Annotated in this window: 54 protein-coding genes (2 of these 54 only partly in view); 29 read left to right on the top strand and 25 right to left on the bottom strand. The window is 62.6% G+C overall.

Annotation, left to right across the window (positions count from 1 at the left end):
* Together BerOc1_RS09180 and BerOc1_RS09175 are read left to right on the top strand one after the other, a co-directional pair.
* Positions 1 to 1,367, top strand: partial view of a GNAT family N-acetyltransferase gene (locus BerOc1_RS09180; RefSeq protein WP_071545412.1) — the 3' portion only. It extends 139 nt beyond the left edge of the window; only the last 1,367 of its 1,506 coding nucleotides appear in the window; the start codon falls outside the window, past its left edge; its stop codon occupies positions 1,365 to 1,367.
* Positions 1,368 to 1,499: 132 nt separating this feature from the next.
* Positions 1,500 to 3,419: a methyl-accepting chemotaxis protein gene (locus BerOc1_RS09175; protein WP_071545411.1), complete on the top strand. Its 1,920-nt coding sequence runs from the start codon at positions 1,500 to 1,502 to the stop codon at positions 3,417 to 3,419.
* A gap of 114 nt (positions 3,420 to 3,533) precedes the next feature.
* Here BerOc1_RS09175 and BerOc1_RS09170 read toward each other — a convergent pair whose 3' ends face one another.
* The gene (locus BerOc1_RS09170; protein ID WP_071545410.1) at positions 3,534 to 4,514 is read right to left on the bottom strand and encodes a sensor histidine kinase; all 981 of its coding nucleotides are present in this window, start codon (positions 4,512 to 4,514) and stop codon (positions 3,534 to 3,536) included.
* 159 nt (positions 4,515 to 4,673) lie between these two features.
* Between BerOc1_RS09170 and BerOc1_RS09165 the strand changes: the two genes are divergently transcribed.
* Together BerOc1_RS09165 and BerOc1_RS09160 are read left to right on the top strand one after the other, a co-directional pair.
* Complete coding sequence (locus BerOc1_RS09165; protein ID WP_071545409.1) at positions 4,674 to 5,240, top strand: hypothetical protein; 567 nt, start codon at positions 4,674 to 4,676, stop codon at positions 5,238 to 5,240.
* A 352-nt stretch (positions 5,241 to 5,592) separates the two neighbouring features.
* Positions 5,593 to 6,630 (top strand): MerR family transcriptional regulator, encoded by a 1,038-nt coding sequence (locus BerOc1_RS09160; RefSeq protein WP_071545408.1) that lies wholly within the window; start codon positions 5,593 to 5,595, stop codon positions 6,628 to 6,630.
* 70 nt (positions 6,631 to 6,700) lie between these two features.
* On the opposite strand, the gene BerOc1_RS09155 is transcribed toward BerOc1_RS09160, so the two are convergent.
* Complete coding sequence (locus BerOc1_RS09155; protein WP_071545407.1) at positions 6,701 to 7,477, bottom strand: transporter substrate-binding domain-containing protein; 777 nt, start codon at positions 7,475 to 7,477, stop codon at positions 6,701 to 6,703.
* A gap of 206 nt (positions 7,478 to 7,683) precedes the next feature.
* Here BerOc1_RS09155 and BerOc1_RS09150 point away from each other — a divergent pair, with 206 nt between their 5' ends.
* The 4 genes from BerOc1_RS09150 to BerOc1_RS09135 all read left to right on the top strand — a co-directional run bounded on the left by BerOc1_RS09150 (position 7,684) and on the right by BerOc1_RS09135 (position 10,847).
* Positions 7,684 to 8,454 (top strand): aminotransferase class IV, encoded by a 771-nt coding sequence (locus BerOc1_RS09150; RefSeq protein WP_071545406.1) that lies wholly within the window; start codon positions 7,684 to 7,686, stop codon positions 8,452 to 8,454.
* A 172-nt stretch (positions 8,455 to 8,626) separates the two neighbouring features.
* Entirely contained in the window at positions 8,627 to 9,127 is a 501-nt protein-coding gene (locus BerOc1_RS09145; RefSeq protein WP_071545405.1) for a rubrerythrin family protein, read from the top strand.
* Positions 9,128 to 9,237: 110 nt separating this feature from the next.
* A complete protein-coding gene (gene ftsE / locus BerOc1_RS09140) occupies positions 9,238 to 9,975 on the top strand; it encodes a cell division ATP-binding protein FtsE (RefSeq protein ID WP_071547065.1) in 738 nt (245 codons plus the stop codon).
* Positions 9,972 to 10,847, top strand: coding sequence for a cell division protein FtsX (locus BerOc1_RS09135; protein WP_071545404.1), 876 nt, complete (start codon positions 9,972 to 9,974; stop codon positions 10,845 to 10,847). The genes ftsE and BerOc1_RS09135 overlap by 4 nt, the downstream gene beginning before the upstream one ends.
* 127 nt (positions 10,848 to 10,974) lie before the next feature.
* On the opposite strand, the gene BerOc1_RS09130 is transcribed toward BerOc1_RS09135, so the two are convergent.
* Positions 10,975 to 11,562, bottom strand: coding sequence for a TetR/AcrR family transcriptional regulator (locus BerOc1_RS09130; protein WP_071545403.1), 588 nt, complete (start codon positions 11,560 to 11,562; stop codon positions 10,975 to 10,977).
* A gap of 107 nt (positions 11,563 to 11,669) precedes the next feature.
* Between BerOc1_RS09130 and BerOc1_RS09125 the strand changes: the two genes are divergently transcribed.
* Positions 11,670 to 12,554, top strand: coding sequence for a DMT family transporter (locus BerOc1_RS09125; protein WP_071545402.1), 885 nt, complete (start codon positions 11,670 to 11,672; stop codon positions 12,552 to 12,554).
* Between the two features lie 461 nt (positions 12,555 to 13,015).
* Here BerOc1_RS09125 and BerOc1_RS19100 read toward each other — a convergent pair whose 3' ends face one another.
* Positions 13,016 to 13,171, bottom strand: a complete 156-nt coding sequence (locus BerOc1_RS19100; protein WP_165610805.1) for a hypothetical protein — start codon at positions 13,169 to 13,171, stop codon at positions 13,016 to 13,018.
* 181 nt (positions 13,172 to 13,352) lie between these two features.
* Between BerOc1_RS19100 and BerOc1_RS09120 the strand changes: the two genes are divergently transcribed.
* On the top strand, positions 13,353 to 14,234 hold the full coding sequence (locus BerOc1_RS09120) for a LysR family transcriptional regulator (protein ID WP_071545401.1): 882 nt from the start codon (positions 13,353 to 13,355) through the stop codon (positions 14,232 to 14,234).
* A 3-nt stretch (positions 14,235 to 14,237) separates the two neighbouring features.
* Here BerOc1_RS09120 and BerOc1_RS09115 read toward each other — a convergent pair whose 3' ends face one another.
* Positions 14,238 to 15,128 carry a LysR family transcriptional regulator gene (locus BerOc1_RS09115; RefSeq protein ID WP_071545400.1) on the bottom strand — a complete coding sequence of 297 codons (891 nt, stop codon included), beginning with the start codon at positions 15,126 to 15,128 and terminating at the stop codon, positions 14,238 to 14,240.
* Entirely contained in the window at positions 15,128 to 16,009 is an 882-nt protein-coding gene (locus BerOc1_RS09110; RefSeq protein WP_071545399.1) for a LysR family transcriptional regulator, read from the bottom strand. Before BerOc1_RS09110 ends, BerOc1_RS09115 begins: the two co-directional genes overlap by 1 nt.
* A 133-nt stretch (positions 16,010 to 16,142) precedes the next feature.
* Here BerOc1_RS09110 and BerOc1_RS19095 point away from each other — a divergent pair, with 133 nt between their 5' ends.
* A complete protein-coding gene (locus tag BerOc1_RS19095; protein WP_165610804.1) occupies positions 16,143 to 16,301 on the top strand; it encodes a hypothetical protein in 159 nt (52 codons plus the stop codon).
* Between the two features lie 126 nt (positions 16,302 to 16,427).
* Positions 16,428 to 16,604 carry a hypothetical protein gene (locus BerOc1_RS19090; RefSeq protein WP_165610803.1) on the top strand — a complete coding sequence of 59 codons (177 nt, stop codon included), beginning with the start codon at positions 16,428 to 16,430 and terminating at the stop codon, positions 16,602 to 16,604.
* 354 nt (positions 16,605 to 16,958) lie between these two features.
* On the opposite strand, the gene BerOc1_RS09105 is transcribed toward BerOc1_RS19090, so the two are convergent.
* The 9 genes from BerOc1_RS09105 to BerOc1_RS09065 all read right to left on the bottom strand — a co-directional run bounded on the left by BerOc1_RS09105 (position 16,959) and on the right by BerOc1_RS09065 (position 29,226).
* Positions 16,959 to 17,723 (bottom strand): enoyl-ACP reductase FabI, encoded by a 765-nt coding sequence (locus BerOc1_RS09105; RefSeq protein ID WP_071545398.1) that lies wholly within the window; start codon positions 17,721 to 17,723, stop codon positions 16,959 to 16,961.
* An 87-nt stretch (positions 17,724 to 17,810) separates the two neighbouring features.
* Positions 17,811 to 18,971 (bottom strand): glycosyltransferase family protein, encoded by a 1,161-nt coding sequence (locus tag BerOc1_RS09100; protein ID WP_071545397.1) that lies wholly within the window; start codon positions 18,969 to 18,971, stop codon positions 17,811 to 17,813.
* Positions 18,971 to 19,564: a histidine phosphatase family protein gene (locus BerOc1_RS09095; RefSeq protein ID WP_071545396.1), complete on the bottom strand. Its 594-nt coding sequence runs from the start codon at positions 19,562 to 19,564 to the stop codon at positions 18,971 to 18,973. The genes BerOc1_RS09100 and BerOc1_RS09095 overlap by 1 nt, the downstream gene beginning before the upstream one ends.
* Before the next feature lies 1 nt (position 19,565).
* A complete protein-coding gene (locus BerOc1_RS09090) occupies positions 19,566 to 20,678 on the bottom strand; it encodes a glycosyltransferase family 4 protein (protein WP_071545395.1) in 1,113 nt (370 codons plus the stop codon).
* Between the two features lie 72 nt (positions 20,679 to 20,750).
* Positions 20,751 to 21,575 carry a tetratricopeptide repeat protein gene (locus BerOc1_RS09085; RefSeq protein WP_071545394.1) on the bottom strand — a complete coding sequence of 275 codons (825 nt, stop codon included), beginning with the start codon at positions 21,573 to 21,575 and terminating at the stop codon, positions 20,751 to 20,753.
* A 5-nt stretch (positions 21,576 to 21,580) separates the two neighbouring features.
* Positions 21,581 to 24,028, bottom strand: coding sequence for a DNA gyrase subunit A (gyrA, locus tag BerOc1_RS09080; RefSeq protein WP_071545393.1), 2,448 nt, complete (start codon positions 24,026 to 24,028; stop codon positions 21,581 to 21,583).
* A 188-nt stretch (positions 24,029 to 24,216) separates the two neighbouring features.
* Positions 24,217 to 26,610, bottom strand: coding sequence for a DNA topoisomerase (ATP-hydrolyzing) subunit B (gene gyrB, locus BerOc1_RS09075; RefSeq protein ID WP_071545392.1), 2,394 nt, complete (start codon positions 26,608 to 26,610; stop codon positions 24,217 to 24,219).
* A complete protein-coding gene (gene dnaN / locus BerOc1_RS09070) occupies positions 26,611 to 27,780 on the bottom strand; it encodes a DNA polymerase III subunit beta (RefSeq protein ID WP_071545391.1) in 1,170 nt (389 codons plus the stop codon). It lies immediately after the preceding gene.
* Positions 27,781 to 27,927: 147 nt separating this feature from the next.
* Positions 27,928 to 29,226 carry a DnaA ATPase domain-containing protein gene (locus BerOc1_RS09065; RefSeq protein WP_084641301.1) on the bottom strand — a complete coding sequence of 433 codons (1,299 nt, stop codon included), beginning with the start codon at positions 29,224 to 29,226 and terminating at the stop codon, positions 27,928 to 27,930.
* Positions 29,227 to 29,595: 369 nt separating this feature from the next.
* On the opposite strand from BerOc1_RS09065, the gene BerOc1_RS09060 reads away from it, so the two are divergent.
* Positions 29,596 to 30,765 (top strand): homocysteine biosynthesis protein, encoded by a 1,170-nt coding sequence (locus BerOc1_RS09060; RefSeq protein ID WP_071545389.1) that lies wholly within the window; start codon positions 29,596 to 29,598, stop codon positions 30,763 to 30,765.
* A gap of 787 nt (positions 30,766 to 31,552) precedes the next feature.
* On the opposite strand, the gene BerOc1_RS09055 is transcribed toward BerOc1_RS09060, so the two are convergent.
* The 6 genes from BerOc1_RS09055 to queA form a co-directional block, all read right to left on the bottom strand.
* Positions 31,553 to 32,875, bottom strand: coding sequence for an RHS repeat domain-containing protein (locus BerOc1_RS09055; RefSeq protein WP_071545388.1), 1,323 nt, complete (start codon positions 32,873 to 32,875; stop codon positions 31,553 to 31,555).
* A gap of 571 nt (positions 32,876 to 33,446) precedes the next feature.
* Complete coding sequence (locus BerOc1_RS09050; protein ID WP_071545387.1) at positions 33,447 to 33,989, bottom strand: 2-oxoacid:ferredoxin oxidoreductase subunit gamma family protein; 543 nt, start codon at positions 33,987 to 33,989, stop codon at positions 33,447 to 33,449.
* Positions 33,989 to 34,759 carry a thiamine pyrophosphate-dependent enzyme gene (locus BerOc1_RS09045; protein ID WP_071545386.1) on the bottom strand — a complete coding sequence of 257 codons (771 nt, stop codon included), beginning with the start codon at positions 34,757 to 34,759 and terminating at the stop codon, positions 33,989 to 33,991. Before BerOc1_RS09045 ends, BerOc1_RS09050 begins: the two co-directional genes overlap by 1 nt.
* Positions 34,760 to 35,830 (bottom strand): 3-methyl-2-oxobutanoate dehydrogenase subunit VorB, encoded by a 1,071-nt coding sequence (locus BerOc1_RS09040; protein ID WP_071545385.1) that lies wholly within the window; start codon positions 35,828 to 35,830, stop codon positions 34,760 to 34,762. It abuts the gene before it with no gap.
* 1 nt (position 35,831) lies between these two features.
* Entirely contained in the window at positions 35,832 to 36,065 is a 234-nt protein-coding gene (locus BerOc1_RS09035) for a 4Fe-4S binding protein (RefSeq protein WP_071545384.1), read from the bottom strand.
* A 42-nt stretch (positions 36,066 to 36,107) separates the two neighbouring features.
* A complete protein-coding gene (gene queA, locus BerOc1_RS09030) occupies positions 36,108 to 37,190 on the bottom strand; it encodes a tRNA preQ1(34) S-adenosylmethionine ribosyltransferase-isomerase QueA (RefSeq protein ID WP_071545383.1) in 1,083 nt (360 codons plus the stop codon).
* A 170-nt stretch (positions 37,191 to 37,360) separates the two neighbouring features.
* On the opposite strand from queA, the gene BerOc1_RS09025 reads away from it, so the two are divergent.
* From BerOc1_RS09025 to BerOc1_RS08995, 6 genes are all read left to right on the top strand, one after another.
* Complete coding sequence (locus BerOc1_RS09025; protein ID WP_341349792.1) at positions 37,361 to 38,026, top strand: hypothetical protein; 666 nt, start codon at positions 37,361 to 37,363, stop codon at positions 38,024 to 38,026.
* 46 nt (positions 38,027 to 38,072) lie between these two features.
* On the top strand, positions 38,073 to 38,534 hold the full coding sequence (locus BerOc1_RS09020) for a hypothetical protein (RefSeq protein ID WP_071545381.1): 462 nt from the start codon (positions 38,073 to 38,075) through the stop codon (positions 38,532 to 38,534).
* 1 nt (position 38,535) lies between these two features.
* Complete coding sequence (gene coaBC / locus BerOc1_RS09015) at positions 38,536 to 39,762, top strand: bifunctional phosphopantothenoylcysteine decarboxylase/phosphopantothenate--cysteine ligase CoaBC (protein WP_071545380.1); 1,227 nt, start codon at positions 38,536 to 38,538, stop codon at positions 39,760 to 39,762.
* Positions 39,763 to 40,019: 257 nt separating this feature from the next.
* Positions 40,020 to 40,433: a hypothetical protein gene (locus tag BerOc1_RS09005; RefSeq protein ID WP_071545378.1), complete on the top strand. Its 414-nt coding sequence runs from the start codon at positions 40,020 to 40,022 to the stop codon at positions 40,431 to 40,433.
* Between the two features lie 351 nt (positions 40,434 to 40,784).
* Positions 40,785 to 41,789: an NAD-dependent epimerase gene (locus BerOc1_RS09000; protein ID WP_071545377.1), complete on the top strand. Its 1,005-nt coding sequence runs from the start codon at positions 40,785 to 40,787 to the stop codon at positions 41,787 to 41,789.
* A gap of 230 nt (positions 41,790 to 42,019) precedes the next feature.
* Positions 42,020 to 42,793 (top strand): ParA family protein, encoded by a 774-nt coding sequence (locus BerOc1_RS08995; protein WP_071547064.1) that lies wholly within the window; start codon positions 42,020 to 42,022, stop codon positions 42,791 to 42,793.
* 65 nt (positions 42,794 to 42,858) lie between these two features.
* Here BerOc1_RS08995 and BerOc1_RS08990 read toward each other — a convergent pair whose 3' ends face one another.
* Positions 42,859 to 43,284: a hypothetical protein gene (locus BerOc1_RS08990; protein ID WP_071545376.1), complete on the bottom strand. Its 426-nt coding sequence runs from the start codon at positions 43,282 to 43,284 to the stop codon at positions 42,859 to 42,861.
* An 89-nt stretch (positions 43,285 to 43,373) separates the two neighbouring features.
* Here BerOc1_RS08990 and BerOc1_RS08985 point away from each other — a divergent pair, with 89 nt between their 5' ends.
* From BerOc1_RS08985 to BerOc1_RS08975, 3 genes are all read left to right on the top strand, one after another.
* A complete protein-coding gene (locus BerOc1_RS08985) occupies positions 43,374 to 44,291 on the top strand; it encodes a ParB/RepB/Spo0J family partition protein (protein WP_071545375.1) in 918 nt (305 codons plus the stop codon).
* 165 nt (positions 44,292 to 44,456) lie between these two features.
* Complete coding sequence (rfaE1, locus tag BerOc1_RS08980; protein WP_071545374.1) at positions 44,457 to 45,470, top strand: D-glycero-beta-D-manno-heptose-7-phosphate kinase; 1,014 nt, start codon at positions 44,457 to 44,459, stop codon at positions 45,468 to 45,470.
* A 38-nt stretch (positions 45,471 to 45,508) separates the two neighbouring features.
* A complete protein-coding gene (locus tag BerOc1_RS08975) occupies positions 45,509 to 46,804 on the top strand; it encodes an ATP-dependent 6-phosphofructokinase (RefSeq protein WP_071545373.1) in 1,296 nt (431 codons plus the stop codon).
* A 201-nt stretch (positions 46,805 to 47,005) separates the two neighbouring features.
* Here the strand turns inward: BerOc1_RS08975 and BerOc1_RS08970 are convergent, their stop codons facing one another.
* From BerOc1_RS08970 to BerOc1_RS08960, 3 genes are all read right to left on the bottom strand, one after another.
* Positions 47,006 to 47,410, bottom strand: a complete 405-nt coding sequence (locus BerOc1_RS08970; RefSeq protein WP_071545372.1) for a hypothetical protein — start codon at positions 47,408 to 47,410, stop codon at positions 47,006 to 47,008.
* A gap of 10 nt (positions 47,411 to 47,420) precedes the next feature.
* Positions 47,421 to 47,672, bottom strand: a complete 252-nt coding sequence (locus BerOc1_RS08965) for a helix-turn-helix domain-containing protein (RefSeq protein ID WP_071545371.1) — start codon at positions 47,670 to 47,672, stop codon at positions 47,421 to 47,423.
* A 475-nt stretch (positions 47,673 to 48,147) separates the two neighbouring features.
* Positions 48,148 to 48,663: a MarR family winged helix-turn-helix transcriptional regulator gene (locus BerOc1_RS08960; protein WP_071545370.1), complete on the bottom strand. Its 516-nt coding sequence runs from the start codon at positions 48,661 to 48,663 to the stop codon at positions 48,148 to 48,150.
* A gap of 173 nt (positions 48,664 to 48,836) precedes the next feature.
* Here BerOc1_RS08960 and BerOc1_RS08955 point away from each other — a divergent pair, with 173 nt between their 5' ends.
* From BerOc1_RS08955 to BerOc1_RS08925, 7 genes are all read left to right on the top strand, one after another.
* Positions 48,837 to 50,234 (top strand): MATE family efflux transporter, encoded by a 1,398-nt coding sequence (locus tag BerOc1_RS08955; protein WP_084641295.1) that lies wholly within the window; start codon positions 48,837 to 48,839, stop codon positions 50,232 to 50,234.
* 31 nt (positions 50,235 to 50,265) lie between these two features.
* On the top strand, positions 50,266 to 51,027 hold the full coding sequence (gene larE / locus BerOc1_RS08950) for an ATP-dependent sacrificial sulfur transferase LarE (RefSeq protein WP_071545369.1): 762 nt from the start codon (positions 50,266 to 50,268) through the stop codon (positions 51,025 to 51,027).
* A 262-nt stretch (positions 51,028 to 51,289) separates the two neighbouring features.
* On the top strand, positions 51,290 to 52,039 hold the full coding sequence (gene larC, locus BerOc1_RS08945; protein WP_071545368.1) for a nickel pincer cofactor biosynthesis protein LarC: 750 nt from the start codon (positions 51,290 to 51,292) through the stop codon (positions 52,037 to 52,039).
* Between the two features lie 20 nt (positions 52,040 to 52,059).
* A complete protein-coding gene (locus tag BerOc1_RS08940) occupies positions 52,060 to 52,725 on the top strand; it encodes a DUF3431 domain-containing protein (protein ID WP_071547062.1) in 666 nt (221 codons plus the stop codon).
* A 12-nt stretch (positions 52,726 to 52,737) separates the two neighbouring features.
* Positions 52,738 to 53,958, top strand: a complete 1,221-nt coding sequence (locus tag BerOc1_RS08935) for an ABC transporter permease (RefSeq protein ID WP_071545367.1) — start codon at positions 52,738 to 52,740, stop codon at positions 53,956 to 53,958.
* A 275-nt stretch (positions 53,959 to 54,233) separates the two neighbouring features.
* Positions 54,234 to 54,869 (top strand): TetR/AcrR family transcriptional regulator, encoded by a 636-nt coding sequence (locus BerOc1_RS08930; RefSeq protein ID WP_071545366.1) that lies wholly within the window; start codon positions 54,234 to 54,236, stop codon positions 54,867 to 54,869.
* Positions 54,870 to 54,881: 12 nt separating this feature from the next.
* Positions 54,882 to 55,671 carry the 5' portion of an efflux RND transporter periplasmic adaptor subunit gene (locus BerOc1_RS08925; RefSeq protein ID WP_071545365.1) on the top strand. Its footprint extends 305 nt past the window's final position, so 790 of the gene's 1,095 nt are visible here — the first part of the coding sequence; its start codon is at positions 54,882 to 54,884; its stop codon lies beyond the right edge, outside the window.

Below are 55,671 nucleotides of genomic sequence, written 5' to 3'. Positions count from 1 at the left end.
ACCGGGTCAAGCTGGCCGTGGACGAGGCGTTCTGCAACGCGGTGGACCACTTTTCCGGCTCGGCGGACGACGAGCGCGTCCACCTGGAATTTTCCGTGCGGGACGGCTCCCTGGTCATCTCGGTCCGGGAACGGGGCATCCCCTTCGACCACGCCAAGGCCGAGCGGTTCACGCCCGGCGACCCGGACAGCGCGGACAAGCCCGGGCTGGGCTCCCTGCTCATGCAGCGGGCCATGGATTCGGTGGAACTGTTCGTCCACGGCCGCGAGGGCAAGGAGGTCCGGCTGACCCGGAAGCTCAACTACGGCTCCCTGCCCCCGGAGCTGGCCGAGGCCAAGCCCGCCCGGCGCGGCAAACGGATCACGGTCCGGGAGCCCGAGGTCCGTCTGGCCCGCGAGGACGAGCTGGCCGAGGTCTGCCGGTTGGCCTGGCGCTGCTACGGCTTCACCCAGGAGGCCTTTCTCTACGATCTCGACGCCCTGACCGAAAAGGTGCGGGCCGGGGAATTCAGGTCGGTCATCGGCATCGATCCGGACAGCGGGGCCCTGATCGGCCACGCCGGGCTCAAGTACCACGACCCGGCGGTCGGGGTCCCGGAGCTGGGCCTGGCCTTTGTGGACCCGGCCTACCGTTCGCCCGGCCTGGCCCCGAAGATGGTCAGGCTGCTCTTCGATTCGGCCCGGTCCGAAGGCGACCGGGGCGTCTTCGACTGCTCGGTGACCACGCACATTTTTTCGCAGAAAGGGTTGCAGGAGGAGATGGGTTGCCGCCCGTGCTGCCTCATGCTCGGCATCGCCGCCTCGGGCATGCGGGTCAAGGAGCTGGCGACCTCGAGGCAGGAGAAGGGCTCGGTGGTCAACCACTACTTCCCCTTCGACCGCGGCCCGGCCGCCGTGTACCTGCCGAAGCACCACCGGGCCATGGCCCGGGACATCTACGCCTGGATGGAACTGCCGCGCGAATTCGGCGAGCCGGACGAGACACCGCTGTCCGGCGTTTCCGGGGTGGATGTCTTCCCCCTGCCCGACGAACTCAACGTGGCCTTCATCGTGGTCCGGAGCATCGGCGCGGACACGGTCCGCGAGATAGCGGAAGGGCTGCGCGACTGCCGCAACAGGCGCATGGACGCGGTCTACGCCTTTCTGCCCGCCGGAGTCCCCACCTCGCCGCAGGTGGTCCGGGCGTGCGAGGCCATGGGCTTCTTCTTTTGCGGGCTCATGCCCCACATCCACGACGGCCAGGACCGCATCCTCCTGCAACGCATCGACATCCCGCTCAACCTGGAGGCCGTCCGGGTGTACGGCGACATGACCAGGACCCTGTTCGACTACATCCGGGCCGAGCAAAAGCGGGTTGCGTCCTCCTGATCCTTCCTCCCGGGCGGCCGCACCCTTGCGCCTGCAATGGTTTCCTTTTTGATACCTGAATATAATTGCCCGCAGTCTTCGGCTGCCCCAATCATAGTCTGACCGACAAAACCGAAGCAAAAGGAGCACCCCATGGGTATCCGATCTAAACTATTCCTGCCGTTGCTGGGCGTGGCCCTGGTCATGCTCGCCGGCGGGTATCTTCTATTGAAATCACAATTCACCGACCTGGAGGACTCGTTCGTCTCACTGATCATGCGCGGCAAAATCGAGGACGTGCAGCAGTCCATCACCCAGATCTCCGAAAGCGCCCTGCAGCAGGCCGCCCTGTTCAGCCGCATGCCCGAAGTGGTCGAGGCATACGGCAAGGCCAACCAGGGCGACATGAACAATGAGGCCGACCCCGTGCTGCAGGCGGCCCGGGAGCAGCTGCGCGTTTCGCTCGCGTCCACGCTCAAGGGTTACAAGGAGAACCTGGGCAAGGACTTCCAGCTCCATTTCCATCTGCCCACGGCCCGCAGCCTGCTGCGCACCTGGCGCGAAAAGCAGGCCAAGAAGAACGGCAAGTGGGTGGACATCTCGGACGACCTGTCCGGGTTCCGCAACACGGTCATCGACGTGAACAGGAGCCACAAGCCGGCCCTGGGCATCGAGCCGGGCCGGGGCGGCTTCACCATCCGGGGCCTGGCCCCGGTGACCGCGCCCGACGGCACGCACCTCGGGTCCGTGGAGGTCCTCCTCGGGTTCGACAACATCCTCAAGACCATGGAGGCTTCGGGCACGATCAAGGCCCTGCTGTACATGGACGCCGGGCTGCTGCCCGTGACCACCCGGCTGCAGGATCCGGCCAAGAACCCGGTCAAGGACGGCAAGTACGTGCTCATCTACGGCCAGAAGAACGACGCGGCCAGGCAGCTGGCCTCGTCCGGCATGTTGGCCCGGGGCATGCAGTCGCCCCTGGTGGAGGTCGACGGCCATGACGGCGTGGCCGCCTTCCCGGTCAAGGACTACCGGGGCAAACCCATCGGGACCATCGTCCTGTCCATGGACATCTCCAGCCAGCAGGCCATGATGTCCGCCGTGGCCTGGATGGTCGGCATCGGCCTGCTCATCGTCGTGGTCGTGCCCATCGTGATCATCTTCTGGGTGGTGGAATACTCGGTGAAACGGCCCATCCAGCAGTGCGCGGAACTGGCCTCGGACATCGCCCGGGGCAATCTGGAGAGCCGGACGTGCAAGATGCGCACGGACGAGATGGGCATCATCCTGGAGGGCATGTGCGACATGAACGCCCACCTGGCCGACACCATCCGCAACATCCGGGACATCTCGGGCGAGGTGGCCGAGGGATGCAGCGAGCTCTCCATGGCCAGCGACAACCTGTCCAAGGGAGCCAACCGGCAGGCCGCCGGGATCGAGGAGATCGCCGCCAGCCTGGAGGAGATGTCCGGATCGATCAAGCAGACCGCGAACATCGCGGCCAAGACCGAGACCACCGCGACCAAGGCCTCGCACGACGCCGAGACCGGCGGCCAGGCCGTGGCCCGCACCGTGTCGGCCATGAAGAAGATCGCGGAAGAGATCGGCATCATCGAGGAGATCGCCCGCCAGACCAATCTGCTGGCGCTGAACGCGGCCATCGAGGCGGCCCGGGCCGGCGAGGCGGGCAAGGGATTCGCCGTGGTCGCGGCCGAAGTGCGCAAGCTGGCCGAACGCAGCGGCACCGCGGCGGCGGGCATCAGCGAGCTCTCCTCAAGCAGCGTGGCCGTGGCCGAGGAGGCCGGGGCCCTGCTCGAACGCATCGTCCCGGACATCAAGAGCACGGCCGAGCTGATCCAGGAAATCTCGGCCGCGGCCGGGGAGCAGAGCCAGGGCATCGAGCAGGTCTCCCGGGCCATCCAGGACTCCGAGTCCGTGGTCCAGCAAAACGCCTCCACGGCCGAGGAGGTGGCGGCCACCGCCTCCAGCCTGTCCGATAGCTCCAGGAGCCTGCACGAGGCCATCGGCCACTTCCAGCTGGGCGACAAGGACGACGGCCTGGAACGCTACTAGCCCGAACACCGAAACCACGGACGGCCCCCTGCGCATTTGCGCGGGGGGCCGTCTTCATTGGATATTGCCGCCCAAGCCAAAAAAAATCCGGCATGACGGGCGCGGGAAGCGGGATCACGTTTCGGGGTCCCCGTCCTCGGGCACCGCCTCGGCCGGAACACTGACCGTGAACCGCGAGCCCCTGCCCGGTTCGCTGTCCACCGAGATGGTCCCGTCGCAGCGCTCAACCGAGCGCTTGACGATGGACAGGCCGAGTCCCAGGCCGTCGTTGCCGCCCTGGGCCCTGACATACGGTTCGAAAATGTGCTTGAGGTCCTCGGCGCGGATGCCCCTGCCCGTATCCGTCACGGTCAGGACCAGCCGCCGGTCCGGGCCGTCCTCCCAGCCCAGCTTCACCTCGACCCCGCCCGCGTCCGTGTAGCGCACGGCGTTGCCCACCAGGTTCAGGCCCACCAGCCGCAGGACGCTCTCGCTGCCGCGCACCCGGGGCGGCGTGCCCTCGTCCAGTTCAGCCCGAAGGACGAGCCCCCGACTGCGCGCCTGGAGCTGGGACACGTCCCGGACCGAGGCGAGCAGTTCGGCCGGAGAGAACACGGTCAGGGCCGGGGCCAGGGATTCCTGTCGGGAAAACTGGAGCACGCTGTCCACCAGCAGTCCCAGTTTCCGGGCCGCCAGCCCGGCCAGTTCGACCAACTCCCTCCGGTCGGTCTCGTCATCGGTCAGCTGCAGCAGTTCGAAGGCGTTGACGATGCCGATAAGCGGGCTCTTCAGTTCGTGGCAGGCGGTGGTCAGAAAGGCCTCCCTGGAGCGGTTCAGGGTGTGCAGGTCCTCGTGGGCCTCGGCCAGTTCGCGGCGGGACTCCTCCAGCAGCCGGGCGCGGGCGCGCAGCTCCCGGACCCGATTGAGGGAAAAGAGCACCAGGCAGACCAGGACGGCGGGCAGGGCCAGGGCCAGTTCGTCCAGCTCCCAGCTCTCCTGCGTCCGGCTCCACTCGTGAAACGCCTCGTAGGCGTCCAGGCGAATGAGCAGCCAGGTGCCCAGCACGAGCACCGCCACATAGACGCCCAGTTCCCGAAGATGCCTTTTCTCGAACATGCCATCCTGTATAGCACAAGGCGAGACAAAGCGACAGATGGGAATAATCCCGAAACCCGCCATTCGCTCCCGGCCGGGCCGGACCGGTGCGCATACAACCCTGGATTCCCGGTCCGTTCCCTGATAGAACCAAGCCGCAAAGACACCCATGGAGGACACATGCGTACCCTACTGCTTTCCCTGACGCTCGCCCTGGCGCTGGCCGCGTCCCTGGCCGCCTGCTCCGCTAAGGACGAGGCCGCGCAACAGCCCGTCGCGGACGAGGCCGCCGCGACCGCTGAGGCGCCCGCCGCCACCGACGCCGAGGACGAGGCCGCAAAACGCCCCGCATCCACGCACACCATCCAGGAAGATATCCCGGACGGCCCGGTGGGCCAGGTCCAGCTGAGGGACGGCACCACCCTCAAGATCGAGGCCTTGCAGAAGCAGGGCGACGACTACTGGATCTACGTCTACGGAAAGCTCAACGGCCGCTCCTCCACGGTCGTCAGCCTGACCCGCTTCCGCGACCTGATGAACTGGCCGTCCATCGTCTTCAAGGATCCGCACACCTTTACCATCACCAACCGCCAGGGCAAGGAGTGGGCCTTCGAGGACGCCAACCTCTACCTGGGGGACGGCGAGCCGGGCAAGTACGCCTTCTACGTCCTGGACGACCGCTACAACAAGGTCCTGACCCAGGTGCCCAAGAGCGACGTGGCCAACATCGCCTTCGGAACCAAGTAGTCCTGGTACGCGCCCCGCGAACAGCCCTGAAAATCGCCTTCCCTTCTTGACGTCTAGAGCTTTTCTAGATAAGAGACCGGTAAGTTCCGTTCCTTGATTTTCCTTGTTTTACAGGGGTGACGATTGGTGACGATTATCACACAGGGAGGACAGGTGATTCGACTCGCGTTTGGCTCCGTACCCCGGAAAGTGGTTGTCGGGATTGGCTCTTCGAACACGCTCCCCCTTACCCGAAACGCACGCCCCCGTGCGGTTTCCTGCATCTGGGACAACCGGTTCCGCAACAGGCCGCAGCGGCTCGCCCTGGCCACCCGGAACACCCCTTCAAAAACCCCGAGGATGAACAGCTATCATGGCAGATACCTATACACATAAGGATTTGGCCGGCCTGTGCGGCGTCTCCGAAACGACCATCAAGAGCTACCGCCGCAAGTTCCCGGGCTTCATCCCGGTGCTGACCCGGGGCAAGCCCATCCGCTTCAGGCCCGAGGCGGGCGAAGTCTGTCTCAAGATCCGGGACTGCTTCGCCCAGGGACTGTCCGTGAACGAGACCCACAAGGTCTTAAAGGAACACTTCAAGGAAGAGCCGTCCGCCCGGCAGCGCCGCGCGCCCTCGGCTCCGCCCGCCGGTGCGCCCGATCAGCCCGTGGCCGCACCGGCCGGGGTCTCGGCGGAGTACCTCGAAAAATTCTTCACCACCGCCGGGCAGATGATGCAGGGCATGGCCGGTCTGGCCACGGCCCAGGCCAAGGCCGAGCAGCGGCTGCGCAAGATCGAATCCGCCCTGGAAAAACTGCTTGAAGTCGAGGCCGGAAACAAGGCCCTGTTCGCCCGGTTACTGGACCGCCCCGCCGCAGCCGCCGAAAAAGAGCCCGCGCCCGAACCGGGACCCCGGCCCGAGCCCGAACACGAAACCGACCCCCGGCCGGAACCCCGGACAACCCCCGAGCCCAGACCCGAACCGCGCGTGCGGGCGCGCCGCATCGTCAACGTGCGCGGCCCGGAAGGCGAGGTGGCCTCCTACTCCCTGGAGCGGGACGCGGCACCGGCACCGGAGCGGCCCTCTGACGACTTCCTGAACACGCCCATCGTCATCCGCAACGACCAGGGCGAGTTTCTCGGCGTGCCCGGCAGGCTGCCCCTGGCCGGATTCGTGTCCATCCTGATCGACGGGGCCGACGAGATCGCCGCCCGCTGGGCCCGGGAGGGCGACGCCTGGGTCTTCATCATGGCCGGGCCCGACGGCGACACCCACGCCCTGCACTTCGTCTCCACCACCACTCCGCGCGGCAACCTCGTGGTCCTGCTCGAGCGGCTCGACATCAACGGCTCGCCCACCTCGCCCCAGTTTCTCCAGGAATTCTTCCGCCAGGTGAAGGACAAGGCATAGAGATCGCCCGCCCTGGAACGAAAAAGGCCCCCGCTCTCGCAGGGGCCTTTTTCATTCGTCTTGTTCGAAGTTATTCGGCCATGTGCAGGTATTGGGTCTTGAGCTCGGCCATCTCGCCCTTGAGGATCATCTGGTCCATCATGAAGTCGACCGTGTCCTGCAGCCGCTCGGCCGAGGCGGGCATGAGGTAGCCCAGCTCGGCGCGGGTGAACGGCTCATCGGCCAGCGGGGCGGCCAGCTTGGCATCGGTGGCCGCGTAGTACAGGGCCTCCACGCTGTCGGTGATCATCACGTCCACCTTCTTGTCGGCCACGGCCGGGGGAATGGCCAGGTTGGACTCGAACACGACCACTTCCGCGTTCTTGATGTTGGCCTTGACGAACTTCTCGTTGGTCCCGCCCGGGTTCACGCCGATCTTCACGCCCTTCTGGTCCACGTCGGCCAAGGAGCCGAACCGGGCCGCGTTGTCCTTGTTGACCAGGATGGTCTTGCCGAACATGACGTACCCCTGGGAGAATCGGGCTTCCTTCTGGCGGGCGATGGTCCGGGTGATGCCGCTCATGCCGATGTCGTACCTGTCGGCTTTGAGGTCGGCCATCAGCGTCTTCCAGGTGGTCTTGACCAGTTCGAGCTTCAGTCCCAGCCGGTCGGCGAAGCTCCGGGCCACGGCGATGTCGAAGCCCTCGTACGTGCCGTTGTTGTCAAAGGAAAACGGCTTGTAGTCACCGGTGGTGCCCACCTTGAGCGTACCGCTGGCCACGATCTCGTCGAAGCCGCGGGCCCGGGACTCGGAAACGGTCAGAAAAAGCATGCAACACACCAGCAAAGCGCAATACGTTTTGGACATGGGAAAACTCTCCTCAATTGGATGAAATACGGATCATATGTCAAATCGCCGCTCCCCCGTATCGGAGGCGAACAGCGACGCATACGGCCTTCTACATCAACCGGGACGGACTGGCAAAAGGAACCGGGCGCGGCATGGGGCATTGGACTTCGCGGGGACGGATGTGTATTCGTGGTCTGCGAAACTGTTCGGATTCGGGGGGAATCGTGATCCATTACAAGGACGGCGGCTACAGCCTGGAAGGCGTCCGGCTGGACCCGGCCGGAGGCTCGTTCCGCTACGGGGCCGGGCTGTTCGAGACCATCTACTACAACGGCCGCGAGCTGTGCCATCTGGGCCGCCACCTGGACCGCCTGCTGCACGGGCTGCGCGCCTACGGACTGGCCTACACCACGGTGGATTTCTCCCAGGTTGCGGCCCAGGTCCTGAACCGCAACGGCCTGGAGGGACGTCCGGCCCGGGTGGACATCGTGTATCCGGTGGAGGACGGGGTCGCCTCGCCCGTGGTCCTGGCCGAGCCGGTCGAGCCCAAACCGTACAAGGCGTTCCGGCTGTGCCTGTGCGAGGACCGGCACGTCTCGGCCTTAAGCGGACACAAGACCACCAACGGCATGTTCTCCTACCTGGCCCGGCGCCAGGCCTCGGCCCGGGGATTCGACGACGCGGCCCTGTTCGACCTGGACGACAACATCCTGGAGGGAACCACCGGAGCCCTGGTCTTCGAAAAGCACGGCCAGTTCGTGTGCGTGGACTCGCCCTACCGGCTGCCGTCCATCGCCCTGGACCTGGCCTCGACCGTCCTGGACATCCTGCCCGTGCGGGTACCTTTGGACGAGCTGCCCTCGTTCAGGCACGCCTACCTGCTCAATTCCCTGATCGGCATGCGCCCGGTGGTGGCCGTGGGCGAGACCGCCTTCGTGCCCGACGACACGGCCTGCGACAGGGTCTCCCCCCTGGTGCTCGGCGCTTCCGGGTAGCCATCACACCCTTTTTGCCCTATTACATATTGAACTGGACCAGGCAGTTTTCACCGCCCTGTGCATTCATTTCATTTTTTGCTTGCATTTTTAAATAGGAATCATTACTAGTTTGTTCACGGCACACAATCGGCCCGCGAGCCGAGAAATACCAACATACAGGAGAAGACCAATGACCAAGACCATGGAGAATCTGAAAGCCGCTTTCGCCGGTGAGTCCCAGGCCAACCGCAAGTACCTCGCCTACGCCGAAAAGGCCGACGCCGAGGGCAAACCCGGCGTCGCCAAGGTGTTCCGCGCCGCCGCGGCCGCCGAGACCATCCACGCCCACGCCCACCTGCGCCTGATGAAGGGCATCGGCACCACCGAGGAGAACCTCAAGGACGCCATCGAGGGCGAGACCTACGAATTCAAGTCCATGTACCCGGACATGATGAAGGACGCCGAGGCCGAGGGTGAGAACGCCATCCTGCGCTATTTCGGATTCGCCAACGAGGCCGAGAAGGTCCACGCCGAACTGTACACCGCCGCCCTCGAGGGTGACGAAGACGTCTTTGCCGACGCCGAATTCTACATCTGCTCCGTCTGCGGCCACACCATGGACGGCGAGCCTCACGACAAGTGTCCCATCTGCGGGGCCGCTCCCAAGGCCTACAAGAAAGTCGAAGCCTAGCCTTTCGCCGACTCGATCCCATTGCGCCGCCCCGTTCCCGCCGGAACGGGGCGGCCTTTCATTTCCGCTCCTGTACAAACGGCATGGAGACAGGTACATAACCCGTCATGATGGTCAACGTGGAACGACTGTCCTACAACTTCGGGTCCTACTGGGCCCTCAAGGACATTTCCTTCACCCTGGGAAAGGGAGAGTTCCTTTTTCTCACGGGCCACTCGGGCGCGGGCAAGACCACGCTCCTGCGCCTGCTCTACGGCGCCCTGCCCGTCGACCGGGGCCGTGCCTCGGTCGCCGGATTCCAGCTCAACAACCTGAAAAAGCGCGACATCCCCCGGCTGCGCCGCAAGGTCGGCGTGGTCTTCCAGGACTTCAAGATCCTGCCCGAGCGCACGGTCTTCGACAACGTGGCCATGGCGCTGGAGGTGCGGGGCATGCCGCGAACCCACCTGGAGCGCCGCGTGCGGGCGATCATCCGGGCGCTCGGCCTGGAGACCAAGAGCTACTCCCTGTGCGAGCGGCTGTCCGGCGGCGAGCAGCAGCGCGTGGCCATCTGCCGGTCCATGGTCGCCAATCCCGAACTCATCCTGGCCGACGAGCCCACCGGCAACCTGGACGTGGACCTGACCCTGCACCTCATGGAGATATTCAAGCAGTTCCACACCTACGGCACCTCGGTCATCATGGCCACCCACTCCACCGAGGTCCTGGAATGCGTGCCGGGCGCGCGCATCCTGCACCTGCAGGACGGGCGCATCGCGGAAAACGGCGGCTCATCCGGTGAGCTTGACGAAGAGGCCGAAGACGGCCCCCTGGACGACGAGACTGAATTCGGCGAGGTGGGGCTGTGATCGGACCGTTCATCCGCCTGACCCTGCGCGGCGTGGCCGACCTGCGCCTGCATCCGTTCGCCCAGCTGCTCACCCTCCTGGCCGTGGGCATGGTCACCCTGCTCACCGGCCTGATCCTGCTCGGCATGCACAACGTCAACCAGGAGCTGCTCAAGTCCCGGGGCAAGGTCGAATTCCAGATATACTGGAAGGCCGGGGCCGGCGACGCCCAGGTGGAAAAGGACTGGCAGTCCGTCCGCGCCATGGACCACCTGGACTCCTTCAAGACCTTCACTCCCAGGACCGCCCTGACCGAGTTGGCCACGGCCCTGGGCGAAACCGGCGACTTCGCCTGGCTGGCCGAGAACAACCCCCTGCCCTATTCCGGCCTGGCCGCCTTCGCCGTGCCGCCCGAGGCGCAGAGCGAGGGCTGGGCCGCCGACCTGCTCACCCGGCTCAAGTCCATGCCCGGCGTGGACAAGGTCAACTACACCCCGTTCCAGGCCGATCTGGCCCAGGGCTGGCGGACCCTGACCCACATGGTCGTCTGGCCCGTCCTCGGCTTCCTGGCCCTGGTCGTCTCCCTGGTGGTCCACAACACCATCAAGCTCTCCCTGCTCACGCGCATGGACGAGGTCGAAATCCTCTCCCTGGTGGGCGCCAGCCCGGCCTACATCCGCTGGCCCCTGCTCATCGGCGGCCTGGTCCAGGGCATCCTCGGCGCGGGTCTGGGCGTCGGACTGCTCGCCGCCACCCACTCGGCCATCGCCGACGCCCTGAACTTTCCGCCCTTCCTCATCCAGTTGCAGTTCCTGCCCCCAAGCCAGATCCTCGCCCTGTCCGGCGCGGTCACCCTGGTCTCCATCCTCTCCAGCTGGGTGGCCATCAAGTAGAAGACCGGGGAAGGGAGAGGGAAACCCTTTGAGGAAAGGGTTTCCCTCTCCCCTTCCCCCGGCCCCCCATCCCCTCTCCCTTCCTAAACTTTTTGGGCCGCCTTCGGCGGGGCGTTTTGGGATTCGATCATGATTTGCCTTGCAGGAAGACCGAGACGATGCGGCGGGCATGGGCCGCGAGTTCGGCCGGAGTCGGGGGCGGAATCAGGCCGACCAGGACGTGCATGCGCAGGGAGAGCAGGCCGCCCAGCAGGAGGCGGACGCCGTACTCCGGGTCGTCCAGGCCGAGCCGCTCGGCCAGGAATCCGGCCAGCCGCGCCTCGGTCCGCTTCGGGCCCACCGCGTAATAGGCCCGGGTCATCTCCGGCGCGGTCGGCCCCTCGGACAACAGCAGGCGGACGGAAGCCAGATGCTCCTCGACCATGTGGACCTTGAGAAACCCCTCGGCAAAGCGGGTCAGGGCCTCCCGCGTGTCCTCAATGGCCAAGGCGTCCAGAAACCCGTTTCCGCCCTCCTCCCGCCCGACCTCCAGCGACGCCTGGAACAGCGCCTCCTTGGAGTCGAAATACCGGTACACCGTCTGCTTGGTCATCCCTGCCCGCCGCGCGATCTCGTCCATGCCCGCCCCCACGTATCCCTCGGACCGGAAGACCTCCCGGGCGGCCCGCAATATCGCGGACCTGTTCCGCTCCCGCTTCGCTTCCATCTTCGTCATCACCCGCCTCCTTGGCTTAAAAACATACTACTCGGTATGAATATCCTTGACAAGGCGGTCCGGCGCTCTTAAATCATACTCATAAGTATGATTTTAAAGGAGCCCATATGACCATAGCGCAATTGAAGGCATTCATTCCGGAAGAGGCCCGGGCCAAGGGGACCATGGCCGCGATCCTGGGCGGGATTCTGCTCAGTTTCGACCCGATCTTCGTCCGGCTGTCGGGCGTGGGCGGGTATGAGACCGCGTTCCTGTTCGGCCTGTTCTCCGCCCTGTCCATGGGCACGCTGATCCAGGCGACCGACGCGCGCGGCCTGGTCGGCACGGTCCGCGAAAGCGGCTGGCCCGCGGTCGTTTCCGGCCTGATCATGCTGGGCAGCGCCTCCATGTTCGTGCTCAGCATCAAGCACACCAGCGTGGCCAACACCATGATGATCCTCAGCGGCAGGCCCGTACTGACCGCGGCGGCGGCCTGGCTGATCCTCCGGGAGCGGACCTCGGGCAAGCTCTGGCTGGCCATCGGCGGCGTGGTCTGCGGCATGGCCGTGGTCGTGTCCGGCTCCCTGCGCTCGGGCAATGTGCACGGCGACGGGCTGGCCCTGGCGGGCGTGATCTGCCTGGCCCTGAACGGAGTCATGTGGCGGCACTTCAGGGCCATGAGCCGGATGCTCGTCGTGGGCTTCGGCGGCCTGTTCCTGGCCGTGATCATGTTCTTCCTGACCGATGTCACGGCCATTCCGGCCCGCACCTGGCTGGTCATGGCCTGCATGGGGTTGCTCTCCGCCCCGGCGGGCCGCGTCCTCAACGCGGTCTCCTCGCGCTACATCCCGGCCGCGGAAATGGCCACCTACGCCCTCATCAGCCCGGTCCTCGCCCCCATCTGGGTCTTCCTCCTCTTCCGCGAACAACCCCCGGCTGCCACCCTGGCCGGCGGCGGCCTCATCCTCGCCGCCATCGCCGCCTACATCGCCGCCACCGCCAGACGGCCATGAAGAACCGGGGGAAGGGGAGAGGGGAACCCTTTGGAAAGGGCTTCCCCTCTCCCCTTCCCCCGGCCCCCCACTCTCCCCTCCTAAACTTCCTGGCGCCGCCTCCGGCGGGGCGAATAGCGCAAAAAAGGCCTCCGACTCAAAATAAGTCGAAGGCCCAAATATCTCCCCACCATGGAGCGAATCGGGTGCCCAGCACCCGACAGCGGCTCTCGCGCCGCACTGTCACGAGGCTTTCGAGAGTGGGTCAGCTGTGCATTTTTCGGCGGCAAGGCAACCGCAGTGTAGCCGTCTACGTGAGGATTGGCTTGCCGCCGAAGAATGTGCGGATGGCCCGCTCTCGGAAGCCGCCATTCCCCCAAAAAAAGAGGTGCTCTTGTCCGGGGAGGAAAGGATGAGAATCCTCCGGACAAGAGCGCCTCCAACCCGCATTGTGCGCGGGGAGCGCAGGGCTCCCTGTAAAATTAAAAGCCCCGGGTGAACAGCAGCAGCGTGAAGGATGCCACGGCCGAAGCGGCCTGGCGCACGTGGCGGCTGTTGTTGCGGCGGGGGCGGTTGTTGCCGTTGCGGAGCGCCTCGTTGCGCATATGCATCATGGCCAGTCGGGTATCGTTGTCCATGCTCATAATCCTGCTCCTTGTCTGTCGCCACCATCCGGGCGGTTTTCCATATCTGCACATCTACGGATCTTGTCGAAATCAATCCAATTGTTTTGTTTGATGCAGTCATTCGGATTTTCCGATGTCATTTCCGATCTTAATCGGATATGGTTATGACGGACATCAAGGAGGCTGATCGCGTATGGAACTGTACCAACTCAAGACATTCGTGGTGGTGGCCGAGGAAGGCCATCTGACCCGCGCTTCGGTGCGGCTGCACACCAGCCAGCCTTCGGTCAGCGCACACATCAAGGCCCTGGAGGAGGAGCTGGAGACCAAGCTGTTCATCCGCACGCCCAAGGGCATGCGCTTGACCGAGGCCGGGGAACGGCTCAAGCACCGGGCCGAGAACGTGCTCAAGGCGGCCCGCGAACTGCGGCTGGAGGCACGGAGCATGGGCGACGAACTGGTGGGCGACCTGTCGCTGGGGTTGAACACGGACGCCGAGTATCTGCGCATCGTGCCCCTGCTGACCTCACTGGGCGAGGACCACCCCAGGATCGTGCTGCAGATCCAGCAGCGCGCCTCCACCTCGGTGCAGGGGGCCATCCGTGACGGCCTGCTCGACTGCGGGTTCATCTTCGGCGAGCCGAGGTTCCCGGAGATCTGCGCCATCCCCCTGGAAAAGACACGCTTCTTCGTGGCCGTGCCGGATATCTGGAAGGACCGTATGGATCAGGGGCTTGCAGGCCTGTCCGACCTGCCGTGGATCATGGACCCGTCGGACAACCCGTTGCAGCAACTCATCGAGCCGTTCTTCAAGTCCCACGGGATCAAGCCCTCGAACCAGCTGGAGGTGGACGGCGACGAGGTCATCCGCGTGCTCGTGGCCGCGGGCAAGGGGATTTCGTTCCTACGGAGAAACGAGGTCCTGGCGGCCAACCGCATCGGCCAGCCCGTGCACTCCCTGTCCTTTGACGAACTGTCCATCCAGGCCAACTTCGTCTACCTCAAGCGGCACGACGAGGACCCGGTCATGCGCGCGGTCATCGAACACGTCAAACGGTGCTGGGAAGTGCGCTAGGACTCAGCAGTCGGCCTCGGGCCACAACCCCCGGACCACCTCGGTCAGGGCCCGGATGATCGGGTCGTTCTCCCGGCTCTTGGGATACACGAAACTGATGTTCAGGGAGAGCATGGGGCCGGTCTCGCAGATCACGGCCACGCCCTCCCGGACCATCTCGTCCGCGTCGCTCTGCTTGAGCAGGGACACGCCCTTGCCCGCGCCCACCAGCTCGCGGATGACGCACTCGGAGTCCGCCTCAATGTAGTTGGAGATGCTAATGCCCGACCCTTCGAAGACCCCTTCCAGGACCTTCATGAACGGGCACTCCACATCCGGCCGGACCCAAGGCAGGGCCGCCAGCCCGTCCAGGGGCAATCCCTGCACGCGGGCCGACCAGGCCGCCGGAGCCACCACGCGCACCGGGATCTCCTTCAGGTGGATGGACGCGACCTCGGCGTAGCGGTTGTCGAAAAAGGAAAAGCCCGCGTCGATGCGCCGGTCCCGCACGTCCTTGAGGATGGCCCCGGAATTGCCCTGCAGGAACTTGAGCCGCAGTTTGGGATGGGCGTCGGCCATGGCTGCGGACAGCTCGGCCACGCGCAGAAAACCGGTGTCCGTGTTCAGGGCGATGGTCAGGGAGCCGGTCAGCTCCTCGCGGTATCCGGCGGCCAGGTTGGACATATCTTCGGCGGCCAGAAGCACGGAATCCGCCTTGAGCTTCAGCCCCTTGCCCACTTCGGTCAGTTGCATGCCGCGTGGAGTGCGCACGAACAAAGGCAGTCCCAACTCCTCCTCCAGCGCCTTGATGTGTCCGCTCACCGCAGGCTGGCTGGCGAAAATGCGTTCGGCCGCCTTGGTCAGGTTGCCCTCCTCGGCCACGGCCACGAAAGTCTTGAGCTGATAGAGTTCCATCACACTCCCCACGTCCGGCGTACGATCTCGATGAGCGCGACGATGGACGGATTCTGTTCGTCACCCTTGCGATAGACGAAATTGAGTTCCACGGGATGTCTGCCCACGGGCGTGCACTCCACGGCCAGTCCGGCCTCCATGAGTTCCGCGCCCTCGTCCTCGCGCACCAGGGCCAGGGTCTTGCCATCCACAATCAACGGCCGGATGACCTCCTCGGAATCCGAACCGATGGTCCGCTCCGGCGAGATGTCGTGCCGTTTCAGGATCTCGAGCGCCAAGCCCCGGAATGGGCAGTGGCTCGGCGGCATGACCCAGGTGAACCCGGACAGGGTCTCGGAATCGCCCTTGTCCAGCAGCGGCTTCCACTGGGCGGCGCCCATGATGGCGTACTCGGGCTCGGCCAGCTTGATGGCCTCCAAATCTCGGTACGGCACGCCGAAAAACACGAAGCCCGCGTCCAGTTCCCTGGACCGGATGTCGTTCAGGATCAGTCCGGAAGACGCCTGGATCAGCGACATGCTCAGCTTGGGGAACCGCTCGCTGAGCAGGCTGAGCAGCGGCGAGACCTTCAGAAACTGCGGGTCGGAGCACAGCCCCAGCCCGACCTGGCCGGCCACCTCGCCGCCCAGGGTCACCGCCCGGGCCTGCAGGCTCTGGGCCGCCGACAAGACCTCGATGGCGTCCTGCACCAGCTCGGCCCCGGCCTGAGTCAGCTCCACACCGCGCGGCACCCGGTCGAACAACCGCACGCCCAATTCATCCTCCAGCGCCTTGATGTGCGCGCTGACGGCGGGTTGGGTCGCATGGATGCGCTTGCCCGCTCCGGTGATGCTGCCCTCTTCGGCCACGGCCACGAACGTTCTCAACTGATAGAGTTCCATGGACCATTCATACCCGCACCGGACCCGAGGGGCAATCGCAATTCCTTATATCCGGTGTCGGGCTTTGCAATTGGACCAATCACCCCATTTCAGGCCAAGAATATTCTTCATCATCAAAAAATGGAGGCGATTCGTGTCTGATATCCAGGATTGGCGTTATTTTTTCCAGCCTGAGGACAGTTCCCTCGATGCCTGCCGCCGGACCGTGCCCAACCATCTGCGAATCGGCAAAACCCTGCTCTGGGCCTGTATCGCCGTGTTTTTCGGCCTGCTCCTGGGCCACGCGTTCTGAGTCCGTGCCATAAAAAAACGTTATACCTCCCGTCACGCATCGTTATTGGACCGTGTTGCCCATATGCGCATACGAGGAGGCTGAGGTTGGTTCCCGTTCAATGGATCACTCAAGGAGGTCGGGAAAATGAAGAAGTCCAGCATGAACGCGCTTGTTTACCTGTTTCAGCCCGAGGATTCCACGGGCGCACCGTGGAGCAACGAACTGTGCCGCGCCGCCAACGGCCCGCTCGGCCTGGTCAAGCTCCTGTTCTGGACCGGCGTGTCCATGGTCCTCAGCATAGGCGTCAGCCAGCTCGTCTAACCCCCAATTTTCGCGGGCCCGATCGGGTCGGGCCCGCTACATCCAGACCTCTCAAAGGTCCCTCTCCGGCTCGGGCCGGGCAGCAAGCCACGGAAACTCGCTGCCCGGCCCGGGCTTTTTTTGGCGCCCCCGGCCCCCCATCCCCTCTTCCTTCCTAAACTTTTTGGTGCCGCTGCGCGGATGGTGGTAGATCGATAATGCGTCATTCTTTTTATCAATTCTAAAACGCCGCAAACCGCTTTGACGGCCACGTCCAAACCTCACAAAAAAAGACCCCGCCCGCACCCGACCTTCGCCGAAGGCGACACAAAAAGTTTGGGAGAATCCAGGACAGCGCCCCGGACGCCGGAGGCATTACACGCCCATGATGTTGTAGCCGGAATCCACGAAGATGACGTCGCCGGTGGTGCCGGAGGACAGGTCCGAGGCGAGGTACAGGGCGCATTTGCCCACGTCGTCGATGGTGATGTTCCGGTGCAGGGGGGACTTTTCCTCGATGCGGCCGAGGATGGTCTTGAAGCCGGAGATGCCGGAGGCGGCCATGGTCTTGACCGGCCCGGCGGAGATGGCGTTGATGCGCACGCCCTTTTCGCCCAGGTCCACGGACAGGTAGCGCACGCAGGCCTCGAGCGCGGCCTTGGCCACGCCCATGGCGTTGTAGTTGGCCACGACCTTGCCCGCGCCGTAGTAGCTCATGGTCAGCACGGACGAGCCGGGCTTGAGCAGCGGCTCGAAGGCGCGGCACAGGGCGACCAGGGAGAAGGACGAGACGTCCAGGGCGACCTTGTAGCCTTCGCGGCTGGTGTCGATGAAGCGGCCCTTGAGGTCTTCTCGGTTGGCGTAGGCGATGGAGTGCACGAGGATGTCCACGTCGCCCCATTTTTCACGCACGAGGTCGCTTCCGGCGGCTATCTCGTCGTCCGAGGTGACGTCGCACTTGTACATGAACTCGCCGCCCAGCTCCTCGCAGATGGGGGCCAGGCGGCGTTCGATGGGATCGGCGGCGTAGCTGAAGGCCAGCCGCGCCCCGTGTTCCTTGAACTGCTTGGCGATGCCGTAGGCGATGGAACGGTCGTTGACCACCCCGAAGATAAGGGCCTTTTTATCCTTGAGCAGCATATGGTCTCCTTTGCTTGGCGGCAGTATACTCCGCCGCACCCTTTGTGGCGACGAAAAAGTGGACCGCGCCCGTCTGTTTCGCGGAACCTACCCGGCGGCGTGGATCGCCTCGAGGATGCGGGCCGAGTTGGGCCCGCCGTCCAGGTTGAGGTTGAGCGGCTCGGCCTTGCGGTCCAGCCCTTCGCGCATGAGCGGGACCAGCCGTTCCGGGCCGAGGTCGTCCTGGGTGATGACCTTGAGTCCGCCCTTCTCCTCGATGCGCCTGGCGCGCATATTCTGCTCGCGGTTCTGAAGAAAGGGATACATGAGCCCGAAGGTGTTGGTGGCCAGCAGGTTCATGGTGGTGTTGTAGCCGCCCAGCGAGACGGACAGGCGGGCCAGGTCCAGGTAGGCCAGGAACCGCTTGGTGAACCGCTTTACCGTGATGTGCGGGTAGACTTTCGCCGCTTTCTGGAGGCGCTGGAATTCGTCCTCTTCGGCGTAGGGGCCGGTGAACACGGCCAGCCGGTGCGGATGTGTCTCGTTGAGGATGGGCGAGGCGGCCAGGGCCCCGCGCAGCAGGTCGCGGCCGATGTGGCCGCCGCCCACGGACACAACCACCAGAGGAGTATTGCCGAGATTCAGTTCAACGGCCAGTTGTTCGGTCTCGGCCGGGTCGGGCTTGCGGGCCACGTAGCCGGTGTAGTGGACCTCGGGGACGATGCCGTCCACGCCGGGAAAAGTCTCGTCAAGACGCACCAGGTCGGGGTCCGAGTGAACCAGAACGTGGTCGAAATTGGGGTTGAGGTAGCCGTGCACGCGCTCCACCTGGCGCTGCATATCCTTTTTTTCCACCAGGATGTCGCGCACGGAACAGACGGATTGGCACTTGCCGTACTCGCCCCTGCGGACCTTTTTGAGGATGGGCAGCAGTTCGAAGCGGAATTTCTTGCGGCCAAAGGGGAAGAGTTCGACCATGAAGATGTCGGGCCTCTGCTCGGCCATAATCTCCTTGAACTGGCGCAGGCGGCGGACCAGAACGTCGTCCACCTCGGCCCCTTCCTCCAGGGGGATGAACCGGGTGAATTTCTCATCCATCATCAGGCCGGGCAGCTGGATGCGGGTCATGTTCGCGGGCGGATCGAAATCCACGTGGGCTCCGCCGGTGACCAGAATGACCTCGTGATCCTTGAGGGCCTTGACGATTTCCAGGGACCGGAACATGTGGCCCACGCCGAGCACGTGCTGGCAGTAGAAGACGATGCGCATTACAACTCCATGTTCAGCTCGCCCAGGGCGAGTTCGTTTTCAATGCATTCGATGCGGTGCAGCCGGTAGGGAAGGTATTCCACGGGATCGCCGGGCAGAAATTCCGAGCCGGACAGGGCGTGGGCCAGGCAGCGCAGCACCCCGTTGTGGGTGACCACCAGCACGGACTGTCCCGGGTGCTCGGCGGCGAAATCGATGAGCGCATCGCAGGCCCGGCAGAGCACCTCGTCGCGGCTCTCCCCGCCCTCGGGCCGGAAGCCGAATCCCTTGTATTCCTGTTTACCCACTTCCTTGCGCATGGACTTGAGATCGTCCTTGGTCAGGCCGGTCCACTCGCCCCAGTCCTGTTCGCCGAGGCGCTCGTCCTCGAACATGGGCAACCCCAGTACCTCGTTGACCAGGGCGCCGGTCTCCCTGGCGCGGGAGAGCGCGCTGGTCAGGATGCAGTCGAACCCCTCGCCCGCCAGGGACCGGCCCCACTTGCGGGCCATGTCGCGGCCCTCGTCGCAGAGTTCGATGTCGCTGTCGCCCTGGATGCGGCACTCGCGGTTCCACTCGGTCAACCCGTGGCGCATGCAGAAATATGTCGTCATGTCAGGCCCTCGCTTCGGCCAGTTCGCGCAGCACCTCGGCAACATGGCCGTAGTTGCGCGCACTATCGTGTTCCTTGGCCACATGGCCCGGCGCGTTGGCCGCCAGAGCCCGGCACCGCCCGGGATCGCGGACCAGTTCGTCCACGCCCCGGGTGAAATCATCCAGTGTCGCCCTGGTGATGATCCCGGTGCGATTGTGGGCCACCACCTGGGGCGCGCCCTCGTCGTCCGTGGCCACCACGGGCAGGCCGCATTGCTGGGCCTCCAGGTAGACCATGCCCACGCTCTCGGCAAGCCCCGGGAAGGCGAACAGGTCGCCGGCCGCGAAAAAATGGCCCAGTCGTTCCCGCTCCGCCAGGCCGACGAAGCGGACCCGGTCGCCGAGCAGGTTTCGGGCCTCGGGCTCCAGTTCGGCACGGCGCGGACCGTCCCCGGCCACAGCCAGGAAGACGTCCCTGCCCTGCTCCACGAGCGCGGCGCAGGCCCGGAAGACCCAGCGCAGCCCCTCGGCCTTGACCCCGGCACGCATCATGGCGGCCGTAAGGACCACTCTGGCGCCTTCCGCGCCCCACTCCCGGCGCAGGGCGGCCCCAGCCGTCTCGTCGCGCGTGAGCAGCCCCTGGGGCAGTCCCGGGCGGACATGGGAATAGCGGTCCGGGGCCAGCCCGAGCCGGGCGCAGCCGCGCAGGTCGTTGAGCCGGTTGCAGAAGATGTGGTCCGCCCGGAGCATGGCCCTCCGGTTCAACCGATAGCCCGGCCAGGTGGCGAGTTTTTTACCCCGGTTGACCGCGTAGCTGGCCTGGAAGATGGCGTAGGGAATGCCCAGCCGGGCCGCGCAGGCCGGACCGAACACGTCAGGGGCCTTGTAGTAGGTCCCGTAGGTCAGCCAGGCGTCGCAGCCGCGCGCGGCCTCGGTCATCCGCCCGGCGGCCCGGTACGCGACGGGCCAGCGTGCCGGACGCTTCCATATCTCCTTGGCCGGGAAATACGGCACCGGGACCACCTCATTGCCCAGGTCCGCGAGCGCGTCGCGCAGGTCGCGGGCGATGGTCACGTCGCCGGAGACCGACGCGTTGTCGAGCGGCTTGAACGGGGTGCACAGGGCGATCTTCACGGGTCACTCTCGGTTTTGCATCGGGACGCCGTCATGGGGATACACCATTTTTCCGGTCCCGGCGAACCGGCCCTACTGCTTGGGTGGCACCAGGGGCAGCGGCTCGGGCACCACCTCGGGCAGATTGGCCAGCCGGGTCTCCACCACCTTTGGATTGGGATAGGTGTGCAGGATGGATTCGAGCAGCTCCTTGGCCTTGGCGTAATCCCGGTCGTTCTCGGCGATGTCCGCCTCCAGGAAGACGGCCAGGGAGCGGGTCTCGTCCGAGATATTCTTGAGCCCGAGCAGCGTGCTCAGGGCCTTTTCCGCCTGGGACCAGCTGGAGATGAAGGTGTAGCTCTGGGCCAGTTCATACAGGCACTTGGCCTTGGCCTCGTCGTCGGCCGCCGAGTCCGCGCAGTTCTCCAGGGTGGCGGCCACCAAGTCATAACTGCCCATGGAGCGGTACAGCCGAGCCATGCGCAGCTGGGTCTTGTAGGTGTGTTCCGGGTTGCCCATGGCCTGATCCAGGCACTTCTCGAAGGCCTCGATGGCCTTGGACGTGTTGCCCAGCTCGGAATAGACCTCGCCCAGCTGGAACATGATCTTCCAGGCCGTGTCCGGATCGCCGCCCAGCTCCAGGTACATGGCCTCGAGCAGGACCACGGCCCGGTCGTAGTCTCCCTTGATGGACACCGCGATTTCAGCCAGGCGGTCCCAGGCCTCCTTGCGGAACTCCCCTTGGGGCTCCACCTGCAGGTAGCGCTCGTAGTCCTTTTCCGCCTCGAGGTAGAACCCCTTGGAATAGGAATCGCGCGCCCGCTCGATGTCCTCCTGGCCGGGCGAGGAAGGCGAAGAGCAGGCCGCGACGGCAAGCACCGTCGCGGCCAGCAATATCAGTACGAGTATGCGTTGCATGGCCCCTACGACCGGACCTCGCCCAGTTCGTCGTCATCGTCCATGACCAGATCGAAGCCGACCACCTTGTTGTCGTCGTCCATGCGCACCAGGCGCACGCCCTGGGTGGCCCGGCCGCGGGTCTGGCTGACCTCGCTTACGGACATGCGGATGACCTTGTTCTGGGAGGTCAGCAGGATGACATCGTCGGACTCGTTGACCATGCGCGCGCCGATGACCTTGCCGGTCTTGTTGGTCAGGCGCATGTTCAGGATGCCCTTGCCGCCACGGGTCTGGACCCGGTACTGCTCGATGCTCGTGCGCTTGCCGTAGCCGCCCTCGCTGACTGTCAGCAACTGGTCGCGCTCCTCGTCGCCGGTGACCACGCAGGCCACGACCTCGTCGTTGGGCCGCAGGGCCATGCCCTTGACGCCAGCGGTGGCCCGTCCCATGGGCCGGGCGTCGTTGATGTTGAAGCGAATGGCCGAGCCGTCGCGGCTGGCCAGGATGCAGTCCACGTCCGGCTGGATCTCGCGCACGGTCATGAGCTCGTCATGGTCGCGCAGGTTCACGGCGCGGATTCCGGTGGTCCGGCAATTGCCGTACAGCCCGATGGACGAACGCTTGATCATGCCCTTGCGGGTGACGAACAGGAAGAACTTGTCGTCCGCGAATTCGCGCAGGGACAGGCAGGTGGCGATGTATTCGTCCTTGTCCAGGGGCAGGAGGTTGTTGACGTGCCCGCCCTTGGCGTAGCGCGAGCCCTCGGGCACCTGATGGACCTTGATCTTGAACATCTTGCCGAAGTTGGTGAACAGCACCAGATGCTGGTGGTTGGTGGTCAGCATGAAGGTGTGGATGAAGTCGCCGTCACCGGTCTGCACGCCCGCGATGCCCTTGCCGCCGCGTTTCTGGGCGGTGTAGTTGGACAGCGGGGTGCGCTTGATATAGCCGCGCTGGCTCAGGGTGATGACCGTCTCCTCGTCCGGGATGAGGTCCTCGATATCGATGGAGTCCAGGTCCGCCTTGAGCAGTTCGGACTTGCGCGGGGTGGCGTAGTTCTCCTTGATCTCGGTCAGTTCCTCGCGGATGACGCCCTTGAGAACCTCCTCGTTGGACAGGATGGACTTGAAGTACTCGATCTTCTTCATCAGCTCGGCCAGCTCTTCCAGCAGCTTGTCGTGCTCCAGGCCGGTCAGCTTCTGCAGGCGCATGTCCAGGATCGCCTTGGCCTGGATGTCGGACAGGCTGAAGCGGGACATCAACCCTTCGCGGGCCTCGTCCGGGGTCTTGGACGCGCGGATGAGCTTGACCACTTCGTCGATGTTGTCCAGCGCGATGCGCAACCCTTCCAAGATGTGGACGCGCTTCTCGCACTTGTCGAGATCGAACTTGGTCCGGCGGATGATGACCTCGCGCCGGTGGTCCAGGAAATGGCTCAGGACCTCCTTGAGGTTCAGGAGCATGGGCCGCTTGCCGACCACGGCCATCATGTTGATGCCGAAGCTGCTCTCCAGGGGGGTGAACTTGTACAGCGAGTTGATGATGATGTCCGGAATGGCCCCCCGCTTGAGGTCGAGCACGATGCGGATGCCCTTGCGGTCTGACTCGTCGCGCAGGTCGGCCACTCCGTCGATCTTCTTCTCGTGGATCAGGGCCGCGATCTTCTCCACCAGGGTGGACTTGTTCAGGGCGTAGGGGATCTCCCTGATGATGATCGCTTCCTTGTGGCCCTTTCTGGCCTCCTCCACCTCGACCACGCCGCGGATCTTGATGGAGCCGCGCCCGGTGGTGTAGGCGTCGATCAACCCCTGTCCGCCGAAGACCGTGCCGCCGGTCGGGAAATCCGGGCCCTTGATGTAGTGCATCAGGGACTCGATGGTGCAGCCCGGGGTGTCCAGCAGGTGGATGGTGCCGTCGATCAGCTCGCCCAGGTTGTGGGGCGGGATGTTCGTGGCCATGCCGACCGCGATGCCCGTGGTGCCGTTCAGCAGCAGGTTGGGCACCTTGGTGGGCAGGACGGACGGTTCCTGCAGGGTGTTGTCGTAGTTGGGCGTGAAGTCGACGGTCTGCTTTTCGATGTCCCCGAGGAACTCCGAACAGAGCTTGGCCATGCGCACTTCGGTGTAACGCATGGCGGCCGCGGAGTCGCCGTCGATGGAACCGAAGTTGCCCTGCCCGTCCACCAGCATGTCGCGCATGGAAAAGTCCTGGGCCATGCGCACCAGGGCGTCGTAGACCGCGGAATCGCCGTGCGGATGGTATTTACCGATGACGTCGCCGACCACGCGCGCGGACTTCTTGTAGGCCCGGTTGTGGTAGTTGCCCAGGTCGTGCATGGCGTACAGGATGCGCCGATGAACGGGTTTGAGCCCGTCGCGCACGTCCGGGATGGCGCGCCCGATGATGACGGACAGGGAGTACTCAAGGTAGCTTTTCTTGAGTTCGCTCTCGATGGTAATCGTATTGGTCATTCATTTGCCTCCGGCGGCCGGGGAATCGTTCGGATTCCCGGCCCCCCATAAACTTGGTGTCCCGCCGCCCGGCCAGGGTTCCGGCCCATGCCGTACGGCGGCGTTTTTCGTCTTGTTCAAAGGCCGATACCCATGGCCCGCCGCCCTCCAGGGGAAAGCGGCGTCACGCCCGGGACCGGCTCCGGGCCCTAGATATCCAGCTCCTGGACGGCCAGGGCGTTCTTTTCGATGAATTCCCGGCGCGGTTCCACGTTGTCGCCCATGAGGTCCACGAAGATGTCGTTGGCCGCGGCCGCGTCCTCGATGGTCACCTGGAGCATGGTCCGGTTCTCCGGATTCATGGTCGTTTCCCAGAGCTGTTCCGGGTTCATTTCGCCCAGACCCTTGTAGCGCTGGATCTGCCACCCGCGATGGGCTTCCTCGATGACCGCGTCATACAGGCTGAAGAAGCCGGAAACCGGCACCTCGCCCTCTTTCAGGTCCAGGGCGAACTCGAACCCGCCGCAGGCCTCCTTGAGCTCTCCATAGGTCTTGAAGGCCGTTTTGTAGAGCTTGGAGTAGAAGAACTCCATGGCCAGGCGGGTGCGGTGCCCGTTCTCGTTCTCGAAGACGAGATAGGTGCGGTCCTTTTCCAGCTCCTGGTCATGTTCGGTCTCGATCTCCACCCGGTAGCCGTTGGTCTCGAAATCCTTCTTGAACTGCTCGGGATCGTGCTCTTCGAAATAGGTGAACGAGATGCGCTCCGGAAAGTCCATGAGCTTGCGGTACAGGATCGCGTCGATGCCCACGGTCTCGGCCTCGTGGAACCGGGTCCGCAGGAAGCGGATCTTGTCCATGGTCTCGTTGAGCTTCGCTCCCTCCAGCACGGTCCCGGCCTCGGTCTTGACCTTGAGGTCGCCGCCGATGCGCTCGAGCAGGAAGTTGTCCAGCTCCACGTCGTCCTTGATGAAGCGCTCGAACTTGCCCTTGCTGGCCCGGTAGAGCGGCGGCTGGGCGATGTACACGTGGCCCCGGTTGATCAGCTCCTCGTACTGCCTGAAAAAGAAGGTCAGCAGCAGGGTGCGGATGTGCGAGCCGTCCACGTCGGCGTCGGTCATGATCACGACCTTGTGGTAGCGCAGCTTGTCGTAATCCTTTTCCTCCTCCTCGTGGCCGATGCCGATGCCGAACGCGGTGATCATGGCCCGGATTTCCTTGTTCCCGAGCATCTTGTCCAACCGCGTCTTCTCCACGTTCAGGATCTTGCCCCGCAAGGGCAGAATGGCCTGGATCTTGGGGTCGCGGCCCTGTTTGGCCGAACCGCCTGCCGAGTCGCCCTCGACGATGAAGATTTCCGAGTCCGCGGGGTTCTTGGACTGGCAGTCGGCCAGCTTGCCGGGCAGCGCGTTGTCGGACAGGGCGCCCTTGCGCCGGACCAGGTCGCGCGCCTTGCGGGCCGCCTCGCGCGCCCGGGCCGCGTCGACCACCTTCTCGATGATGAACCGCGCTTCCTTGGGATTCTCCTCGAAGAAGGTGTTCAGCTTCTCGTAGATCACGGCCGCCACCAGGCCGGCCGCCTCGGAGTTGCCGAGCTTGGTCTTGGTCTGGCCCTCGAACTGCGGATCGGGCAGCTTGACCGAAATGACCGAGGTCAAACCCTCGCGCACGTCGTCGCCGGTCAGCTTCTGGACCAGCTTCTTGGGCAGGTCCGCGCTCTGCACGTAGTTGTTGATCGCCCTGGTAAGGGCGGTCTTGTATCCGGCCAGGTGCGTCCCGCCCTCGATGGTCCGGATGTTGTTGGCGAAGGTGTAGGTGTTTTCCTTGTAGCTCGAGGTGTACTGCAGGGCGAACTCGACGATCATGTTCTCGGACTCGCCCTCGCCGTAGACGATCTCGCCGATGGTGTTCAGGTTGGAGTTGATGTCCCTGACGTACTGCCGAATGCCGCCGTCGAACTTGAAGGTCTCGGCGCTGCCGCTGCGCTCGTCCTTGAACTCGATCTCCAGGCCGGAATTGAGGTAGGCCAGCTCTCGGAACCGCTTGCGCAGGACGTCGTATTCGAACTGGTTGACCTCGAAAATCTCCTCGTCGGGCCTAAACCGCTGGGTGGTGCCGGTGGAATCGGACGGGCCGATCTCCTCCAGTTCGTGGGTCACATGGCCGCGCTCGAACTTCATGCGGTAGGTCTTGCCGTCACGCCGGACCGTGGTCTCCATGAACTCGGACAGGGCGTTGACACAGGACACGCCCACGCCGTGCAGGCCGCCCGAGACCTTGTAGGAATCGTTGTCGAACTTGCCGCCCGCGTGCAGCGTGGTCATGGCCAGCTGGACCGCCGGGACCTTTTCCTTGGGATGGATGTCCACCGGGATGCCGCGGCCGTTGTCGGTGACCGTGCAGGAGTTGTCCATGTGCAGGGTGACCTTGATCTTGTCGCAATAGCCGGCCATGGCCTCGTCGATCGAGTTGTCGATGACCTCGTAGACCAGGTGGTGCAGGCCCCGGATATCCGTGGACCCGATGTACATGGCCGGGCGTTTGCGAACGGCCTCGAGTCCCTCAAGTACGGTAATCGACTCGGCGTTGTACTGTTTCTCGCTCATTTATGCGTTTTCCTCGGTATAGTATGTCTCTTCCTGGATCATCATGGGCATGACGATCACGTTGTAATCCTTGTCGTCGGAACCGGTCAGCCCGCACGGGGCCTCGGTGCCGGTCAGGGTGAACTTCACGGTGGGAGAGGCGAAGTGGTTGAGTATCTCGATCAGGTTCCGGGTGGGAAAGGCGATGCGGGCCATGTCGCCGCTGAAGGCGGCGTCGATGGATTCCCGGGCCGTGCCGGTCTCCTGGCCCTGGGCCGACACCGTGACCTCGCTCTCGCCAAAGGTGAAATAGGCGCAGCGGTTGGAGTCGGTGTTGAACAGAGCCACGCGGGACAGGGCGTCCACCAGATCCAGGCGGTTGACCTCCAGGGTGGAGACGTTGTCGTCGCCCAGCCTGGCCAGGAAGTTGTTGTAGTTGGGGTATTGATAATAGGACAGCGGCAGGGTGAAGGTCTCGCGCTTGTCCCCGGTGCGGAAGAACAGCCGCTTGTTGGAGATGGCCAACTCGATCTCGTCGGCGGTCAGCCACTTCTTCAGTTCGGTCAGGTACTTCTTCTGGATGAGCACGCCCTCTTCCGGAAGCATGGCGAAGATGTCGTCGTTGACGAAGTTGAGCATGGCGAACTGATGGCCGTTCAGGCCGCAGACCTCAACGGTCTTGTCGCCGTCCTTTTCGCGCGGGACCATGTAGATGCAGGCGATGGCCTCCATGGAGTCCTCATCGGAAATGCAGAACGAAATCTTGTCGATGATCTCGTGCAGGAAGTCGCCGGACCAGTAGACCGTGTTGTCCTCGGGGAAGGAGGAGAACTTCTGGAACCACTCGGGGTCGTTGACCGGGAACTTGTACTTGCGGGCCTTCTGCTCCACCAGCACGTTCTGGTCGGACTCGTCCGTGCGGATGGTCAACTCGCCCTGATCGGACCTCAGCTGCTTGACCAGGTCATAAAAGGCGCGTCCCTGCACGCCGGCCAATCCCTCGCCCTCCAGGGCCGCGGGATAGGAACCCATGAACTCCAGGTTGGAATCCGTGCTCATGATGTTCAGGTTCCCATTCTCGCACTGGAGCCAGATGGTCCTCAGGAAGGCTGCGCCGGTTTTGGCCGGGATGATATTCGCCGACTTCTGGAGTCCTTCGATGATTTCATCTCGGTTCACTTTCAGAAACATAGAAAATATCTCCTTGATTGAGATTTATTACCTCGGTTCCTTTGTTCCTTTCGAAACTAAGAACTTGTAATCGTTAAAATTTTTAAGCACACCCATTGTCATGATTTTGGAACCGAACGTGCCTGAATCGGCCCTTTCCCAAAATGATCACGACATGCGACATTTATTCTTCAAGGTTTTCAACAGTTGTTTCAATTCGAAGTCATCTTCCTGTAATTGATCGATTTTTTTGACCGAGTACAGGACCGTGGAGTGGTCCTTGCCGCCGAACGCCCTGCCCAGGGCCGGATAAGAGGTGTTCAGCATCTGACGGCAGAGGAACATGGCCACCTGGCGGGCGTGGGCGATGTGCTGGTGCCGCTTGGTGCCGGTCAGGTCCTTGACGTGCACGTTGAAGTGTTCGGCCACCACGCTGAGAATCTTCTTGGGCGTCAGGTCGTCGGTGGTCTTCTCCTCGGTGTTGGCCAGGATGTGTTCGAAGTCCTTTTGGGAGAGGTCCTGCTTGACCAGCTCCTTGAAGGCGAAGAGCTTGAGCAGGATGCCCTGGAGATAGCGGAAGTCCGCGAACCGCTGGGCCAAAGTCAGGACCTGTTCCTTGCTCAGGGAGAGCCGCTTGGACCGCACCTGGCGCTGGATGTAGCCCACCCTGATCTCCAGGTCCGGCTCCTTGAGGGTGACGATCAGCCCCCAGCCGAGCCTGGACTGCAGGTTGTCGTCCAGAAAGTCGTAGCTGGTGACCTTTTCGCGGCAGGCCAGGACCATCTGCTTCTTGTTGTCGTAGAAGTGGTTGAAGATATTGACCAGTTCTTGCTGGAAATGGGGATGTTCCTTGATCTTGTGGAAGTCGTCGATGAACAGGAAATTGTACTCGAACAGGTGGTTGCGCGCCTTGAACGGGTCGCCCTTGAAGCGGATGGAATAGAGCGAGTTGAGCTCCTCGAGCGAGCCCATGAAGATGGTCGAGTAGTCGTGCTTCTTGGCTATCTCATTGGCCACGGACTTGAGCAGATGGGTTTTGCCCGAGCCGCCCGGCCCGCAGATGATGAACGGGTTGAACAGGGAGCCGGACTGCTTGGCCACTTCCTTGGCCGAGGCGATGGGAAAATAGTTCTTTTTGTTGATCAGGAATGTGTCGAAGGTGAATTCCTGGCCAAAGGGAAAGTCGATGCGCTTGACCACGTCGGCCACCTGGACGCCTCGCAGCCGCTCGGGCGCGTCGCTGTCCTTGTAGCTGACCACGTACCCGTTGCCCAGGAACATGTTCAGCTGCGCCTCGAACTTGTCCTGGATGTCGGACTCGAACCACCGGGCGAAAAACGCGTGGGGAAAACCAACGGTCAGCCGTTTGTTTTCCTCGGAGTAATCGAAGGAGAGCGGGTCGAACCAGCGCTTGAGTTCCTCGTCCGTGCAGGTCTGGAGGAGATGTTGCCGAAGTGATTCTTTCACGATAGATTGATGTCGATTGCAACTATTTGAAATTATTAGTTTTAAAAAAGCAAAAATCGGGTCTAAACAATCTCCCGAAATTTATTTGATTCTATACCCTAAAACTCCCTGGAAGCCAAGCTTTTCCGCCGATTTTTCCCTTATTTCCCGCCTGGAAAAGGCTATTTTCGAAATGATCGACAACGCCTGTTGAAAACATGAGGAAAACAGGGAGTTTTCCTCTGTTCGGGAAGTTATGCACAGACTCGTTCGGGACCGGGCAACAAAGCTGGTTTTCCTTCCGGCGAATTTGGATTACAAGGGGTGGACTTTACGTATGGAACAACACCCCGCGCGGGCCGCGGCCCGGGGGGCGAAGGCAGGATAGTAATGGCAGAATTCAAAGTGAACAAGACGGTCAAGGAGATCAACGAACGCATCCGCAAGGGCAAGGCCGTGGTGGTCAATGCCGAGGAGATGATCGAGATCGTCAGGAAGGAAGGTAAGGTCAAGGCCGCCCAGGAAGTGGACGTGGTCACCACCGGCACCTTCTCCCCCATGTGCTCGTCCGGGCTGCTCTTCAACATCGGCCAGCAGCCGCCGGTCATGAAGGTCTCGAAGCTGTGGCTGAACAACGTGCCCTGCTACAGCGGCATCGCGGCCGTGGACGCCTATCTGGGCGCCACCGAGCCGTCGGACGACGATCCCCTGAACAAGGTCCACCCGGGCCGATTCGCCTATGGCGGGGCCCATGTCATGGAGGACCTGCTGCGCGGCAAGGCCGTGCACCTGCGGGCCGAGGCCTACGGCACGGACTGCTACCCCCGCCGCGAGCTGGACAAGGACGTCACCCTGGCCGACCTGCCCAACGCGGTCATGCTCAATCCGCGCAACTGCTACCAGAACTACAACGCGGCCGTGAACCTGACCAACCGGACCATCTACACGTACATGGGCCCGCTCAAGGCCAACGGGTCCAACGTCAATTACGCCACCTCGGGCGCGCTCTCCCCGCTGTTCAACGATCCGTACTTCCGGACCATCGGCATGGGCACGCGCATCTTCATGGGCGGCGGCGTGGGCTACGTCATCGGCGAGGGCACCCAGCACGTGCAGAAGCCCAAGCGCAACGAGCGCGGCATCCCGGAGAGCGGTTCGGGCACGCTCATGCTCAAGGGCGATTTCAAGAAGATGAACGCCCGCTACGTGCGCGCCCAGTCGATCATCGGCTACGGCGTGTCCCTGGCGCTCGGCGTGGGCATCCCCATCCCCATGCTCAACGAGGAGCTGGCCTGGTTCACCGGGGTGTCCAACGAGGACATCTCCATGCCGGTCAAGGACTACGGCTACGACTATCCCAACGGCATCCCGCGCGAGGTCACCCGCGTGTCCTTCGCCGAGCTGCGCAGCGGGGAGATAACGGTCAACGAGAAGAAGACCGCCACCGTGCCCGTGACCTCCCACTCCATGTCCCTGGAAGTGGCCGACAAGCTCAAGGAATGGATCCTCAGGGGCGACTTCCTGCTGACCGAAAAGCAGGACGACATCCCGAGCTTCTAGCCCGTATCGACATATGCATGAAAGCGGCCTGCCGGAAATACCCGGCAGGCCGCTTTGGTTTGTTTTACCATCGTAGGTAGTCGATGTTTTTTTGGGCAGGGTACTGGGAATGGAATAATCCAGAAGAACTGTACGGGGCGTCCCGGCGGCTACATTAATTCAGGGTGTCGACCTGCTTGCTGGTTTTGCATTTTGCACAACGGAGGGTATTCATTAATTGTTCCCCGTAATAAGCCGGAGGTTCCCCCCATGATTGCTCCCCCAATCGTTCCCGGCAAGCCAAAGGCACTTCCTCGCCAAGCCCCAAAACCGGCACCTACTGCACTGCTTGTAGCTATTCTGCGGCCAGCACCTTTTCTTGCTTCCAGCCCTATCGGATCAACCGCATTCACCGGATCATCCAGACAATATCCATACCAGTCCGGGTCGCCGCCCTGGTCCCCGATGGGGTGCGGTCCACCGGCGGGTTCGGACGTCGTAGTCGCGCCAGCCGAAGCAGACGAAGTCCAGGTCCCGGTCGTGCAGGCCGTCCGCGAAGCCGATGGCCCACAAAATTAAAGAAACGCCCTGAAAAGGTGGATTTCAGGGCGTTTAATATTGTCATTTCTGCTTATTCCGTGAAGGCGACCGGAGAAACCAAGCCAATATTGGAATCGCGATCCCCACTCCTGTCAATATATAGGCAGCTAAGGGGAACATGGGAATTCCATACAGTTCATAAATTCCGGTTCTAACCATGGAAACGCCATAGAATATGAATAAGATACTTATAATTAGCTCCCATACTCTAATTCGCATTTTTCTCTCGATTTCGTTTATACCAGTCATAGGTTGCTTTGCCGATTGTCCCTGCTACACCGGCTGGACTTTGCGGCGGCGGGCCTTCTACAAGACCATTCGCAAAATCGACAGCCGCTTGTGATCCCGCCGCAAGTTTATCCGGATGCTGCATGGCCACTCCCATCACGACAGGGATCGTTTCGGTCGCCCCCGCTGCGACGATGGGGGCCGCCCCGGCTCCTAGGGCAATGGCAGTATATTTTTGCAAGTCCTTGTTCGTCTTGAAGGCGTCCACGGTTTTGCCCAATGCCTCCCCGGCTCCTTTTGCGCCTTTGGTAAGGGCCTCGCCTATACCGGCCGGAGCCCTGTCCCATAACTTGCCAAGCCCGGCTCCGATTTTCTTCACGCCTCCCCAAAATCCGCCTTCCAGCCCCAGCGGATCAGTCTTATTCACCGGATCATCCAGGCAATACCCGTACCAGTCCGGGTCCCCACCCTTCTCCCCAATCGGATCAGGCGCGGTCCATCGGCCGGTCCTGACGTCGTAGTCGCGCCAGCCGAAGCGGACGAAGCCCAGGTCCCGGTCGTGCAGGCCGCCCGCGAAGCCTATGGGCAGGCGCAGGTCCGGGTTGGTGTCCTCGATGATGCCGCCGAACGGGTCGTACAGTACTTCCTTTATCACGTTGTCGTCCACGTCGGCAACAACGCGCAGGGAACCGACCTGGTCGTAGAACAGCCCGGCCACCTCGCCGTCGTCGCGGCGCATGGCGAAGGGCGTGCGCTCGCCGTCGCGGTAGGCGAATTCGTAGGCGTGCCGCCCGTCATAGAACGCGGCCAGGCGCACGAAGTCGAGCCATTGGTAGGCCTCCACGAGTTCGCCGTTTCGGTACTTGGCCACCCGCTGACCGTCCTCGTCGTGGGCAAAGGTGAAGACCTTGTCCCGGTCCTCCTCCTCGGCCTTGAGCAGCCGATAGTCCGGTGCATACTCGTACAGGGTATACACGCCCTTGTCCGACCAGATGGACTGGAACCCGCGCTCATCGTGCGAATACTGCCCGCCCCCCGCGCGCATCAGCCGGTTGTCCGGGGTGTACTGGTAATCCCGATAATTCGCCCCGGCCGTGGCGGGCAGATAATCCCGCACCCTACGCCCCTCGCGGTCGTACCAGCACTGGCAGATCAGCCGTCCGTCCAGCTTCGCCTCGGCCAGCCGCCCGCTGCCGTCATACACATAGGTCCAGGTGGACTTGCGCCCCCTGACCGTCTCGGTTTTCTCCACAATGCGCCCGTCCGGGCCGCGCCTCACGTCACAGGAATATGGTGCTGCCATGGCAACCTCCTGGTTTCGCCCCCGAGGTCCATCCCCGGGAATCCCAACCAGCATACCCCCGGTTTTCGCCAACACCCTGTTTTGTCGGAGAATGACGCCCAAAAGCACCCGATAAGCATAAAAAGGCAACTTGACAGGGAGAGGGGAAATGCCTCCGGGCCTCCAGCCGTTGGCGAGTCTTCGAGCCCTACGGATGAGGACAGCAGCGATCGGCCAGAGGGGAAACTTAGAAAGTTTCCCCTCTGGACTCCCCTCCAAAGCTTTTTGTGTGCCTGCGGCAAGGCAGTGCGGGTGCCAATATTCAAGGGGTGTTCGTTTTGTGGAACCAGCCTCTTATTAATGTATTGTCGTGATGGAATGTTCAGATTGTACTATGCAATGACTCTACCCTTTACACCCCGCGAAGCGGCATAAAAAGTTTCGGAAAGGATGGGGATGGGGGGCCGGGGGAAGGGGAAGGAAAAGCCCTTTTCAAAGGGTTTTCCTTCCCCTTCCCCCGGCCGCCGCAGGCAAAAAAAGCCCGCTGCCAGCAGAAGCTGGCAGCGGGCTTAGATTGCTATTCTTCGCGCGGCTAGGCGACGTGTTTGGCGCCGGCCTCGATGGCCTTGGTGTTGGCCGGGATGAGCTTGTGGTAGCGCGGGGAGATGACGTTTTCCAGCGAACCGATAACCGCGTCCAGCGGGATGATTCCCGAAGCCTGGACGAAGGCGCCGATGGCGACCATGTTGGCCATGCGGGTGTTGCCCAGCTCGTCGGCTATATCGTTGCAGGGCACCCCAAAGCACTTGAGGCGGGCCGTGTCGGCCAGGTCCATGTCGATGAGCGAGGAGTTGATGATGTGGATGCCGTTGTCCACGACGCGCGGCTGGAACTTGTCGAGCGACGGACGGTTCATGGCGATGAGCGACTTGGGGCAGCGGATGATGGGCGAGCCGATGTCCTCTTCGGAGAGCACGACCGTGCAGTTGGCGGTGCCGCCGCGCATCTCCGGGCCGTAGACCGGGATGTAGGTGACGTTGAGGCCGTCCTTCATGCCCGCGTAGGCCAGCAGGTTGCCGATGAGCATGACGCCCTGGCCGCCGAAGCCCGCGATGATGGAATCCATGTAGCGCATCAGCACACACCTCCTTCCTCGGACACGTCCTTGTACACGCCGAGGGGGAAGTACGGGATCATCTCGTCCTTGATGCGTTCGTTGGCCGCAAGCGCGGTCATTTTCCAGTTGGTCGGGCAGCCGGAGAGCAGCTCCACGAAACCGAAGCCGGTCCCGTTGAGCTGGAACTCGAAGGCCTTTTTCAGGTATTTTCTGGATTTCTTGATGTTGGCCACGGTGTTCAGCGCGCCGCGCGCGGCAAAGGCGGTGCCGCCCAGGGAGGCGATGATCTCGGTCATGCGGATGGGCGCGCCCTCGTGGGTCTGGCAGCGGCCCGCCGGGGTGGTCGTGGTCACCTGGCCGATCATGGTGGTCGGGGCCATCTGGCCGCCGGTCATGCCGTAGACCGTGTTGTTGACGAAGACCACGCTCATCTTTTCGCCGCGGTTGGCGGCGTGCATGATCTCGGCCATGCCGATGGAGGCCAGGTCGCCGTCTCCCTGGTAGGTGAAGACGAAGCTGTCGGGCCGGGCGCGCTTGACCCCGGTGGCCACCGCCGGGGCGCGGCCGTGTGGGGCCTCCACCGCGTCGGCGTTGAGGTAGTTGTAGAGGAAGACCGAGCAGCCGATGGAGGTGACCATCAGGGTCTTTTCGGTCAGGTCCATCTCGTCGAGCAGTTCGCCGACGAGCCGGTGGGCGATGCCGTGGTGGCAGCCCGGGCAGTAGTGGGTGGGCCGGTCGATGACGCTGTCCGGCCGGTCGAAGACCAGCTTTTCGTTCATTTCGGACATTTATTTACCCTCCAGGCATTTGAGGATCGGCTCCTCGAGCTCGTCCGGGGTGGGCAGGTTGCCGGGGTAGATGGGGTAGAAGTCGGAGTCGGCCACGGTCCTGATGGCCAGGCGCACATCGTCGAGCATCTGTCCCAGGTTGTGTTCGATGGTCAGGAACCGCTTGCCCTGCTCGGCCAGTTCCTTGAGCTCGTCGGACGGGAACGGGTACAGGGTGATGGGCCGGAACAGGCCGACCTTTTTCCCGTCCTTGCGGAACTTGCGCACCGCGGACTTGGCTATGCGGCCGATGGACCCGTAGGCGCAGAGGATCAGGTCCGCGTCCTCGGTCTCGAACTGCTCGGCCTCGGTCATGCTCTTCCAGGAATCGTACTTGGCCTGGAGGTGTCTGTTCTGTTCGGCCAGGGCCCCTTCCTCGAGGAACAGGGACTTGACCAGCCGCTTTTCACGCCCGCCGGTGCGGCCGGTGACGGCCCAGTCTCGGCCCGCTTCCTCGTCGATGTTCTCGGGCAGCCAGGGAGTGATGGGCTCCTTCATCTGGCCGAGGATGGCGTCGCCCAGGATGAGCACCGGGGTGCGCTGCTTGAAGGCGATGTCAAAGGCCTTGATGGTCAGGTCGTAGGCTTCCTGGACCGTGCCGGGTCCGAAGGTGAAGTGGCGGTAGTCGCCGTGGCCGCCGCCCCGGGTGGACTGGTAGTAGTCGCCCTGGGCCGGGCCGATGTCGCCCAAGCCTGGGCCGCCCCGGTTCATGTTGACGATGACCGCCGGGATTTCGCTGCCCGCCATGTAGGAGATGGCCTCCTGCTTGAGCGCGATGCCGGGCGAGGAGCTGGATGTCATGGCCCGGACACCGGACGCCCCCGCGCCGAGCAGCATGTTGGCCGCGGCCACCTCGGACTCGGCCTGGACGAAGTCGCCGCCCGCCTTGATGATCTCGGAGGACATGTATTCGGGTATGTCGTTCTGGGGGGTGATCGGGTAGCCGAAGAAGCACTTGCACTTGGCGGCCAGGGCGCCGCGCGCGATGGCTTCGTTCCCCTTGACGAAGATGCGGTCGTTTTTCTTGCTCATGCTACTTCCCCTCTTTCTTCTTGGGGGTCCTGTACACTTTGATCGCCACGTCCGGGCAGATCTGGGCGCAGGATGCGCAGCCGGTACATTTGTCCTTGTCGGCCTCGGGCACCTCGGCAACCTTGTAGCCGCTGACGTTGAACCGGTCAGACTGGACGATAATGTCTACGGGACAGACGGTGGTACAGAGCAGGCACCCCTTGCACCGATCCTCCCGGACCTCGATTCGAGACATGAATTTCTCCAGTTCCGTTTGTGATGGTGAAAATTGCCGTTTTTACAGGATGAGCATCGCGTCCCCATAGGAGAAGAACCGAAAATTGTTTTCCAGGGCGAACGCGTAGGCATCCAGGATCGTTTTTCTGCCAGCAAGAGCCGAGATCATAATGATGAGCGACGATTCTGGCAAATGGAAGTTCGTCAGAATACCGTCGATAACCCTGAAAGTATAGCCCGGGGAGATGAATATGTCGGTTTCTCCACGGAATTGACGCACGGAACCCGCTTCGCGGACCATCCCTTCCAGGGTGCGGGCGCTGGTCGTGCCCACAGCGATGACCGGACGCCCTTCGGCTTTGGCCCGGTGTATGGCCTCGGCGGTCTCCTCGCCGACCTCGATGTATTCGGCGTGCATGCGGTGGTCGCGGATGTCCGGGCAGCGCACCGGGCTGAAGGTCCCGTAGCCCACGTACAGGGTCACCTCGGCCCACTGGATGCCCTTGGCCCGGATGCGCTCCCGCAGCTCCGGGGTGAAGTGCAGGCCCGCTGTGGGCGCGGCCACGGAACCGGTCTTGGCCGTGTTCGAATAGGTGGTCTGGTACCGCTCGCGGTCCGCCTCGCCGTCCGGGCGCTTGATGTACGGGGGCAGGGGCAGGTGGCCGTGCGTGTTGAACAGGCCGGTCAGATCGCCCTTCCAGCGCAGGGTGACCCGCCAGCGGCCGAACTCGCCCGGTTCCTCGGCGGTCAGGGAGAAATCGTCGGCAAAGGTCACGACCGTGCCCGTCTTGGGCCCCTTGGAGGCGCGCAGCAGCCCTTCGGCCCGGGCGGTCATCCAGCCGCCCTCCTCGCCCGGCACGAGCAGGGGCAGGGGCGTGAGCAGCAGAAACTCCACCTGGCCCCCGGTGGGCTTGCGGCCGAAGATGCGCGCCGGGATGACGCGCGAGTTGTTGGCCACCAGCAGGCAGTTGTCCGGCAGATAATCAAGAAGGTCCGTGAACCGGACCGGGGTCAGGGTGTCGGCCGCGCGGTCCAGGACCAGGAGCCTTGAGCCGTCGCGGCGCTCGGCGGGCTCCTGGGCGATGTGGTCTTCGGGCAACTCGTAGTCGTAGCTCGACAGTTTGTAGTCTTCGGGTATTTCCATAATATATGTCCGTCCTCGTTGTGGTCCCGGTTGTACAACACCTGGAATTTCAACGAAATCTTTTTCTTTTACAATGATATCGGGTAGCTATGTCAAGGTTGTGCCATTTGTTGCCAGGGGCTTGATATTGGCCGGATTCATGGTATTTCATATGCATGAATTGGCTTTCCGTGGCTGAGATAGCCAAACGCACCCGCATCCCCGCTCCGACCGCGCGCCGGTACGCCGCCCTGTTCAAGGACTTCCTCGGGGGCCGCAAGGTCGGCCGCGTGACCAAATACCCGGAGGAATCCGCGGTTATCTTCGAGCGTATTTCCCGGCTGTATGGCGACGGACTGGTCACCAACGAGATCGACGACCGGCTGCGCAGCGAGTTCCCCAGGACCATCGAGGTGGAACACACCCTGGCCACCGCGCAAGGCGGGTCGGGAGAAGGATTCTCGGAACTGGCGACCACCTTCAACGACGTCCTGACCCGGGTGACCTCCTGCATGGAGGTCATCGCGGACCAGAAGTCCATCATCGAGCGGCAGCAGGAAGACATCCACAAGCTCAAGACCGCCTTCGTGCTCCTGGCCCGCAGCCAGAAGCGCATCAAGCAGCTGCCGGCCGGACAACCCGCCCTGCCCGAGGAGATCATGGAACAGACCCGGGCTTTGGAGCAAAAAGACGCCGAGATCGAGGAGATGGCCCTGAAGCTGACCTTCGATACCTCGGACATCAAGGCCAAGCTTCAGATTCTTGAAAGCGAACTGGTCCGGCTGCGCAAGGATCGGCGGGACATGGAACGATATCTTCAGGACAAGATCGACCGGCTCAAGGAAGCCGCGTCCTGACGGCAACGATAAACGCAATCACCGCATATACCCGAGGGAGGAAACCATGCGTCCTTTCATCAAATTCCTGTTACCGCTTCTGCTCGTCGGCGCGCTTGCCGCCTGTACCACCACGTCCACGTCTTCCTCTTCGGGCTCGGAGCAGCCCGCGGCCCAGAGCAACCAGGAGCCGGACTACTACCTCGATTTCGACGACATCATGATCCCCAAGGAGATCGATTACCAGAACGAGGGGTCCTACAAGCTGGACAACACCAAGTTCAGGGCCTCGATCATGAAATTCAAGGGCCGCGTGGAGATTCCGGAATTGGTTCAGTACTTCATCAACAACATGACCAAGGACAACTGGACCCTGATGTCCAACAACAAGGCCAGCTCGGTTCAGTTCCTGACGTTCGAGAAGTACAACAAGAGTTGCGTCATCGAGATCGACGACACCTTCGCTTCGTCCACCACGACCATTTTCGCCGTGGAGGTCAAGGACTCCGGCGACTCGAAGAGAAAGTAGCATGCAGCCCCACTACGGCTTTGCCGGATTCATGGGCAAGCGCGTCCATCTGGGCGTGACCGGGTCCATCGCCGCGTTCAAGGCCATCGACCTGGTGCGCTCCCTGCAACAGGCGGACTGCATGGTCTCGGCCACGCTGACCGATGCGGCCGTAAGGTTCGTCACTCCGCTCTCCTTCGAGGCGCTGGGCGCGTCCCCGGTCTATACCGGCATGTTCAGCGAGACGCCGGATGCGGACACCGCCTTCGCTCATCTCGAACCGGGCCAGGCCGCCGACGCGATGCTTATTGCTCCGGCCACGGCCAATATCCTGGCCAAGCTCGCCTTCGGTCTGGCCGACGACATGCTTTCCTGCCAGGCCCTGGCCTTCCCCGGACCCAAGATCGTGGCACCGGCCATGAACCCGCGCATGTGGGCGGCACCGGCCACCCAGCGCAATTGGGAGATGCTCGGCGAACTCGGTTATATCCGCGTCTTTCCGGAGGCCGGTTCCGTGGCCTGCGGCGATATCGGCACCGGGCGCCTGGCCCCGCTGGACGAGATTTTCCTGGCCACCCTCAAGGCCCTCGCCCCCCGGGATATGGCGGGCAAACAGGTCCTGGTCACCCTGGGGCCCACTCGCGAGCCCTGGGACGCGGTCCGCTTCTGGTCCAACCCGTCCAGCGGGACCATGGGTGCGTGCGTGGCCGTGGCCGCGTATCTGCGCGGGGCCGACGTGACCGTGGTGGCCGGGCCCACCGGACTGACTTTCCCCTGCGACATGGCCGTGGTCTCGGTGACCACCGCCCGGCAGATGTACGAGGCCTGTACCGACCTGTGGCCTTCCATGGATATGGCCTGCCTCACGGCCGCAGTGGCCGACTACCGGCCCGTGCCCTTCGGCGAGTCCAAGTTCAAGAAGTCGACCTCGGCGGGCGCGGGCATCACCGTGGAGTTCGAGACCAACCCGGACATCCTCAAAAGTCTGGGCGAGTCCAAGCGCGACGGCCAGAAGCTCATCGGCTTCGCGGCCGAGACCGACAACATCCGCGAGGAAGCGGCCCGCAAACTCGCGGCCAAGAACCTCGACCTCATTGCGGCCAACAACATCGGCAAGGCGGGCAGCGGGTTCGGCGTGGCCACCAACGAGATGTTCGTCCTGGACGCCAAAGGCCGCAAGGAACAGTGGCCGCAACTGCCCAAAACCGAAGTGGCGTGGAGACTATGGGATCACCTTCTGCTCGACTGAACGTGCGCGAAAGCCTGCGCCCCTGGCTCGAGTCGGGATTGGAGTTCGTCTACGCTCCCGGCGGATTGAAAGTCGAAGCGCAGCCTGAACCGGTTCGGACACAGCCTGACGTGCAGGCGGTTCCTCAAGAAGGCGCGCACCCACCCTTCGCTCCGCAACAGCCCCTGGCTCCGCAGCCGCCACAAGCCGCAGCGCCCTCCCATGCCCGTGCCCCTGAACAGGCGGCACCGAATTTCCCGGCTCCGTGGTCCCAGTTCGTGCGTTTCACCAAACCCGACGCGCGGGTGGTCATGACGTACATGGAACTCGGCCTGGACCTGGGCGGACAGTCCGACCCCAGGCGGCGGGCCGTTCTCAAGAATCTCCAGGCCCATCTGAAGTGGCCCCCGGGAACCATCAACTTCTGGCCCGTGGCCGCGCTGGTCAACGGCGCGCTGCAACCGGACACCTCCATGTTTTGGCGCGGCTGGGAGTTGTGGCGCACTCCGCACGTGGTCTGCTTCGGCGACGAGGCCCTACGGGTCATTCTGCCCGATGCGGACGTCCAGGCCGTGACGCACCTCCTGGAGAACGTCATCGTACATAAGCTGCCGCCCATCGCCCGGCTCATTGACATGCTGCCCCACGAGCAGCAGATGGCCGTGGATGGCATCACCAACATCCGCCTGTAGTACGCAAAACACCCGTTTTGCCGAAATTCTCGCGTATTTCCCTTTTGACGAATGATTGTCTCGTTGGCGGACGGCAAGCCGGTTTTTTCGTAAAAAGCGCGTATTCGCAGTTTTTCGCTGATTTCCCGCAATGTCCCGGATCATAAGGGTTTCTGAGGGATTGGCGCCTTATTTTTTGTCGAGCGTTGGTTTCTTCGTGTTTCCGATCTAAACAAATCGGAAAGTGATTATTGTAAACTTGCCCTCAGGGCATTGAGTGGAGTAAGAGACGGTTGATCCACGCATCGCGGTGACACCGAAAGGAACTCCGCCGTACATCACCTGACCCTCAACAGGATAAGGACCATTTATATGAAGATACTCGTGACCGGAGCGGCCGGCTTCATCGGCTTCCATCTCTCCAGGCGATTGACCGAGGAAGGCCATGAGGTCGTAGGCTTGGACAACCTGAACGACTACTACGACGTGAACCTCAAAAAGGCACGGCTCAAGGTCTTGGAGGGAAACCTCTTCAAACATGTGAACATCAACCTTGAGGATGCCGGGCCCATGGCCGAGCTGTTCAAGGCGGAAAAGTTCACCCACGTGGTCAACCTGGCCGCCCAGGCAGGCGTCCGCTACTCCATCGAGAACCCCAGATCGTATGTCGACTCCAACGTGGTCGGCTTCCTCAATGTATTGGAGGGCTGCCGCCACAACGGCGTCGAGCATCTGGCCTACGCGTCCAGTTCCTCGGTCTACGGCATGAACACCAGAATGCCGCTCAACCCCCATGAAGGGGTTGATCATCCCATGAGTCTGTACGCGGCCACCAAGAAGGCCAACGAGATGATGGCCCACTCCTATTCCAACCTCTACAACCTGCCCACCACCGGCCTGCGATTCTTTACGGTATATGGCCCCTGGGGCCGTCCGGACATGGCGCTCTTCCTGTTCACCAAGAACATCATCGAGGAAAAGCCCATCAACGTCTTCAACTACGGCAAGATGCGCCGCGATTTCACATACATCGACGACATCGTCGAAGGTGTGGTCCGGGTTCTTAAGCGCACGGCCGTGCCGAATCCCGACTGGGATGGTGACAATCCCGATCCGTGCACCAGCTCGGTTCCCTACCAGATCTACAACATCGGCAACAACAAGGTTGTGGAGCTCTCCCGGTATATTGAGGTCATCGAGGAAGTGGTCGGCAAGAAGGCTATCTACAACTATATGCCCATGCAGGCGGGTGACGTCCCGGCCACCGAGGCCGACGTCTCTGATCTTCAGAACGATGTCGGGTTCAAACCGGATACCAGCATTGAGGACGGCATTCGCAAGTTTATTGAGTGGTACAAAGAGTATTACGGCAAATAGCTTTTGATCATCACGATCATCAAGGGCGGCGTCAGCCGCCCTTTTTTGTGTCTTTTTCCCCCATTTCCCCTTCCGGCCCTTGCCTTTGTTTTTCATTCAGCCTACGACATTTGAAACGACAAGAGGACATTGTTTCACGTGAAACACTCCCTGTTTTCGGGAAAATGTTTCACGTGAAACAAGCGACAGAGTCTCGAACGCATCAAATGCAGCTCGAAAGCGAGGGTCATGTGGCGAGAAGAATCGTGATTGCGAATCAAAAAGGCGGTGTGGGTAAAACCACCACTTCCATCAACCTCGCGGCCTCCCTGGCTGTGATGGAAAAGCGGGTTCTCCTGGTGGATTGCGACCCCCAGGGCAACGCCTCCAGCGGGCTTGGATTCTATCCCGCCGACAAGCGCGAGAACATTTACAGCGTGCTTTTCGAGCCCAAGAACGTCGGCAAAGCCATCTATCAGACCGGGGTGCCCTTCCTCGACATCCTGCCCGGCACCCAGGATTTGGTTGGTGCCGAGATCGAGTTGGTGGACAAGTTTGGACGGGAGTTCTACCTGCGGGAACTGGTTGAACAGGTGGACGAACAGTATGATTTTATTCTCATAGACTGCCCTCCTTCGCTGGGATTGCTGACGGTCAACGCCCTGTGCGCTGCAAACGAGTTGCTCGTTCCGCTGCAGTGCGAGTATTACGCATTGGAAGGCATTGCGCAGTTGCTCATGACCTACGAACTGGTGCGCAAACGCCTCAACCCGGATCTGAATATCCTCGGCGTGGTCCTGACCATGTACGATTCCAGAAACCGGCTGTCGTGGCAGGTCAAGAACGAGGTGCGCAAGGCTTTTCCGCAGCACCTGTTCGAGACGATCATCCCGAGAAACGTGCGGCTTTCCGAAGCACCAAGCTTTGGTAAACCGGTGATCAACTATGATATCAAATCGCGGGGTGCGGAGGCGTATCTCGCCCTGGCTCAAGAAGTGGAGCGAAGCTCCACGGCCGGGGCTTAGGCAGGTTCTTTAACAGCCGCGCCGCACCGTGATGAGCGGGCGGCGCAAGCGTGAGCAGACGGCGATCAGTACCGCCCTTCCTTGGAGGTAAGCTTTTCCTCCAGATAGGGGGTGCATTCGGTGACGATCTCATCCTTGAAGTGCTTTTTGACCACCTTTGCCTGACAGCTCATGCACTTGAAGGCGACCAGTCCGGCCAGGTTGGCGCTTGTCAGGCGGAATAGGCGCGGATCGTCCTCGGACCAGTTTTCGGTCCTGCTGCCGCAGTGTTCGCAGGTCACGTCCATGTCCACCGGGTACGGGAAGTCCCAGTATTGGGTGAGCATTTCCCAGTCGGCCGTGGGTTCGGGCTTTTCCTGGACTGCCGGGGTCTCCCTGATACCCAGCGCGGCCATGACCTGATCGCGCACCTCGGTCCAGGCCGCGGCGGTCAGCAACGCGCCGATGAGGTTGCCGTCCTTGTCGAAAAGCTCGTTGATATGATCTGACATATTCGCTCCCTTGGGTTATCTTCGGGGCGTTATAGGCACTCTACCCTTTTTGGGCAAGGAATGAATTACAAGCGAGACAGGAGCGATAGATGACATCGACTAACAGGGGTTTGGGCCGTGGATTGGATGCGTTGCTGGGCGGCGTGCGCGAGGACGAGAAGGTCACAGCCGATGCCGCCGAGGTGCGCCTGATCCCGGTTGGGGCCATCTCTCCCAACCCGCACCAGCCTCGGCGCGAGTTCTCAGAGGAGGCCCTGAACGATCTGGCCGCCTCCATCGAGACCCGGGGCGTGCTCCAGCCCGTCCTGGTCCGCCCGCTGGGGGGCGGCGAATACGAACTGGTGGCCGGTGAACGCAGGCTGCGCGCTTCCAAGAAGGCCGGGCTGACTGAAATTCCCTCACTGATACGGAACATGACCGACCAGGAGAGCCTGGCCATCGCGCTCATCGAAAACCTGCAGCGCGAGGACCTGAACGCCGTGGAAGAGGCGCTCGGCTACCAGCGACTGCAGCAGGAATTCGGCTTGAGCCAGGAGGAACTGGCCCGCCAGGTGGGCAAGAGTCGGTCGGCCGTGGCCAATTCCCTGCGTCTGCTCAACCTGCCCGAGCCTGTGCAGACGGCCATCCAGCAGAACGTCTTGTCCGCCGGGCACGGCCGGGCTATTATGGCCGTGCTTGACGCCGAGCCTCAGGCCGAGCTGCACCGCCGTATCGCGGAGAACGGATTGACCGTGCGCCAGGCCGAGGCCCAGGCCTCCTTTTACAAGCAGAACGGCAGGCTTCCGGGAGCGGACGAAATCGGGACCGCCTCTCCCTCGCGCTCGACCAAGTCCGAGCCCAAGCCGCTCGATCCCCGTCTCGAATCCCTCCAGGGTGAGCTTTCCGATATGTTGGGACTTACGGTTAAAATCTCCGGATCACCGGAAAAGGGTAAATTGACGGTAAGTTACGCCGCTGAAGATGATTTGCGGTCTGTTGCGGAGAAGTTCGGCGTACAGTTCTCATAGTGCAGCGAGGCCTCGTCGGCCGTTCAAAGCGGTCGATCGTGAGCATGAAATGATAATGAACAATCACGCCACGGCCGCGCAGCGAAGAACGACCGGCCGTCCCGCGCGATGATGATCTGATAAAACACTTGAACCAACAGTGGAAAAACATTGGCTGTTTACGATATGTCACATGAAATGATTCTGGATGCCGTAAAAGCCCTCAAGGGGCATAAGGTCATGATCATCGGCGATCTCATGCTGGATCACTATCTGATCGGCGGCGTGGAGCGCATCTCGCCCGAGGCGCCGGTACCGGTGGTCCAGGTCAAGGACGAATCCTACCTCCTGGGCGGAGCGGGCAACGTGGCCCGAAACATTGCGGACCTGGGCGGCAAGCCGCTACTCATCGGGGCCGTGGGCACGGACCGTAACGGCGAGGTCCTTGAGGATCTCTGCGGGCAGGCGGGGCTGAGCACCCGGCTTATCCAGGACGGCGACCGCCCGACAACGGTCAAGACCCGGATCATCGCCCACAACCAGCAGGTGGTGCGCGTGGACCAGGAGCGCGTCGGGCCCCTCTCCCCCGCCGAGATGGACACCCTTTTCGTCATCCTTGAAGAAAACCTGCCTGATTATCCGGTGATCATCCTGTCCGACTACGGCAAGGGATTCATTTCCAGGGAGTTCATGGACCGCTTCATGCCCATGGTCCAGGGACGCTCCACCCCGCCGTTGGTCCTGGTCGACCCCAAGACCGTGAACTACGACCTCTACCAGGGCGTGGATCTGCTCACGCCCAACACCAAGGAAGCCAGCGAGGGCGCGAACCTGCCGGTGTCCGACCGCGAATCCATCATCGAGGCGGGCCGGGCCATCTTCCGGCGGCTGGGCTGCCGCAACCTGCTCATCACTCTCGGACCCGACGGCATGGCGTTGTTCGAAGGCCAGGATTCCATCCGGCATATCCCGACCTTTGCGCGCAAGGTCTTCGACGTCACGGGCGCGGGCGATACGGTCATCGCCACCACCGCCCTGGCTCTGGCCGCGGGTATGGACCTGCTGACCGCCTGTACATTGGCCAACTACGCGGCCGGCGTGGTCGTGGCCCAGGTGGGCGCGGCCACGGCAACCCCTGATGATCTTGAGGAAACCGTCAACGAACTGCCGGAGCCCCAGGTGACCTTCTGGCAGGAATGACCACCGGTCCTTTAAGGCGAAATACGGAGTGACATACGATGAAACATTTCGATTTTGTTACTAAAATTCCGAATCTCGGCCAGCCGAAGATACATTCGCCGCTCAAGGGCGCGCGGTTCGTGGATGAATCGAGCCCCACCACCCTCATGCTCACGTCCGGCGAGCTGACCGAACTGAATGCCGATGTCCTGCAAAAGGACTTTGAAAAGGCCGGGCCGCGCGAGCGCGTCTATTTCGACACTTCCAAGGCAAGGTGCGCCATCGTCACCTGCGGCGGCATCTGCCCGGGCATCAACGACGTCATCCGAGCCATCGTGCACGAGGCTCACTACCACTACGGCGTGCGACACGTGCTCGGGATCACCAACGGGCTGCGCGGCTTCATTCCGGAGTACGGCTACGACATCAAGGAGCTCACCCCGGATACCGTCTCGCACATCCATCAGTTCGGCGGGACCATTCTCGGCTCATCGCGCGGCCTGCAAGACTCCGTGGAAATTGTCGATTCCCTTGAACGGCTGAACATCAACGTGCTCTTCGTCATCGGTGGCGACGGGGCCATGCGCGCGGCCAAGTCCATCGTCAACGAGGTCTCGGCCCGCAAGCGCAACATCGCCATTATCGGCATCCCCAAAACAATCGATAACGACATCAACTTCATCACCCGATCCTTTGGCTTCGACACCGCCGTGGAAAAGGCGGCCGAGGCCATCCAGTGCGCCCATGTGGAGGCCACGGGTGTGGATATGGGCGTGGGACTGGTCAAGCTCATGGGCCGGGAGGCGGGCTTCATAGCGGCCCAGGCCACGCTGGCCATGCAGGAGGTCAATTTCCTCCTGGTCCCGGAACAGCCCTTCAGCCTGGCCGGAGAAGGCGGCCTGCTCGAAGCCGTGGAAAATCGGCTCAAGGCACGCAAGCATGCCATCATTGTCTGCGCCGAAGGCGCCGGCCAGGACCTGCTCGGCACCGAGATCGAACGGGACCCCTCCGGCAACCCCAAACTCGGCGATATTTGCGGCCTCATTGTCAGCCAGCTTGAAGATTACGCGCAGGCCAAGGATTTTGAGATCAACATCAAGTTCATCGATCCCAGCTACTTGATCCGGTCTGTTCCGGCCAATGCGGGCGATCGGGTCTACTGCGGGTTCCTGGGCCAGAACGCCGTGCACGCGGCCATGGCGGGCAAGACCGGTATGGTCGTGTCGCGCCTCAAGTCGAGCATGGTCCACCTGCCCCTGGATCTCGTGGCCACCGAACGCCGACGTATCAACATCAACTCCGACTGGTGGTCCTCGGTAATGGAAGCCACCGGCCAGCACGAATATCTGAAGTAGTTGGGGGGGGCTCCCGCAGAGATGGTTGGGGTGCGACCAATCGAGAAAAAGCAGGACTAGCCGCGTTCGCACGCACACCGCGAAGCGGCGCTAAAAGGCTCTTAAGCGGGGCCCGGGGCAGCGCCCCGGTCGCCGGAAGCACTGAAAGCGCAATAAAAAGGGGACCAAAAGGCCCCTTTTTTATTGCGCTTTCAGAAAAATCTATTCGTTCACGGCGAGTTTGCGGCGGACTTGTTCGCTGACCTGGCTGGCGGTGGATTCCTTTTCGGATTCCAGGGCCACGGCCAGGAGTTCGAAGAGCTCGTCGTAATTGAATTCGAGGCTGAGGCTGCCGTTGGTGACTATGCAGCTGTCCTCGCGCTCCTCCACGCTGTAGGCGCGGCGCTCACGGGCGTGGCCGATGGCGGAGATGATGCCGTAGGCGAGCTTGCCGTCCTCGTCCCGGTACAGCTTTTCCATGGTCAGCATGCCGGTACCGTCATCGAAATACATTTCTTCGCCAATGAGCTTGCCGGTGACCTCGAGGTCCTGGCCGAAATCATTGGGCAGGGTAACGTTCAGGATAGGGTCGCCCCCGTCATAACCGCCAACCATTCTTTTGGACATGCCGCTCTCCTTAGTCCAGTGGGAGTTTGAATTGATCCGGCTCGGCCTTTCTCTTGCCCGTAGGGGCCGAGGCCTTCATTCCACTCTCTATAAATTCCATCAAGGCCTGCTCGGGCACGCGCCATTGGCTCCCGATCTTGATGGCCCTGATGGTGCCGTTGGTAATCAGCCTGTAGGCCGTCCTCTGGTGTACCCGTAAATAGTCCGCAACTTCCCGCACGGTAAGCAGGGTCGGCGGCTTGGGTGCATCTGAGTTGTCCATAATGTCGCAATCTGACCTATGATGTTCATTCTTTGACATAAGGTGTCAAAGATTGTCAACAAAGTACAACGTTGTCCTACATTGTCTAGAAAAATTCCAGAAAAAGTCCTATGGAAAAGGATTACGGGACGTTGTTGTTAATTAGGGATGACATATCAGATTTCGCAACAAAAAATAATCGAAAAAATACACAAACCGGACTTTTCCGGCCGATTGCGAGAGGCGAAGCGTTAGCATGTGGAAAACCGGACCGTCAATAGAGGGAAAGTCAACCAAATCGTAAATATCAGGTGAAATAAGGAAGTTAATGAGTAAATATTAATTCCCAGCAAAGGGGATAAGTGCCAAGGCAAAAATTTTAGGGATGCATGCGGTGTTGTGGGGAAGATTGTGTCAGAAGAGGTCTGCAATGCCTGTCGTTCATGGAAATAAACACCGCAATCCCATTTGTGGTTTCTTGTGGATCAGTTCCGCGTCATCTCTCGATCTCATCCGTAAGCATCAAGGGCACCGGTTCCGTTTCATCCACTTCGTCGAGCAGTACAAGGGTGGCGTCGTCCTGGTCGGCAAAGAGGTGTTCATTCATCTGCTTCAGGATTCGGCGGAAATAGCGCCGGTCGGTGACGCTCAAGCGGGCGTTGACCGCGGATTGCAGGTCATCGATGGCCGTTTGCACGAGTTTGCGCAGGCCAGCGCCTGTATCTGTCAGCACAATAAGGGATTGCCTGCGGTCCTTGGGGTTGCGTTGGCGCAGCAGCAAGCCGTCGCGCTCCATGCGCTTGAGCGTGTTGGATAAAGTGGCCTGCTCCACGTCAATGCCCTTGTGCAGGGATTTCTGGGTAATGCCGTCCTGCTCCCACAGGCGGAACAGAATCTCAAGGTAGCCGGGCCGAACACCGTATGAGGAAAGCCGCTTGGACAATCCCTTTGCATAGAGGCGGTTGAACCGGGCCATGTCCGCGAAAAAGAGGTAGTCTGTTTTGAAATCCATATTTCCGGTACTATTTCAGGTTGCTATAGTCTTTTATATAGCATGCTGTGCGTTGTTTTTCAAGATGGTGAAATGAAATGATTCCGCTTTACCGTGGAGCCGCTCCGGGATAGGTTGCCATGGGCGGTCAGGCTCTGATTTCCGGGCGGTATCGCAGGACGCAAGGTGAAGCAATGAATATGGTCAAACGGTGGCATGCGCAGGGCGGGTACAAGGAGGCTCTGAACATAGGGTTTCCGCTGGTCGTCAGCATGATCTCCAATACGGTCATGACTTTCACGGACCGCATCTTTCTGGGCAACTATTCGCTGGAGGCTTTGGCCGCCTCGCTGCCGGCGAACGTCATGTCCTTCCTGTTCCTTTCCTTTTTCATGGGCGTGTCCGAATACGTCAACGTGTTCATCGCCCAGTACACGGGCGCGTGCCGTCCGGCCGATGTAGGGCGCGCCCTGTGGCAGGGCATCTGGTTCTGCGTCCCGTCAGGGCTGTTCCTGGCCGCCCTGCTGTTTCTCGCCGAACCCATGTTCCGGCTGGGTGGACATCCCCCGGCCATCCAGCGGCTCGAGGTTATTTACTTCCAGATTCTCACTGTGGGCAGCCTGCCCTGCCTGCTCGGCCTGTGCCTGTCCAACTTCTTTGCCGGGCGCGGGCTGACCAAACCGGTCATGCTCATCAGCATGGGTTCGATCTTCATCAACGTGCCGCTGGACTACTGCCTGATCAACGGTATTGGCCCGTTCCCGGAGATGGGCATTGCCGGGGCCGGTCTGGCCACCGTCATCGGGTTCATCGTTCCTGTGATCGTCTACGGACTGCTCATCTTCACCAAAAAGAACGAAGCCGTTTACAAGGTCCGGACCGCATGGCGGTTCGACCGTGAGCTGTTCGGCCGGTTCCTTCATTTCGGTTTGCCGGGCGGGGTCCAGTTCTTCCTGGACATGTTCGCCATCTCCTTTTTCGTCTTTATCGTCGGCAGGTTCGGACCGGTGGAGCTGGCCTCCACCAGCGCGGTCTTCTCCATCTACAACCTGGCCTTCCTGCCGACCATCGGCATGCACGTGGCGGCAAGCATCATGGTCGGCCTGGCCATGGGCGACAACAATCCGAACCGGGCCGCTTTCTCCACCCATTCGGTCCTGCATCTGGCCCTGGCCTACATGGGGGTCATGGCGGTGGTCTTCTGGTTCATGCCCGAGTTCCTGCTCAACCTGTTCCGGCCCCGGGACGCGGCCGGGGCCGACTTCGACGCGGTTTTGATCATGGGCGAAGTGCTCATGCGTTACTGTTCGGTCTTCACCCTGCTGGACGCCGTTGCCATCGTATACATGGGCGGGCTCAAGGGCGCGGGCGACACCCGGTTCATCATGGCCGTCATGGGCGCCTCCTCCATCGTCTGCATCGTCATCCCCCTGCTGGTGCTCAACGGGCTGAGCGTGACCAGCATCCACGGTCCGTGGATATTTCTGCTCGTCTACGTGATGATCCTGGCTTCGACCTTTACCTACCGGTTCACCAGGGGGCCCTGGCGGCGCATCGACCTCATCGGGCGCGACAAGCCCGAAAGGAGTTGAACCGCAGTGTCGGCTGGGCTATTATACAAGAATGAGCATTGAACAACTTGCAACACATATCGCCGAGCGATCGAGCGACGCCGGTTGCGTGGCTGTGGCCCTGTCCGGCGGGGTCGACAGCGGGCTGGTGGCCGCCGCGGCCAAACTCGCCCTCGGTTCCCGGGCCGTGGCCTGTACCCTGGTCAGCGAACTGACCCCGGCGCGGGACAGGGAGCGGGCCATGGAAGTGGCCGAACGCATAGGCATCGAACACCGCATCCTCAAGGTCTCGGCCCTGTCCGTGCCCGAGGTCCGGCGCAACCAGATAGACCGGTGCTACCACTGTAAGTGCTTGGTTTTCAGGGCCATAAAGGAAGAACTTGGCGACGAGTGCCTGCTTCTGGACGGGACCAACGCGGACGACCCGTCGGACCGTCCCGGCCTCAAGGCCGTGCGCGAATTCAAGGTCTTCTCCCCCTTGGCCGATCTCGGCCTGGGCAAGTCGCACATCCGTGCCCTGGCCTTTGACGCCGGGCTGCCCAACTGGGAGACCCCGTCGGAAAGCTGCCTGGCCACCCGCATACCCCTTGGCGTCGAACTGTCCGCCGAGGATCTGCATCGGGTCGAAGTCCTGGAAAATTATCTGCATTCGCTCGGCCTGGACACGGTCCGCGTCCGGCCTGATAATCTGATGGCAACCGTGGAGTATCTTCCGCAGTATTCAGAAATCATAGCGGAAAATCGTGATAAGATCGTGGCGCTGGCAATCAAGATCGGGCTCCAATCATGCACTTTCAAGGAGTGGGTTGAATGAGCCTGGACCGACTTCCGGATGACTCCGGAGCCGGACAAATCTCACGCGGAAAATTGAAAACCGGCAGCTCGGGCAGACCTTCATCGAGACAGGCCGCGCCAAGATCGCCCCGTACCGCGCGTTGCGCACCGGCGGGCACGCGACGGCCCGCTGCGTCGGCAAGATGCCCGATCAGGAGACCTCGATCTTTGACCACCTCAGCAGCCGCAACAGGCGGTGGGGCGGCACCGAGGCCGCAGGCGGACAGGACGGATAGGAATTCATGAGCACGGTCTACCTCGATTGTTCCACGGGCGTGAGCGGCGACATGCTTCTTGCGGCCCTGAGCCACGCCTTGGAGGAGTGGCTCGGCCCCGGCAGCGGGTTCGATTTTTTGGAAAAGGAGCTGAGCGGGCTCGGCCTGGACGGCTTCGGGCTCAAGTGGACGGAAAAGCGCATCGCGGGCTTACGCACCAGGCACGTGGACGTACTCCAGACCAGGGAACAACCCCTGCGCCACTATGCGGACCTGTGCCGGATCATCGAACGGAGCGGCTTGGGCGGCCGGGCCGGGGAACGGTCCATACGGGCCTTGCGCCTGCTCGGCGAGGCCGAAGCCAAGGTCCACGGCGTGGATCTGGAGCAGGTCCACTTTCATGAGATCGGCGCTGTGGACACCCTTGCGGACATTTGCGGTTCCATGCTCCTCCTGGACGCCCTGGAGGCCGAGGAAACGGTCTGCAGCCCGGTCGATCTGGGGTCGGGCTTCGTGGACTGCGCCCACGGCAGAATGCCAGTCCCGGCCCCTGCTTGCGCGGAACTGGCCAAGGGGTTGACCACCTTTGGCTCCGACTGCTCCATGGAGCGGGCCACGCCCACGGGCCTGGCTATCTTGCGGACGGTTGCGGACCGCTTCGGTTCCCTGCCCATGGGCACCCTCCTCGGGGTGGGATACGGTTCGGGCGGACGCTCCTCGGACGAGCAGCCCACCTATGTCCGGGCCATGGTCTTGGAGAAGGTTGCGGAAGGATAGCCGACGCAGGGAGCGTGATCGTGCGTGAAGACATCCGGGTGATCATTGCCAGATACCGCGAGGACGTGTCCTGGGCCGAGGCCCTCGGGTGTGATCACGTGGTCTACGACAAGGGCGGCGACGGAGGCCCGGGCACCCGCCCGCTGCCGAACATCGGGCGCGAGGCGCACACCTATTTCACCCACATCGTCAACGAGTACGACGTCCTCTCCCCTCTGAACGTCTTCCTGCAGGGCGACCCCTTTGATCATATCGATGATCGCGGCCGGGCCACGGTCGAGACCTTGCGGAAACAGCTTGAAGACGTTGCGGATCGCGGCATGCCCTTCAAGGGGCTTGCCTGGTTCAAGCTCAAAAGCGACCGGCTGGGCCGCCCGCATGACCTGCGCAAGCCCGAGAACGAGGGGCGCTGGGCCGGTTGGGGCCGGGACATCCCGGTGGGCGAGATATTCGAGCTTCTGTTCGACGCGCCCATGCCGCGCGAGATCGTCTGTCGCGCGCCCACGGGCAATTTCTGCGTGACCGGCGAGCGCATCCGCACCCGGCCCAAGGCCTTCTACGAGTTCTGTCTGCGGTTGACCGAGGCCGACCCCCATGACCAGGGCAACACGGGCCACGCCTTCGAACGGCTGTGGCAGCACATCTTCAACGGCAACACGGCCTGGAACCGTGACCGGTACGAGTAGCGGGGAACCGGCATGCTGCCCCTGAACCTGACCATAGCCGTCTCGTCGCTCTCAGCCCACAAGCTGCGGGCCGTGCTGGCCATGCTCGGGGTTTTCCTGGGCGCGCTGGCCTTCACCGGGGTGCAGCACGTGTCCAAGATCATGGTCCGCCAGGCCGAGCTGGAGACCGAGAAGCTCGGGCCCAACCTCTACGCGGTCCTGGCCGGGTCCGTGCGCTTCACACGCGGCGGGACCCTGCGCATGACCGGCAGTTCGCGCACCTTTGTCCTGGCCGACGCCCAGGCCCTGATCGACTCCGTGCCTTCGGTCCTGGAGGGCTCGCCCTTCGTCACCGCGACCATGGCCGTGCGCGGCAACGGCAACGCGGTCGACGCCCAGATCATGGCCTGCTGGCCCAGCTACCAGGAAATCCGCAGTTTCCGCCCGGAACAGGGCCGTTTCTTCACCTGGAACGAGGTCGAGGACCGGGCCAAGGTCTGCGTGCTCGGGCGCAAGATCGCCGAGCGGCTGTTCGGCAGGCCCGAGCAGGCCGTGGGCCGGGACATCTACATGTTCCGGGCCAGCTTCAGGGTTCTCGGGGTCATGGAGGAAAAGGGGCGCGACGTGTCCGGCACGGACCAGGACGAGGTCCTGCTCATGCCCATCACCACCTACATGCGCCGGGCCGCGAACCAGCGCTGGATATCCGGGGTCTACCTGCGGTTGGCCAAGGACGCCGGGCTGGCCTCGGTCAACGGGGCCGTGAACGCGGTCATGCGCGAGCGGCACAAGATCGATCCGGGAGAGGACGACGACTTCAGCGCCATGTCCGCGGCCGACGCCATCAAGCTGCAACGCCAGGCCCTGGACCTGATGACCACGCTGGGCGGCATCACCTCGACCATTTCGTTCGCCGTGGGCGGCATGGGCATCCTGTCCATCATGATCCTGGTGGTCCGCTCACGCCGGGTGGAGATCGGGGTGCGCCGGGCCGTGGGCGGCCGCAGGCGCGACATCGTCCGCCAGTTCCTGTTCGAGTCCGGGCTCATGGCCGCGGTGGGCGGCGGGCTGGGCGTGGCCGTGACCGTGATCCTGGTCGTGGTGGGCTGTACCGTGGCCAAGCTGCCGATCATCATCGACCCGGCCAGCCTGGTTGTCACCCTGCTCGGCTCCTGCCTCCTCGGCGTCATCGCCGGCGCCTACCCCGCCTGGCAGGCCGCCAACATCGAAATTCTAGACGTGCTCAGATCCTGATCGGAAATAACACAATATATATGCCGGTTAGCTACAGCCGATAGCGAGCTATATCTTTGTATGCGGCCGGCTGACCACCCGCATTAAGGCTATGGGCTGACCGGCTTCGCTTCAAGGCTACGAATATGCGTTCCTTGGCCGTGAGCCATGAAGAGCGCACACCATATGTGCCTGGATGGCCCCTGGAAATCGGGCAAAGCGAGTTTTTCGGATGACCTTCCGCACAATTGCGTGAACAGTGTTTACACGATGAACGGAGTTTGCTAGAGGCGGGCATGACCACGAAAGACCGGCGGGAACAGGACAGGGAAAAGATGCGGCGGCGCATTCTGGACGCGGCCAGGCAGCTCTTTGTCAAGGAAGGGTTCGACAACGTCTCGCTGCGGCGCATCGCCTCGCGCATCGAGTACAGCCCGGCCGCGCTCTATCGCTATTTCCGGAACAAGAGGGAGATCCTGTCCGCCCTGCGCGAGGAGGGGTTCGCCCGCTTCGTGGAACGCCAGAAGCGGACCCGGCGACGTTTCCCGGACCCGCTCGACCGGCTGCGCGCCGGCGCGCGCGAGTACATCGGCTTCGCCCTGTCCGAGCCGGACCACTACCACCTCATGTTCAGCACCAGTTGCGGACAAGTGGACCTGGACGGCGAATGGGCGGCCAGCTCGCTGCGCTCCTACGGCATGTTCCGGGACCTGGTGGTCGAGTGCGCGGCAACGGGCCGGTTCGGCGACGTGGAGCCGGACGCCCTGGTCTTCGCCCTGTGGGGCCAGCTCCACGGGTTGGTCCACCTCATTGCCACCGGGCAGATGGCGGCCCTGAGCAACGGTGCGGACCTCGATGTCCTGCTGGACCGGATCATCGGGTTCGGCCTGCGGCCCGGACAAGACAACCAACAACCTCGGTCGGAAAGATAAAGGCGGCGGTTCATGAAACGGATAGGTATATTTTTCGTCCCCCTGGCCCTGCTGGCGGCCCTGCCGCTCTTTGGCTGCGACGACCGGCTCGGCGAGGCGGGCGAGACCAAGGCCCCGGTGCCGGGCAGCGCTCTGGCCGAAGCGGCCCAGGCCGAGGTGCCCACCCCGGTCCCGGCCAGGCCGGTCTCCAGCGAGACCTTCACGGCCCGGACCGCCGACCGGCAGTCCTCCCTGACCGGCTTCACCCGTGCGCGCAACGCCATGAGCCTGGTGTCCGAGGAGTCCGGCCGGGTGGTCAAGGTCCTGGCCGACGTGGGGGACGCACTGGGGCGCGACGGGCTGTTCGCCGAATTGGACACCACCTTCATCAAGCTCGATCTGGCCGCCAACCGCGCGGATCAGCAACGCCTTCAGAGTGATCTGGACTACAACAAGAAGGAGATGGACCGCTACCAGGCGCTGGTCCAGACCGACACCGCGCCCCAGTCCACCCTGGATTCCAACGTCCGCGCCCATCAGGCCGCCCTGCAACAGCTGCGCGCCAAGCAGGTGGAGGAACAGGTCCTTTTGGAGCGGTTGAAACGGTTCTCGCTGGTCGGCCCTCCGGGCTGGAAGGTCGTGGCCCGGGACATCGAGCCCGGCGAGTGGGTGACCAAGGGCGAGACCGTGGCCGAGCTCGGGCGTTACGACGTCCTGCTCGTGCCCTTTGCCCTGACCAGCGAGGAGTATCGCGCCCTCAAGGACATGGGCGACGCCGTGACCCTGCGCCTGACCGACCTGGGCGGCACGGTCCGGGCCCGCG

This window comes from Pseudodesulfovibrio hydrargyri, from assembly GCF_001874525.1.
Taxonomy (GTDB): domain Bacteria; phylum Desulfobacterota; class Desulfovibrionia; order Desulfovibrionales; family Desulfovibrionaceae; genus Pseudodesulfovibrio; species Pseudodesulfovibrio hydrargyri.
The sequence above is the reverse complement of the archived record's forward strand: the minus strand, read 5'-3'. Positions and strand labels throughout refer to the sequence as shown.

Coding starts and splice junctions, on each gene's coding strand:
- BerOc1_RS08965 (WP_071545371.1), bottom strand. CDS start 47,672: ATGGACAACTCAGATGCACCCAAGCCGCCGACCCTGCTTACCGTGCGG.
- queA (WP_071545383.1), bottom strand. CDS start 37,190: ATGGAAATACCCGAAGACTACAAACTGTCGAGCTACGACTACGAGTTG.
- BerOc1_RS08975 (WP_071545373.1), top strand. CDS start 45,509: ATGAAACATTTCGATTTTGTTACTAAAATTCCGAATCTCGGCCAGCCG.
- BerOc1_RS09110 (WP_071545399.1), bottom strand. CDS start 16,009: ATGGAACTCTATCAGTTGAGAACGTTCGTGGCCGTGGCCGAAGAGGGC.
- BerOc1_RS09055 (WP_071545388.1), bottom strand. CDS start 32,875: ATGGCAGCACCATATTCCTGTGACGTGAGGCGCGGCCCGGACGGGCGC.
- BerOc1_RS09170 (WP_071545410.1), bottom strand. CDS start 4,514: ATGTTCGAGAAAAGGCATCTTCGGGAACTGGGCGTCTATGTGGCGGTG.
- dnaN (WP_071545391.1), bottom strand. CDS start 27,780: ATGTTTCTGAAAGTGAACCGAGATGAAATCATCGAAGGACTCCAGAAG.
- BerOc1_RS08935 (WP_071545367.1), top strand. CDS start 52,738: ATGCTGCCCCTGAACCTGACCATAGCCGTCTCGTCGCTCTCAGCCCAC.
- BerOc1_RS09040 (WP_071545385.1), bottom strand. CDS start 35,830: ATGAGCAAGAAAAACGACCGCATCTTCGTCAAGGGGAACGAAGCCATC.
- gyrA (WP_071545393.1), bottom strand. CDS start 24,028: ATGACCAATACGATTACCATCGAGAGCGAACTCAAGAAAAGCTACCTT.
- BerOc1_RS09050 (WP_071545387.1), bottom strand. CDS start 33,989: ATGCGCTACATGGATTCCATCATCGCGGGCTTCGGCGGCCAGGGCGTC.
- BerOc1_RS09175 (WP_071545411.1), top strand. CDS start 1,500: ATGGGTATCCGATCTAAACTATTCCTGCCGTTGCTGGGCGTGGCCCTG.
- BerOc1_RS09130 (WP_071545403.1), bottom strand. CDS start 11,562: ATGACGAAGATGGAAGCGAAGCGGGAGCGGAACAGGTCCGCGATATTG.
- BerOc1_RS09020 (WP_071545381.1), top strand. CDS start 38,073: ATGCGTCCTTTCATCAAATTCCTGTTACCGCTTCTGCTCGTCGGCGCG.
- BerOc1_RS19090 (WP_165610803.1), top strand. CDS start 16,428: ATGAAGAAGTCCAGCATGAACGCGCTTGTTTACCTGTTTCAGCCCGAG.
- BerOc1_RS09095 (WP_071545396.1), bottom strand. CDS start 19,564: ATGACGACATATTTCTGCATGCGCCACGGGTTGACCGAGTGGAACCGC.
- BerOc1_RS09085 (WP_071545394.1), bottom strand. CDS start 21,575: ATGCAACGCATACTCGTACTGATATTGCTGGCCGCGACGGTGCTTGCC.
- ftsE (WP_071547065.1), top strand. CDS start 9,238: ATGGTCAACGTGGAACGACTGTCCTACAACTTCGGGTCCTACTGGGCC.
- BerOc1_RS09000 (WP_071545377.1), top strand. CDS start 40,785: ATGAAGATACTCGTGACCGGAGCGGCCGGCTTCATCGGCTTCCATCTC.
- BerOc1_RS09035 (WP_071545384.1), bottom strand. CDS start 36,065: ATGTCTCGAATCGAGGTCCGGGAGGATCGGTGCAAGGGGTGCCTGCTC.
- BerOc1_RS08990 (WP_071545376.1), bottom strand. CDS start 43,284: ATGTCAGATCATATCAACGAGCTTTTCGACAAGGACGGCAACCTCATC.
- BerOc1_RS19100 (WP_165610805.1), bottom strand. CDS start 13,171: ATGGACAACGATACCCGACTGGCCATGATGCATATGCGCAACGAGGCG.
- coaBC (WP_071545380.1), top strand. CDS start 38,536: ATGCAGCCCCACTACGGCTTTGCCGGATTCATGGGCAAGCGCGTCCAT.
- rfaE1 (WP_071545374.1), top strand. CDS start 44,457: ATGTCACATGAAATGATTCTGGATGCCGTAAAAGCCCTCAAGGGGCAT.
- BerOc1_RS09160 (WP_071545408.1), top strand. CDS start 5,593: ATGGCAGATACCTATACACATAAGGATTTGGCCGGCCTGTGCGGCGTC.
- larC (WP_071545368.1), top strand. CDS start 51,290: ATGAGCACGGTCTACCTCGATTGTTCCACGGGCGTGAGCGGCGACATG.
- BerOc1_RS09060 (WP_071545389.1), top strand. CDS start 29,596: ATGGCAGAATTCAAAGTGAACAAGACGGTCAAGGAGATCAACGAACGC.
- gyrB (WP_071545392.1), bottom strand. CDS start 26,610: ATGAGCGAGAAACAGTACAACGCCGAGTCGATTACCGTACTTGAGGGA.
- BerOc1_RS09100 (WP_071545397.1), bottom strand. CDS start 18,971: ATGCGCATCGTCTTCTACTGCCAGCACGTGCTCGGCGTGGGCCACATG.
- BerOc1_RS08930 (WP_071545366.1), top strand. CDS start 54,234: ATGACCACGAAAGACCGGCGGGAACAGGACAGGGAAAAGATGCGGCGG.
- BerOc1_RS08955 (WP_084641295.1), top strand. CDS start 48,837: ATGAATATGGTCAAACGGTGGCATGCGCAGGGCGGGTACAAGGAGGCT.
- larE (WP_071545369.1), top strand. CDS start 50,266: ATGAGCATTGAACAACTTGCAACACATATCGCCGAGCGATCGAGCGAC.
- BerOc1_RS09105 (WP_071545398.1), bottom strand. CDS start 17,723: ATGCTGCTCAAGGATAAAAAGGCCCTTATCTTCGGGGTGGTCAACGAC.
- BerOc1_RS09045 (WP_071545386.1), bottom strand. CDS start 34,759: ATGTCCGAAATGAACGAAAAGCTGGTCTTCGACCGGCCGGACAGCGTC.
- BerOc1_RS09145 (WP_071545405.1), top strand. CDS start 8,627: ATGACCAAGACCATGGAGAATCTGAAAGCCGCTTTCGCCGGTGAGTCC.
- BerOc1_RS09115 (WP_071545400.1), bottom strand. CDS start 15,128: ATGGAACTCTATCAGCTCAAGACTTTCGTGGCCGTGGCCGAGGAGGGC.
- BerOc1_RS09125 (WP_071545402.1), top strand. CDS start 11,670: ATGACCATAGCGCAATTGAAGGCATTCATTCCGGAAGAGGCCCGGGCC.
- BerOc1_RS08970 (WP_071545372.1), bottom strand. CDS start 47,410: ATGTCCAAAAGAATGGTTGGCGGTTATGACGGGGGCGACCCTATCCTG.
- BerOc1_RS08960 (WP_071545370.1), bottom strand. CDS start 48,663: ATGGATTTCAAAACAGACTACCTCTTTTTCGCGGACATGGCCCGGTTC.
- BerOc1_RS09120 (WP_071545401.1), top strand. CDS start 13,353: ATGGAACTGTACCAACTCAAGACATTCGTGGTGGTGGCCGAGGAAGGC.
- BerOc1_RS09155 (WP_071545407.1), bottom strand. CDS start 7,477: ATGTCCAAAACGTATTGCGCTTTGCTGGTGTGTTGCATGCTTTTTCTG.
- BerOc1_RS08985 (WP_071545375.1), top strand. CDS start 43,374: ATGACATCGACTAACAGGGGTTTGGGCCGTGGATTGGATGCGTTGCTG.
- BerOc1_RS09165 (WP_071545409.1), top strand. CDS start 4,674: ATGCGTACCCTACTGCTTTCCCTGACGCTCGCCCTGGCGCTGGCCGCG.